46 protein-coding genes and 1 pseudogene (1 of these 47 cut by a window edge) are annotated in these 57,671 nt (G+C 62.0%); 38 read left to right on the top strand and 9 right to left on the bottom strand.

All coding sequences use genetic code 11. The features are described from left to right. Positions 1 to 709 precede the first annotated feature (709 nt). From ACUN0G_RS02230 to ACUN0G_RS02175, 12 genes and pseudogenes are all read left to right on the top strand, one after another. Positions 710 to 1,216 (top strand): annotated as a pseudogene (locus tag ACUN0G_RS02230) (methyl-accepting chemotaxis protein); the annotation flags it as partial. 239 nt (positions 1,217 to 1,455) lie between these two features. Beyond that, positions 1,456 to 1,911 (top strand): type II 3-dehydroquinate dehydratase, encoded by a 456-nt coding sequence (gene aroQ / locus ACUN0G_RS02225; RefSeq protein WP_017478426.1) that lies wholly within the window; start codon positions 1,456 to 1,458, stop codon positions 1,909 to 1,911. Between the two features lie 25 nt (positions 1,912 to 1,936). Beyond that, positions 1,937 to 2,398 (top strand): acetyl-CoA carboxylase biotin carboxyl carrier protein, encoded by a 462-nt coding sequence (gene accB / locus ACUN0G_RS02220; protein WP_003217309.1) that lies wholly within the window; start codon positions 1,937 to 1,939, stop codon positions 2,396 to 2,398. Positions 2,399 to 2,415: 17 nt separating this feature from the next. Further along, on the top strand, positions 2,416 to 3,777 hold the full coding sequence (gene accC / locus ACUN0G_RS02215) for an acetyl-CoA carboxylase biotin carboxylase subunit (protein ID WP_010174033.1): 1,362 nt from the start codon (positions 2,416 to 2,418) through the stop codon (positions 3,775 to 3,777). Between the two features lie 223 nt (positions 3,778 to 4,000). Further along, on the top strand, positions 4,001 to 4,879 hold the full coding sequence (prmA, locus tag ACUN0G_RS02210) for a 50S ribosomal protein L11 methyltransferase (protein WP_445572597.1): 879 nt from the start codon (positions 4,001 to 4,003) through the stop codon (positions 4,877 to 4,879). A gap of 30 nt (positions 4,880 to 4,909) precedes the next feature. Beyond that, entirely contained in the window at positions 4,910 to 6,172 is a 1,263-nt protein-coding gene (locus ACUN0G_RS02205) for a DUF3426 domain-containing protein (protein ID WP_445572596.1), read from the top strand. 185 nt (positions 6,173 to 6,357) lie between these two features. Further along, positions 6,358 to 7,371, top strand: a complete 1,014-nt coding sequence (gene dusB / locus ACUN0G_RS02200; protein WP_445572595.1) for a tRNA dihydrouridine synthase DusB — start codon at positions 6,358 to 6,360, stop codon at positions 7,369 to 7,371. Further along, entirely contained in the window at positions 7,368 to 7,688 is a 321-nt protein-coding gene (fis, locus tag ACUN0G_RS02195) for a DNA-binding transcriptional regulator Fis (protein WP_003186237.1), read from the top strand. Before dusB ends, fis begins: the two co-directional genes overlap by 4 nt. A gap of 81 nt (positions 7,689 to 7,769) precedes the next feature. Beyond that, complete coding sequence (gene purH, locus ACUN0G_RS02190) at positions 7,770 to 9,377, top strand: bifunctional phosphoribosylaminoimidazolecarboxamide formyltransferase/IMP cyclohydrolase (protein ID WP_445572594.1); 1,608 nt, start codon at positions 7,770 to 7,772, stop codon at positions 9,375 to 9,377. A gap of 145 nt (positions 9,378 to 9,522) precedes the next feature. Beyond that, complete coding sequence (gene purD / locus ACUN0G_RS02185; protein WP_421525838.1) at positions 9,523 to 10,815, top strand: phosphoribosylamine--glycine ligase; 1,293 nt, start codon at positions 9,523 to 9,525, stop codon at positions 10,813 to 10,815. Between the two features lie 102 nt (positions 10,816 to 10,917). Continuing rightward, positions 10,918 to 13,695, top strand: a complete 2,778-nt coding sequence (locus tag ACUN0G_RS02180; protein ID WP_258343500.1) for a hybrid sensor histidine kinase/response regulator — start codon at positions 10,918 to 10,920, stop codon at positions 13,693 to 13,695. A 184-nt stretch (positions 13,696 to 13,879) separates the two neighbouring features. Beyond that, positions 13,880 to 14,476, top strand: a complete 597-nt coding sequence (locus ACUN0G_RS02175) for a MarC family protein (protein WP_003217330.1) — start codon at positions 13,880 to 13,882, stop codon at positions 14,474 to 14,476. 1 nt (position 14,477) lies between these two features. Here ACUN0G_RS02175 and ACUN0G_RS02170 read toward each other — a convergent pair whose 3' ends face one another. The 5 genes from ACUN0G_RS02170 to cobG form a co-directional block, all read right to left on the bottom strand. Then, positions 14,478 to 15,269 carry a hypothetical protein gene (locus tag ACUN0G_RS02170; protein ID WP_445572593.1) on the bottom strand — a complete coding sequence of 264 codons (792 nt, stop codon included), beginning with the start codon at positions 15,267 to 15,269 and terminating at the stop codon, positions 14,478 to 14,480. A 301-nt stretch (positions 15,270 to 15,570) separates the two neighbouring features. Further along, positions 15,571 to 17,211 carry a precorrin-3B C(17)-methyltransferase gene (cobJ, locus tag ACUN0G_RS02165; RefSeq protein WP_445572592.1) on the bottom strand — a complete coding sequence of 547 codons (1,641 nt, stop codon included), beginning with the start codon at positions 17,209 to 17,211 and terminating at the stop codon, positions 15,571 to 15,573. Then, a complete protein-coding gene (locus ACUN0G_RS02160) occupies positions 17,211 to 17,942 on the bottom strand; it encodes a precorrin-2 C(20)-methyltransferase (protein WP_063033329.1) in 732 nt (243 codons plus the stop codon). The genes cobJ and ACUN0G_RS02160 overlap by 1 nt, the downstream gene beginning before the upstream one ends. Then, the gene (locus ACUN0G_RS02155) at positions 17,942 to 18,568 is read right to left on the bottom strand and encodes a precorrin-8X methylmutase (protein WP_445572591.1); all 627 of its coding nucleotides are present in this window, start codon (positions 18,566 to 18,568) and stop codon (positions 17,942 to 17,944) included. The genes ACUN0G_RS02160 and ACUN0G_RS02155 overlap by 1 nt, the downstream gene beginning before the upstream one ends. After that, positions 18,561 to 19,847, bottom strand: a complete 1,287-nt coding sequence (cobG, locus tag ACUN0G_RS02150) for a precorrin-3B synthase (protein ID WP_445575509.1) — start codon at positions 19,845 to 19,847, stop codon at positions 18,561 to 18,563. The genes ACUN0G_RS02155 and cobG overlap by 8 nt, the downstream gene beginning before the upstream one ends. Positions 19,848 to 19,957: 110 nt before the next feature. Here cobG and cbiE point away from each other — a divergent pair, with 110 nt between their 5' ends. From cbiE to ACUN0G_RS02130, 4 genes are all read left to right on the top strand, one after another. Then, a complete protein-coding gene (gene cbiE, locus ACUN0G_RS02145; RefSeq protein WP_445572590.1) occupies positions 19,958 to 21,163 on the top strand; it encodes a precorrin-6y C5,15-methyltransferase (decarboxylating) subunit CbiE in 1,206 nt (401 codons plus the stop codon). Continuing rightward, positions 21,160 to 21,885 carry a cobalt-precorrin-6A reductase gene (locus tag ACUN0G_RS02140; protein WP_445572589.1) on the top strand — a complete coding sequence of 242 codons (726 nt, stop codon included), beginning with the start codon at positions 21,160 to 21,162 and terminating at the stop codon, positions 21,883 to 21,885. The genes cbiE and ACUN0G_RS02140 overlap by 4 nt, the downstream gene beginning before the upstream one ends. A gap of 125 nt (positions 21,886 to 22,010) precedes the next feature. Beyond that, complete coding sequence (locus tag ACUN0G_RS02135; RefSeq protein ID WP_076017990.1) at positions 22,011 to 22,289, top strand: hypothetical protein; 279 nt, start codon at positions 22,011 to 22,013, stop codon at positions 22,287 to 22,289. Beyond that, positions 22,286 to 22,774, top strand: a complete 489-nt coding sequence (locus ACUN0G_RS02130; RefSeq protein WP_003217347.1) for a PIN domain-containing protein — start codon at positions 22,286 to 22,288, stop codon at positions 22,772 to 22,774. Before ACUN0G_RS02135 ends, ACUN0G_RS02130 begins: the two co-directional genes overlap by 4 nt. Before the next feature lie 58 nt (positions 22,775 to 22,832). Here ACUN0G_RS02130 and ACUN0G_RS02125 read toward each other — a convergent pair whose 3' ends face one another. Further along, positions 22,833 to 23,072, bottom strand: coding sequence for a DUF6124 family protein (locus tag ACUN0G_RS02125; protein WP_445572588.1), 240 nt, complete (start codon positions 23,070 to 23,072; stop codon positions 22,833 to 22,835). Between the two features lie 640 nt (positions 23,073 to 23,712). Between ACUN0G_RS02125 and ACUN0G_RS02120 the strand changes: the two genes are divergently transcribed. From ACUN0G_RS02120 to ACUN0G_RS02070, 11 genes are all read left to right on the top strand, one after another. Further along, positions 23,713 to 24,027, top strand: a complete 315-nt coding sequence (locus ACUN0G_RS02120) for a type II toxin-antitoxin system RelE/ParE family toxin (RefSeq protein ID WP_445572587.1) — start codon at positions 23,713 to 23,715, stop codon at positions 24,025 to 24,027. Next, positions 24,020 to 24,307, top strand: a complete 288-nt coding sequence (locus tag ACUN0G_RS02115; protein WP_008439033.1) for an addiction module antidote protein — start codon at positions 24,020 to 24,022, stop codon at positions 24,305 to 24,307. Before ACUN0G_RS02120 ends, ACUN0G_RS02115 begins: the two co-directional genes overlap by 8 nt. Positions 24,308 to 24,404: 97 nt before the next feature. Beyond that, complete coding sequence (locus tag ACUN0G_RS02110) at positions 24,405 to 24,800, top strand: DUF2946 domain-containing protein (protein ID WP_076017992.1); 396 nt, start codon at positions 24,405 to 24,407, stop codon at positions 24,798 to 24,800. A 46-nt stretch (positions 24,801 to 24,846) separates the two neighbouring features. Next, on the top strand, positions 24,847 to 25,329 hold the full coding sequence (locus ACUN0G_RS02105) for a copper chaperone PCu(A)C (protein ID WP_258343490.1): 483 nt from the start codon (positions 24,847 to 24,849) through the stop codon (positions 25,327 to 25,329). Positions 25,330 to 25,393: 64 nt separating this feature from the next. Then, positions 25,394 to 25,765: a DUF2946 domain-containing protein gene (locus tag ACUN0G_RS02100; protein WP_445575508.1), complete on the top strand. Its 372-nt coding sequence runs from the start codon at positions 25,394 to 25,396 to the stop codon at positions 25,763 to 25,765. Positions 25,766 to 25,858: 93 nt separating this feature from the next. Beyond that, entirely contained in the window at positions 25,859 to 27,931 is a 2,073-nt protein-coding gene (locus ACUN0G_RS02095) for a TonB-dependent copper receptor (protein ID WP_445572586.1), read from the top strand. A 158-nt stretch (positions 27,932 to 28,089) separates the two neighbouring features. Beyond that, positions 28,090 to 29,472 (top strand): PepSY-associated TM helix domain-containing protein, encoded by a 1,383-nt coding sequence (locus ACUN0G_RS02090; RefSeq protein ID WP_445572585.1) that lies wholly within the window; start codon positions 28,090 to 28,092, stop codon positions 29,470 to 29,472. 152 nt (positions 29,473 to 29,624) lie between these two features. After that, on the top strand, positions 29,625 to 31,730 hold the full coding sequence (locus ACUN0G_RS02085) for a TonB-dependent receptor (RefSeq protein WP_445572584.1): 2,106 nt from the start codon (positions 29,625 to 29,627) through the stop codon (positions 31,728 to 31,730). A gap of 139 nt (positions 31,731 to 31,869) precedes the next feature. After that, the gene (locus ACUN0G_RS02080; protein ID WP_445572583.1) at positions 31,870 to 32,658 is read left to right on the top strand and encodes an ABC transporter ATP-binding protein; all 789 of its coding nucleotides are present in this window, start codon (positions 31,870 to 31,872) and stop codon (positions 32,656 to 32,658) included. Then, the gene (locus ACUN0G_RS02075; RefSeq protein WP_445572582.1) at positions 32,655 to 33,602 is read left to right on the top strand and encodes an ABC transporter substrate-binding protein; all 948 of its coding nucleotides are present in this window, start codon (positions 32,655 to 32,657) and stop codon (positions 33,600 to 33,602) included. The genes ACUN0G_RS02080 and ACUN0G_RS02075 overlap by 4 nt, the downstream gene beginning before the upstream one ends. Beyond that, positions 33,599 to 34,609: a FecCD family ABC transporter permease gene (locus ACUN0G_RS02070; protein WP_003217368.1), complete on the top strand. Its 1,011-nt coding sequence runs from the start codon at positions 33,599 to 33,601 to the stop codon at positions 34,607 to 34,609. Before ACUN0G_RS02075 ends, ACUN0G_RS02070 begins: the two co-directional genes overlap by 4 nt. On the opposite strand, the gene ACUN0G_RS02065 is transcribed toward ACUN0G_RS02070, so the two are convergent. Beyond that, positions 34,606 to 40,527: a hypothetical protein gene (locus ACUN0G_RS02065; protein ID WP_445572581.1), complete on the bottom strand. Its 5,922-nt coding sequence runs from the start codon at positions 40,525 to 40,527 to the stop codon at positions 34,606 to 34,608. The two genes, ACUN0G_RS02070 and ACUN0G_RS02065, sit on opposite strands and share 4 nt — an antisense overlap. Before the next feature lie 297 nt (positions 40,528 to 40,824). Between ACUN0G_RS02065 and urtA the strand changes: the two genes are divergently transcribed. From urtA to ureC, 11 genes are all read left to right on the top strand, one after another. Next, positions 40,825 to 42,090 (top strand): urea ABC transporter substrate-binding protein, encoded by a 1,266-nt coding sequence (urtA, locus tag ACUN0G_RS02060; protein ID WP_003217372.1) that lies wholly within the window; start codon positions 40,825 to 40,827, stop codon positions 42,088 to 42,090. Between the two features lie 132 nt (positions 42,091 to 42,222). Further along, entirely contained in the window at positions 42,223 to 43,725 is a 1,503-nt protein-coding gene (gene urtB, locus ACUN0G_RS02055) for an urea ABC transporter permease subunit UrtB (protein WP_258343472.1), read from the top strand. Continuing rightward, on the top strand, positions 43,725 to 44,804 hold the full coding sequence (gene urtC / locus ACUN0G_RS02050; protein ID WP_445572580.1) for an urea ABC transporter permease subunit UrtC: 1,080 nt from the start codon (positions 43,725 to 43,727) through the stop codon (positions 44,802 to 44,804). The genes urtB and urtC overlap by 1 nt, the downstream gene beginning before the upstream one ends. Continuing rightward, positions 44,801 to 45,661 (top strand): urea ABC transporter ATP-binding protein UrtD, encoded by an 861-nt coding sequence (gene urtD / locus ACUN0G_RS02045; RefSeq protein WP_008439058.1) that lies wholly within the window; start codon positions 44,801 to 44,803, stop codon positions 45,659 to 45,661. Before urtC ends, urtD begins: the two co-directional genes overlap by 4 nt. A gap of 128 nt (positions 45,662 to 45,789) precedes the next feature. After that, positions 45,790 to 46,488: an urea ABC transporter ATP-binding subunit UrtE gene (gene urtE / locus ACUN0G_RS02040; RefSeq protein WP_017478391.1), complete on the top strand. Its 699-nt coding sequence runs from the start codon at positions 45,790 to 45,792 to the stop codon at positions 46,486 to 46,488. 30 nt (positions 46,489 to 46,518) lie between these two features. After that, positions 46,519 to 47,358 carry an urease accessory protein UreD gene (locus ACUN0G_RS02035; protein WP_445572579.1) on the top strand — a complete coding sequence of 280 codons (840 nt, stop codon included), beginning with the start codon at positions 46,519 to 46,521 and terminating at the stop codon, positions 47,356 to 47,358. A 177-nt stretch (positions 47,359 to 47,535) separates the two neighbouring features. Next, on the top strand, positions 47,536 to 47,838 hold the full coding sequence (gene ureA, locus ACUN0G_RS02030; protein WP_003217383.1) for an urease subunit gamma: 303 nt from the start codon (positions 47,536 to 47,538) through the stop codon (positions 47,836 to 47,838). A gap of 9 nt (positions 47,839 to 47,847) precedes the next feature. Beyond that, positions 47,848 to 48,369: a GNAT family N-acetyltransferase gene (locus tag ACUN0G_RS02025; protein ID WP_421525604.1), complete on the top strand. Its 522-nt coding sequence runs from the start codon at positions 47,848 to 47,850 to the stop codon at positions 48,367 to 48,369. A 5-nt stretch (positions 48,370 to 48,374) separates the two neighbouring features. Continuing rightward, positions 48,375 to 48,905, top strand: a complete 531-nt coding sequence (locus ACUN0G_RS02020; RefSeq protein WP_063033356.1) for a GNAT family N-acetyltransferase — start codon at positions 48,375 to 48,377, stop codon at positions 48,903 to 48,905. After that, positions 48,902 to 49,210, top strand: coding sequence for an urease subunit beta (locus ACUN0G_RS02015; RefSeq protein ID WP_003217389.1), 309 nt, complete (start codon positions 48,902 to 48,904; stop codon positions 49,208 to 49,210). Before ACUN0G_RS02020 ends, ACUN0G_RS02015 begins: the two co-directional genes overlap by 4 nt. Before the next feature lie 128 nt (positions 49,211 to 49,338). Beyond that, positions 49,339 to 51,039, top strand: coding sequence for an urease subunit alpha (ureC, locus tag ACUN0G_RS02010; protein WP_258343462.1), 1,701 nt, complete (start codon positions 49,339 to 49,341; stop codon positions 51,037 to 51,039). Here the strand turns inward: ureC and ACUN0G_RS02005 are convergent. Then, positions 51,036 to 56,984, bottom strand: a complete 5,949-nt coding sequence (locus tag ACUN0G_RS02005) for a dermonecrotic toxin domain-containing protein (protein ID WP_445572578.1) — start codon at positions 56,982 to 56,984, stop codon at positions 51,036 to 51,038. The two genes, ureC and ACUN0G_RS02005, sit on opposite strands and share 4 nt — an antisense overlap. A gap of 132 nt (positions 56,985 to 57,116) precedes the next feature. After that, a protein-coding gene (locus ACUN0G_RS02000) for a dermonecrotic toxin domain-containing protein (protein ID WP_445572577.1) crosses the window boundary here: on the bottom strand, positions 57,117 to 57,671 show its 3' end. Its footprint extends 4,605 nt past the window's final position; only the last 555 of its 5,160 coding nucleotides appear in the window; its start codon lies beyond the right edge, outside the window — the gene reads right to left on this strand; the stop codon is at positions 57,117 to 57,119.

Raw genomic sequence — 57,671 nt, 5'->3', positions numbered from 1 at the left:
CTACCCCGCCGAGCTGAAACGCACCCGTGAGCAAATCCAGCAACGCACCGAACTGGCCAGCAGCACCCACCTGAAAATCAACGCCGTGCAGCACGCCATCGCCAGCCTGGAGCCGGTAGTGCGGGCCCAGCATGCGCAGATCCAGGGCGAAGTGCGGTTGATTCAAGGCGTCATGATCGGCCTGATTTTGCTGATCGCGCTGTTGATCGATACCTTGCAGCGACGCCTGGCGCGAGTGCTGACCAACCTGGCACCGGCCTTGTCCACCTGGGCCGAAGGCGACTTCAGCCAGCCCATTGCCTTGGGCAAGACCAACCGCGAACTGCACGATATCGAAGAGTCCCTGAATCGCCTGCGTGCCTATCTGGTGGACTTGGTGGGCACCATCCGCGGCAACGCCGAGCAAGTGGCCGGCAGCAGCAGCGCCCTGGCGGAATTAAGCAGCGGCATGCACGACGGTGCCGAGCGCCAGGCCGGTGACACTGCGCAAATTCGCGATTCCCTGGGCGAACTGGAAGCCACGATCCAGCAGGTTGCCGGCGACGCCAGCCAGGCCGCCGAAGCCAGCCGCAGTGCAGGCCAAGCCGTGGAACAGGGTCAACGGGTGATCGGCCTGAGCTTGACCGGGTTACACGCCTTGGTCGGTGAAGTGCAGATAAATGCGCAGATGATCGAGAAACTCGCCGAAGAGTCCGCAACCATCGGCGGCGTACTCACGGTGATTCGCTCAATTGCCGAACAGACCAACCTGCTGGCGCTGAACGCCGCCATCGAAGCCGCCCGGGCCGGTGAGGCCGGGCGCGGGTTCGCCGTGGTAGCCGATGAAGTGCGCTCCCTGGCCCAACGCACCGCCGGCGCCACCGCCGAAATCCAGCACCTGATCGCCGGCCTGCAAACCGCCGCCCGGCAATCGGTGGAAGGCATGCGCGCCCAGGTCGAGCACGCCGAAGCCACCGCCGAGCAAGCCCAGGCGGCCGACGGAGCGCTGGATGAAATCGTCGGGGCGATTCAGACCATTTCCGACACTGCGGTGCGAATTGCCGATGTCACCGCCCAGCAAAGTGGCGCTGTGAGCGAAATCCGCGATAACAGTGAGCGGATTCACCAGCTGGGTGAGGACAACTTGCTGCGAATTGGCCAGGGACGCCGCCAGGGAGAGCACTTGCTGGTACTTGGCGGGCAACTCAATACCGCCGTGCAGGCATTCCGCGTCTGACCAAATGTGGGAGCTGGCTTGCCTGCGATGGCGGTGAATCAGTCAAAAAACCTGCCACTGACACACCGCCATCGCAGGCAAGCCCGCTCCCACACTGACCGGATTCAGCCTTGCGGTCACATATTTTGCGCAATCCTCGCTAATCGTGCTGCCTACTGCATAGAACTGGACAGTCACAAAGGCTTTGCGGCATAGTCGCCGGGTTCTACCGTGCCCACATCAATAACAAGGAACAGCCGATGGCGACCTTACTGGTTCTTCACGGACCCAACCTGAACCTGCTCGGCACCCGCGAACCGGGCGTCTACGGGTCAGTGACCCTCGAACAGATCAACCTCGATCTGGAACGACGGGCACGTGATGCCGGCCACCATCTGCTCTACCTGCAAAGCAATGCCGAGTACGAACTGATTGATCGTATCCATGCCGCGCGCAGCGAAGGCGTGGACTTTATCCTGATCAATCCCGCCGCTTTTACGCACACAAGCGTTGCATTACGTGACGCGCTGCTGGCGGTGAGCATCCCATTCATCGAAGTGCATTTATCGAACGTGCACAAACGCGAACCTTTCCGCCATCACTCTTACTTCTCCGACGTTGCGGTAGGAGTGATCTGCGGCCTTGGCGCCAGCGGTTACCGACTGGCCCTGGAGGCCGCCCTGGAACAGCTTGAAGACACGGCCAAGCGCCCCTGACCGACCCTTTGGGAGTTGATGATTCATGGATATCCGTAAAGTTAAGAAACTGATCGAACTGCTGGAAGAATCCGGTATCGACGAGCTGGAGATCAAGGAAGGCGAGGAATCCGTACGGATCAGCCGTCACAGCAAGACCCCGGCCCAACAGTTCTATGCACCGCAGATGCAAGCGCCGGCTCCGGCCGCTGCGCCAGTGGCTGCTGCTCCGGTTGCGGCTGCTGCCGAAGCTCCGGCTGCTCCAAAACTGAACGGTTTCGTGGTCAAGTCGCCAATGGTCGGTACGTTCTACCGCACCCCGGCACCGACCTCGCCAGCCTTCGTTGAAGTCGGCGCAACCGTGAAAGTGGGCGACACCATCTGCATCGTTGAAGCGATGAAGATGATGAACCACATCACGGCTGAAAAAGCCGGCGTCATCGAATCCATCCTGGTAGAAAACGGTCAGCCGGTTGAGTACGACCAGCCGCTGTTCACCATCGTTTGAACCGCGGAGCGCCTTCGATGTTGAAACCTGCGAAGAAACTGCAAAAAGTCCTGATCGCCAACCGCGGCGAGATCGCGCTGCGTATCCTGCGCGCCTGTAAGGAAGAGGGCATCAAGACCGTCGCTGTTTACTCGACGGCCGATACCGAACTGATGCACGTGAAACTGGCGGACGAAAGCATCTGCATCGGCCCGCCACTGGCCACGAACTCGTACCTGAAAGTCTCGAACATCATCGCCGCCGCTGAAGTGACCGGCGCCGATGGTATTCACCCGGGCTACGGCTTCCTCGCGGAAAACGCCGATTTCGCCGAACAGGTTGAGAAATCCGGCTTCGCCTTCATCGGCCCGAAAGCCGAAACCATTCGCCTGATGGGCGACAAGGTATCGGCCAAGGACGCCATGATCGCAGCCGGCGTGCCAACCGTTCCTGGTTCCGACGGCCCGCTGCCTGAAGACGAGGCAACCGCCCTGCGCATTGGTCGCGAAGTCGGTTACCCAGTGATCATCAAGGCCGCCGGCGGCGGCGGTGGTCGCGGCATGCGCGTGGTACACAAGGAAGAAGACCTGATCGAAGCCGCCAAGCAGACTCGCTCCGAAGCGGGCGCCTGGTTCGGCAACCCGATGGTCTACCTGGAAAAGTACCTGACCAACCCACGTCACGTGGAAGTGCAGGTACTGTCCGACGGCCAGGGCCACGCCATCCACTTGGGCGACCGCGATTGCTCGCTGCAACGTCGTCACCAGAAGGTACTGGAAGAAGCGCCGGCACCGGGCCTGGATGAAACTGCTCGCCAGGAAGTACTGGCTCGCTGCGTCAAGGCGTGCATCGACATCAACTACCGTGGCGCGGGGACTTTCGAGTTCCTGTACGAGAACGGCCGTTTCTACTTCATCGAGATGAACACTCGTGTGCAGGTAGAGCATCCGGTTTCGGAAATGGTCACCGGTATCGACATCGTCAAGGAGATGCTGAGCATCGCCGCTGGCAACAAGCTGTCGTTTACCCAGGATGATGTGAAGATCCACGGCCACTCCCTGGAGTGCCGGATCAACGCCGAAGACCCGAAAACCTTTATCCCAAGCCCTGGCCTGGTCAAGCATTTCCACGCGCCCGGCGGCAACGGCGTCCGTGTGGATTCGCACCTGTACAGCGGCTACAAGGTTCCGTCCAACTACGACTCGCTGATCGGCAAGCTGATCACCTGGGGCGCCACCCGCGACGAGGCCATGGCCCGTATGCGTAATGCCCTGGACGAAATCGTGGTAGACGGCATCAAGACCAACATCCCGTTGCATCGGGATCTGGTTCGCGATGAAGGCTTCTGCGAAGGTGGTGTGAACATTCACTACCTGGAACACAAGCTGGCTAATCAGTAAGCGAAGTGATCCACCCAACAAAGCCGCCTTCGGGCGGCTTTGTTGTTTGTGCCCACCCGACTTTCCTGGATGGATACATTCCCCTTGTGGGAGCGGGCTTGCTCCCACATTTTTGTTCTGTGTACACCAGCAGTACAGTCGTCTTCTGCTGTTCGCTCGCGTAAACTTGCGCGTCTTTCGCAGCCCTACCCCGCTGCACACTCATTTTTCAAAGGTGCCCGCCATGCCTTGGCTGCAAGTCCGTCTCGCCATCAGCCCAGAACAAGCCGAAACCTACGAAGACGCGTTCCTCGAAGTGGGCGCCGTGTCGGTGACCTTCATGGACGCCGAAGACCAGCCGATCTTCGAGCCCGAGCTCAATACCACCCCGCTGTGGTCCCACACCCATCTGCTGGCCCTGTTCGAAGACGGCACCGATGCCGCCAGCGTACTGGCCCATATGGAACTGCTCACCGGCGGCCCACTGCCGGAACACCACAGCGAAATCATCGAAGACCAGGATTGGGAACGCAGCTGGATGGACAACTTCCAGCCGATGCGTTTTGGCCAGCGCCTGTGGATCGTGCCGAGCTGGCACGCCGCCCCCGAGCCTGATGCCGTCAACCTGCTGCTGGACCCGGGCCTGGCGTTTGGCACCGGCACCCACCCCACCACCGCCCTGTGCCTGGAATGGCTCGACGGCCAGGACCTGAAAGACTGCAACGTGCTGGACTTCGGCTGCGGTTCGGGGATCCTGGCCATCGCCGCCCTGCTGCTTGGCGCCAAGGAAGCCGTCGGTACCGATATCGACGTGCAAGCCCTGGAAGCCTCCCGCGATAACGCCGGGCGCAATAACATTGCCGAAGAGAAATTCCCGCTGTACCTGCCGGAGCAATTGCCCCAGGTGCAAGCCGACGTACTGGTGGCCAACATCCTCGCCGGGCCGCTGGTCGCACTGGCGCCGCAGCTGTCGAGCCTGGTCAAGCCGGGCGGCCGCCTGGCGCTGTCGGGCATCCTCGCCGAACAAGGCGAAGACGTTGCCGCTGCCTACGCCCATGATTTCGAGCTGGATCCGATCGCCAACCGCGATGGCTGGGTACGCATCAGTGGTCGTCGGCGCTAGAATGAGCGCCTGCATGAATCGGATGGCCGCATGACCGACAGTTTCGTCACCCAGTGCCCACATTGCCAAGCACGCTTTCGCGTCAACCACGCTCAATTGAGCGTGGCCCGTGGCGTGGTGCGCTGTGGCTCATGCCTGCAAGTGTTCAATGCCGCTCGCCAACTGCTGGAGCAGCGTGCCAGTGCGCCCGCGCCCCAGGCACCAACAGCGGTAGAGCCACCGCCAGCAGCAGAACCGCCACCCGAAGCACCGCGGGCCATCAGCCAGAAGCAATGGAACGCCGAAGAGCTTGACCTGGATAACCTGGACCTCGACGAAGAACTGGCCAAGCTGGAACGTCGCGAGATTCAGCACACCCAGCCCATAGGAGCCGATCGTCGCCAACCCGGCGCCGACCGTCGGCAAAAGGAAGACGCCCTCAGCGCCAGCCGCGACACGGCCAAGGCCGAGGAAGAGCAATGGGCCGCCAGCCTGTTCAGCGACCCTCGGGATGAACGGGCGCAAGCCCCGCAACCGGCCGACGAAGAGCCGCAACCGGCCAAGGCAAGCCTCGCCAAACCCAAGCGCACCGAACCTTCGATGTCGTTTGAAGCGGTCGAGCCCGACGAAGAACCAGCGCTGCACGTCGACACCACCGATGCCGAACTCGACCCACCGGTAACCGCCGTAGCAGACGAGCCAGAAGCCGAACAAGCGGAACGCCCGCAGCCCAAACGCAAGCGCCCTCGCCCCGAGGCCGGCGTCCACGACGACCTGCTTTCGGACCTGGAAGACGACCCGCTGCACCTGTATTCCCAGAAGCGCGCTTCCGGCTGGGGTCGCCGCCTGTTCTGGGGCTTGCTGGTGCTGCTGGCCGCCGCCGGCCTGGCGGGACAATACGTCGCCTACCAATTCGACGACCTGGCACGCCAGGACGCCTACCGCCCGTGGTTCCAGGAGCTGTGCCCGAAACTGGGCTGCACCGTGCCATCACGGGTCGATATCGCCCACATCAAGAGCAGCAACCTGGTAGTGCGCAGCCACCCGGAGTTCGCCGGCGCCCTGGTGGTGGACGCGATCATCTATAACCGCGCGACTTTCTCCCAACCGTTCCCATTGTTGGAGCTACGCTTTGCCGACATGAACGGGAATATGATCGCCAGTCGTCGCTTCAAACCCGCCGAATACCTCAGCGGCGAGTTGGCCGGCGTGACCGAGATGCCCTCCCAGACGCCGATCCACATTGCCCTGGACATCCTCGACCCGGGCAACAAAGCGGTGAATTACAGCCTGAGCTTCCACTCTCCCGAGTGATCCGGCCCAAGGGGTAAGGTTTGACGGCGGATTCTTGACTGCTCCGCCCTTGACCAAACCAGCGGCGATAAGAAAATAACTGTTCAGATTTTATCCAATTCAGCCTTTATCCAGTCATCGAGAGCGGGTATCATGCCAACCCTTTTTCGAACTCTAATGATCCGGCCCCACAACAGGGAAGTCCTATGTCGGCGGTACGCATCGGCCCATACACATTGAACAACGGCTTGATCCTCGCCCCGATGGCGGGCGTCACCGACCAGCCCTTTCGTCAGCTTTGCAAGCGGTTGGGCGCAGGGCTTGTAGTCTCGGAAATGGTCACCAGCGACATGAGTTTGTGGAACACCCGCAAATCGCGGATGCGCATGATCCACGAAGGTGATCCCGAGCCCCGCTCGGTACAGATCGCCGGCGGTGATGCGCAAATGCTGGCGGATGCGGCCCGGGCCAACGTGGAGTTGGGGGCGCAGATTATTGATATCAACATGGGTTGCCCGGCCAAGAAGGTCTGCAACAAGGCCGCCGGTTCTGCCCTGTTGAAGGATGAGCAGTTGGTGAGCGAGATCCTGCATGCCGTTGTCGCTGCAGTGGATGTGCCGGTCACCCTGAAGATCCGTACCGGCTGGGACCGGGACAACAAGAATGGCCTGACGGTGGCGAAGATCGCCGAGCAGGCGGGCATTACAGCGCTGGCGGTGCATGGCCGCACCCGCGCCGATCTTTACACCGGTGAAGCCGAGTACGACACCATTGCCGCGATCAAGCAGGCGGTGTCGATTCCCGTCTTTGCCAACGGCGACATCGATTCAGCCGAGAAAGCCCGGCGTGTGCTGCACGCGACCGGCGCCGATGGCCTGTTGATTGGCCGGGCTGCCCAGGGGCGGCCGTGGATTTTTCGTGAGATCGAGAATTTTCTGCGTACCGGTGAAACCTTGCCGGCACCGGAGCTGATCGAGGTGGAACGTATTCTGCTAGAGCATCTGGCCGCCCTGCACGCCTTCTATGGAGACGTGATGGGCGTACGCATTGCTCGCAAGCATGTGGGCTGGTATCTCGCAACCTTGCCGGGCGCCAAGGAGTTTCGCGCCCACTTCAATCGTTTGGATGATACGGAAGCACAGTGCGCCAACGTTCGTGAGTTCTTCACCGAGCGTTACAAGAGCCTGGTGACAGGGGACGGAGAAGGGGTGGCCGCATGACGATGATGACCGAGACTTTAGTGAGTGGAACAACACCCGTGAGCGACAACGTCAATTTGAAACAGCACCTCAACACGCCGAGCGAAGAAGGCCAGACCCTTCGCGGGAGTGTCGAGAAGGCGCTGCACAATTATTTCGCCCACCTTGAGGGCGCTGCCGTCACGGACGTGTACAACCTGGTGCTCTCCGAAGTCGAAGCGCCGTTGCTCGAAAGCGTAATGAACTACGTCAAGGGCAACCAGACCAAGGCCAGTGAGCTGCTCGGTCTGAACCGTGGCACGCTGCGCAAGAAACTCAAGCAGTACGATTTGCTGTAAGCATTCAATCAAACCAGAAAGGCGCCCGCGTAAAAACGGACGCCTTTTTTGCTGACTCCTTTGCTTTTGATGGAAATTGAAATGACCGACCAGACTACCCGCCTGCCGATCCGCCGTGCCTTGATCAGTGTCTCCGACAAGACCGGGATCCTCGAATTTGCCCGGGAGCTGGAAGCTCTGGGCGTGGAGATTCTCTCCACCGGCGGGACCTTCAAACTGCTGCAGGACAACGGCGTGGCCGCAGTGGAAGTGGCGGACTACACCGGTTTCGCAGAAATGATGGACGGTCGGGTCAAGACCCTGCACCCGAAAATCCACGGCGGGATCCTCGGTCGTCGCGGTATCGACGACGCCATCATGAGCGAGCACGGCATCAAGCCGATCGACCTGGTGGCCGTTAACCTGTACCCGTTCGAAGCCACCATCAACAAGCCAGGCTGCGACCTGCCGACCGCCATCGAGAACATCGATATCGGCGGCCCAACCATGGTTCGCTCGGCAGCCAAAAACCATAAAGACGTGGCCATCGTGGTGAACGCCAGCGACTACGCCAGCGTACTGGAAAGCCTGAAAGCCGGCGGCCTGACCTACGCCCAGCGCTTCGACCTGATGCTCAAGGCCTTCGAACACACCGCCGCCTACGACGGCATGATCGCCAACTACATGGGCACCGTGAACCAGGCGGCCGAAACCCTGAGCACTGAAGGTCGCAGCCAGTTCCCGCGCACCTTCAACAGCCAGTTCATCAAGGCCCAGGAAATGCGCTACGGCGAGAACCCGCACCAGAGCGCGGCGTTCTACGTTGAGGCCAAGCCTGCTGAAGTCGGCATCGCCACCGCGACCCAACTGCAAGGCAAAGAGCTGTCCTACAACAACGTGGCCGACACCGACGCCGCGCTGGAATGTGTGAAGAGCTTCGTCAAGCCAGCCTGTGTGATCGTCAAGCACGCCAACCCGTGCGGCGTGGCCGTGAGCCCGGACGCTGAAGGCGGTATCCGCCAGGCCTACGAACTGGCCTACGCCACCGACACCGAGTCGGCCTTCGGCGGCATCATCGCCTTCAACCGTGAACTGGACGCCGAGACCGCCAAGGCGATCGTTGAGCGTCAGTTCGTTGAAGTGATCATTGCCCCATCCGTGAGTATCGAGGCCCGCGCCATCGTTGCTGCCAAGGCCAATGTGCGCCTGCTGGCCTGCGGCGAGTGGTCGGCCGAGCGTGCCGCTGCCTGGGACTACAAGCGCGTCAATGGCGGCTTGCTGGTACAGAGCCGCGACATCGGCATGATCGGCAGCACCGATTTGAAAGTGGTGACCAAGCGCGCCCCGACCGAACAGGAAATCAACGACCTGATCTTCGCCTGGAAAGTCGCCAAGTACGTTAAATCCAACGCCATCGTGTACGCCAAGAATCGCCAGACCATCGGTGTTGGCGCCGGCCAGATGAGCCGCGTGAACTCGGCACGTATCGCTGCAATCAAGGCTGAGCATGCCGGCTTGCAGGTACAGGGTTCGGTGATGGCGTCCGACGCATTCTTCCCGTTCCGCGACGGCCTCGACAATGCGGCCAAGGCCGGCGTGACAGCGGTGATTCAGCCAGGCGGCTCGATGCGTGACGCAGAAGTGATTGCAGCGGCAGATGAAGCCGGCATCGCCATGGTGTTTACCGGCATGCGCCACTTCCGTCACTAACCGATGATTGCTCGTTCCCACGCTCTGCGTGGGAATGCAGCCCGGGACGCTCCGCGTCCCAAAGCGTGGCGCGGAGCGTCACAAGAGGCATTCCCACGCAGAGCGTGGGAACGATCAGAATTCAGCGTCATCCGAGGTTTTTGAAATGAATGTTTTGATCATTGGCAGCGGTGGCCGTGAACACGCCCTGGCCTGGAAAGTTGCCCAGGACCCCCGCGTCCAGAAGGTTTTCGTCGCGCCTGGCAATGCCGGTACCGCCATTGAAGCCAAGTGCGAAAACGTCGCCATCGACGTGTTGGCCCTTGAGCAGCTGGCGGACTTTGCCGAGAAAAACGTTTCCCTGACCATCGTCGGTCCGGAAGTGCCCTTGGTAGCCGGTGTTGTGGACCTGTTCCGCAGCCGTGGCCTGGACTGCTTCGGCCCAACCGCCGGCGCTGCCCAGCTGGAAGGTTCGAAAGCCTTCACCAAGGATTTCCTGGCGCGCCACAAGATCCCGACCGCCGACTACCAGAACTTCACCGAGATCGAGCCGGCCCTGGCTTACCTGCGCGAGGTCGGTGCACCGATCGTGATCAAGGCCGACGGCCTGGCCGCCGGTAAAGGCGTGATCGTCGCGATGACCCTGGCCGAAGCCGAAGACGCCGTACGCGACATGCTCGCCGGCAATGCTTTCGGTGAAGCCGGTTCCCGCGTGGTGATCGAAGAGTTCCTCGACGGCGAAGAAGCCAGCTTCATCGTGATGGTCGACGGCAAGAACGTACTGCCGATGGCCACCAGCCAGGACCACAAACGTGTGGGCGACGGCGACAGCGGCCCGAACACCGGCGGCATGGGCGCTTACTCCCCTGCTCCGGTAGTGACTGCCGAAGTGCACAAGCGCGTGATGGACCTGGTGATCTGGCCAACCGTGCGCGGCATGGCCGATGAAGGCAACGTGTACACCGGTTTCCTATACGCCGGCTTGATGATCGACAAGGCCGGCAACCCGAAAGTCATCGAGTTCAACTGCCGCTTCGGCGATCCGGAAACCCAACCGGTGATGCTGCGCCTGCAATCGAGCCTGGTACTGCTGGTGGAAGCGGCGCTGGCCCAGGCCCTCGACAAGGTCGAAGCCCAGTGGGACCCGCGCCCAAGCGTTGGCATCGTGCTGGCCGCTGGCGGCTACCCGGCCGACTACGCCAAGGGCGATGTGATTGAAGGTCTGGAGGCGGCTGCTACGCTGGAAGGCAAGGTGTTCCACGCGGGCACCGCGCTCAAGGATGGCCAGGTTGTCACCGCCGGTGGCCGCGTATTGTGCGCAACCGCCATGGGTAGCAGCGTAGATGCCGCCCAGCAACAGGCTTACAAGCTGGCGGCGAAGATCGACTGGAAAGGCTGCTTCTACCGCACCGACATTGGCTACCGCGCCATTGCCCGTGAGCGTGGCGAAAGTCAGTAAACAGCTATCCGTTCGGTTAGGCAGGGGCCCTTGGCCCTTGCCCTACGCTTGTGGCCCCGCGCATAGTTATACCCATGCATCAACCTACGAAGGGATTTCGCCGTGCGCTGGCTCAGGATCGCCATAGGTTTCACTGTCAGTCTGCTGACCTTGCTCTGCTTGCTTCCGGCCCAGGCTGCGGCACAAGGCAGTGGCTGGGCGGTATTGCTTGATGAACAGGCCGATCTGCAACTGAGCGACATCCGCTCGCCCCGCTACATCAATCAATTCAGCCCCATCGAACTGGACCGGATTACCGCCGCGCAACCGGACGGTGCGTTGTGGGTACGTTTCAGGCTGCAACCCGGCAAACACGAGCAAGTGCTGCGGGTATTCGCCCCGGACCTGTCACACCTGAACCTGTATGTACTAGACGGCGACACCCTGGTGGAGCAGCAAGCCACCGGCACCCGCCAGCCCCAGGCCGAGCGCCCGCTGCCCAGCAGCGACTTCATGCTGCCGATGCCCCAAAGCCAGAAGCCGCTGGACGTGTACCTGCGCATGGTCTCGGAACACGAGCTGCGCCCGTACATCACCCTGGAACCCGCCGTACTCGCCGCGGCCAACCAGAACCAGACGCTGATCTACGGGTTGCTGTTCGGTTGCCTGGTGATGCTGATCCTGCACAACCTGACCCGCTACGCCTACCATCGCTCCCGCAGCAGCCTGTGGCTCGCCGCCTGTGAAGTGTTGTTGCTGCTCAGCCTGGCGCTGCTGCTCAACCTGGTCGGGCCGTGGCTGCCGAACTGGCACGCGGTACAAACCCCCGGTGCGTACCTCGCACTGCTGCTGACCGCGCCGTGCGGGCTGATGTTTGCCTACCGCTTCTTTGCGCCTCTGGGCCCGCATCCGCTGAACAAGCTGCTGATGGCCGACATCCTGTTGATCGTCCTCAGCGGGCTGTTGCTGCTGTTCGTCAATACGCTGCCGCTGAACATCATCACCTACGCCCTGGTGGCGCTGGCCGGCCTGAGCATGCTGTTCGTCTCGGCTTATCACTGGCAAAAAGGTTATCGCCCGGCGCGCCTGTTCATGGTGGCGATGGTGATTTTCAACATCGGCACGCTGATTATCCTGCCGGCCTTGCTGGGGCTGACACTGGTGGCGCCCCAAGGCTTAATCGTCACCCTGCTCGGTTTTATCTGCCTCAGCGGCCTGTTGATGAGCCTGGCCTTGGGCGAACGCCAGCGCGCCATCACCGAAGACAACTTCAGCCTCAGCCGCGACCTGGCGGCGAGCAATGCCGAGATCGCCGCCAAGGCCGAGTTCCTGGCGAAGATCAGCCACGAAATCCGTACCCCCATGAACGGCGTGCTGGGCATGACCGAACTGCTGTTGGGCACGCCGCTGTCGGTCAAGCAGCGGGACTACGTGCAAACCATCCACAGTGCCGGCAACGAATTGCTCACGTTGATCAACGAGATTCTCGACATCTCCAAGCTGGAGTCCGGGCAGATCGAACTGGACGACGTGCAGTTCGACCTCAACGCGTTGATCGAAGACTGCCTGAGTATTTTCCGCGCCAAGGCCGAGCAGCAAAACGTCGAGCTGATCAGCTTTATCCAGCCCCAGGTGCCACGGGTGATCAGCGGCGACCCGACGCGCCTGCGCCAGGCGCTGTTGAGCCTGCTGGAAAACGCCCTGCAAAAAACCGATGAAGGCGAAGTGCTGATCGTCGTGGCCCTGGATGAGCGCAGCAGCAAACCGCGTTTGCGCATTGCGGTGCAAGACAGTGGCCTGCCGATGGAGCCCGCCGAGCGCGACGCCCTGCTGCACAGCGAGTTGCACAGCAAGAACTTCCTGTCTGCCACGCGTTTGAGCGGCCATCTGGGCCTGGTCATCGCCCGCCAGTTGATCCTGTTGATGAACGGCGAGTTCGGCATCAAGAGTGGTAGCCAACAGGGCAGCACCCTGTGGCTGACCCTGCCGCTGGACCCGGAACGCCTCGAACATCCCACCTCCGACCTCGACGGCCCGCTCAAAGGCGCGCGCGTACTGGTGGTGGACGACAACGACACCTGCCGCAAAGTGCTGGTGCAGCAATGCACGGCCTGGGGCCTGAACGTGAGTGCCGTGCCTTCGGGCAAGGAAGCCCTGGCGCTGCTGCGCACCAAGGCGCACCTGCGAGACTATTTCGACGTAGTCCTGCTGGACCAGAACATGCCCGGCATGACCGGCATGCAACTGGCGGCGAAGATCAAGGAAGACCCGAGCCTGAACCACGACATCCTGCTGATCATGCTCACCGGCATCAGCAATGCACCGAGCAAGATCATCGCGCGCAACTGCGGGATCAAACGCATCCTCGCCAAACCGGTGGCCGGCTACACCCTCAAGACCACCCTTGCCGACGAGTTGACCCAACGCAGCAAAGGCACCGTGCAACCGCGCCAGCCGGCGATCAGCGCGCCAGCGCCGGTGACGGTGCCGAGTGATTTCCGGATCCTGGTGGCTGAAGACAACAGCATCTCCACCAAGGTGATTCGCGGCATGCTCGGCAAGCTCAACCTGCAGCCGGACACCGCGAGCAATGGCGAAGAAGCCCTGCAAGCGATGAAAACCCAGCGGTACGACCTGGTGTTGATGGACTGTGAAATGCCGATCCTCGACGGCTTCTCCGCCACCCAGCAACTGCGGGCGTGGGAAGTCAGCAACCAGCGCATTCGTACGCCGATCGTGGCGCTGACGGCGCATATTCTTTCGGAACACAAAGAGCGTGCGCGCCAGGCCGGGATGGACGGGCACATGGCCAAGCCGGTGGAGTTGTCGCAATTGCGCGAGCTGGTGGAGTATTGGGTAGCACAGCGGGCACAACGCCCCGAGCACGCCCCCACTTCCTGACACGCCCAACCTGTAGGAGCGAGCTTGCTCGCGAAGAACCTGAGAGCGCCGTGTTAAACCAGAAAGCCTGCGTTATCGTTAACGACCTTCGCGAGCAAGCTCGCTCCTACAGGGGATCAGTGCAGCCCGTTCGTCACAGGCCTGATAAACTCCCGCTCGCCCTCCTTCGCTGCGAGCTCCCACCATGCTCCACGTGCTATTCAGCGTTTACCTGAAGATGCTGGTGCTCTACAGCCCCTTCTTCGTGCTTTCCTGCTTTATCAGCCTGACTCGCGGTTACTCCAGCAAGGAGCGGCGGCGCCTGGCCTGGAAAGTGGCCCTCGCCACCCTGGTATCGAGCGTGTTGCTCTACCTGTTCGGCCGGGTGATTTTCAGTGTGTTCGGCATCACCGTCGACGCCTTCCGCATCGGCGCCGGCAGTGTGCTGTTTATCTCCGCGCTGGGCATGGCCCAAGGCAAGTCGGCGGTGCAGACCGACAACGTGCAGCAGGACGTGACCATCGTCCCGCTGACCATCCCCCTGACCGTCGGCCCCGGCACCATCGGTGCGCTGCTGGTGATGGGCGTCAGCCAGCCGCACTGGGACGACAAGATCACCGCGATCCTCAGCATTGCCCTGGCCAGCCTTACGGTGGGCGTGGTGCTGTACCTGTCCAACCGTATCGAACGCATCCTCGGCGACCAGGGCTTGCAGATTGTCAGCCGCTTGATGGGGTTGTTTGTGTGCGCCCTGGCCGCACAAATCATCTTCACCGGTGTACGCGGTTACCTGGTGCCGTAGGTCAAATCCTGTATTGGGCGATAGCCTGGCGGACCTTGTCGCCTGCGCTGTCGCGCAGCAGTTGAATCGTGGCTTCGTTGACCACCGAGCTGTTCAGCACCAGGCAGGTACGGCCACTGAAGGCTTCAACGGACGCACTGTCCCACTCCAGAAACGGCATGCCCCACTGCTTGCTGACGCCGTGGGAACTGTAAGTCACCAGCACCATCGAGACTTCCCCGGCCGTTTCCGAGCACGACGCCAAGCCGAAATCACCGCCCTCATGGGTCGTGGTATTTCGTTTGAATAATTCAAAGGAAGCCGGGAGTTGCTTCAAGGCTTCGATAGCCTCCCCCACCCGCTTGGGCAGTGCACTGATCAATGGCCCCGACAGGAACGTCGAGGCTACCGTGGCCGCCACCAGGTTCAGCGCCGCCAACTGCACCGACAACCCCTTGCGAGTGGTGTAGACCCGCTCGAAACTGCTCCTGACCGGTATCCACCCAAGGCTGCTCATCACGTTGATGAATTCGTTGTACCAGGCCTCCGTGCCCCGGGCGATCCGCAACACATCGCTGACGTAGCTGCTCGCCAGCAAATAGCTTTTGCGGGTGTACTCCTTGTTGAGGCTCGTCATGCCCTCCACGAACGACATGACGCTGTTGTTCACCACCGCTGCGTTCATCTCCTCATCCCCCTCGGGCTGCTCCGCCGGGCTCAAACCCGACGGCTGGCTGGACGCGCCCGGAAGCCGGTAAGCGGCAATCAGCTTCCTCCTTTTTGCGCTGTTGATCCGTCTGTTGTTTCGCTCCATATCCATTTCTCCATAACCCCCAACATGGGGCTTAACGCCAACACTAGTCGAGTTGCCGGGGATTTTGAGCTGCTGGAAATTGACGACAGAACGCGCGGTGACACGCAGGAAAAATCACTGCAGGCGCCGCAGGTGAGTAAACGTTAGGGATGAATCGGTGATGCGCAAAGGCGTCGTACTTTTCTTCAATCAGTAGAGAAAGGTATGACTCGACCCGACGCAAAAAGCACTCGGCAAGCAGACCTTTCTTCCATCACCTGATGACTTTTTCAAGGCAGCCCCATTGCGGGGCCACCCTTTTTCAGGAGGCCGGCTTCTCGCCATACCAACGTGGCGTGTACACCCACTCGCCACCACCGGCTCGGGGAAATACGCAGGTGGTGGACGAACCGATCAGCACCATGGTGCGCATGTCCACCTGGTCTGGCGTCAGCTGCCCCAGCGTTGTGACACGCAAGGTCTGACCCGGGCGACCGATATCACGGCCCAACACCACCGGCGTTTCGGCCGTGCGATGCTGCGCGACGATCTCCAGGGCGCGCCCCAACTGCCAGGGCCGTGCACGGGAAATCGGGTTGTAGAACGCCAGCGCCAGGTCGGCCTGGGAAGCCAGGTCCAGACGCTTCTCGATGATCGACCAGGGCTTGAGGTTGTCCGACAGCGACATCACGCAGAAGTCATGCCCCAGCGGTGCACCCGCCTGTGCCGCCGTGGCGAGGGATGCCGACACACCCGGCAGGATTTCCAGGTCGACCTGATGCCAGGCCGGGTCGCCGGATTCGTGGAGGGCCTCAATCACTGCAGCCGCCATGGCGAATACGCCTGGGTCACCCGAGGACACCACCACCACCGAACGCCCCTGCGCCGCCAGCTCAAAGGCGTGACGGGCGCGCTGCATTTCTTCGCGGTTGTCGGTGCAGTGCTGGATTTGATCCGGGCGGAACGGCCCGGCCATGCGTACGTAGGTTTCGTAACCCAGCACATCGGTGCAGCGGGCCAGTTCAGCCTTTACCGCCGGCACCATCAGTTCGGCAGCGCCGGGGCCCAAACCGATGACCGCCAGGCGACCACGGGGGCGACCGACCAGGGACAGGTCCAGCGGTGCATCGGCCACCGTGATGGCGATGTCCGTTTGGGTCGGCAGGCCGGCGAAGCGCAACGGCACGCCCAACTCGATTGAAGCTTCATGCAACGACGAATCAGCCATCTCGGTTTCAGCCGCCAGCAAACACGCCAGGGACTGCACGGCGAGCCCTGCCTCCTGCAACGCCGCACGAATGCGCGCGGCCAATTGCGGCGCAGGCCGACAGGTGACCAACACGTTTTTTGGATAAATCAGCAACTCATTAGCTGCAGGCGTGCGCTCGGCACTGCCGACGTGAATCGCCAGATGGGCCTGCTGATCCTGCGGTAAGTTGGCCTGATCCAGCCACGGCGCCGCGCCTTCAATGCGCACCGATTCACCCGCCAGCAAATCGGAAACAAAGCGCTTGCCCAGCTCCAGATCGCCGAGCTGATAACCGCTGGGCGGGTTGAGCAGGCAGGTGCCGAAACGCAGTTCGCCACTGGTGGTGATTGCGGCAGCAACCCCCAAGGCAGCGGCGATTTCCCGCGCCAGTATGTTCACACCACCCAGGCCACCGAGCAGCGGCACCACGGCGCTGCCGTCTTCGGCAACCGCCAGCACGGCCGGCTCGACGCCCTTCTCCAGCAGCAGCGGCGCCAGGGTGCGGATCACAATGCCGGCGGCGCACAACGCGATGATCGGCGTGCCCTGTTGATACAACTGGCGCACGGTGGCGCCAAATTCGTTATAGGCCTGATCTGCGCCCTCGACCCGTCCGGTCAGGCCGTGGATCAGCGCATCGGGATACACCTGCTGGATAGCCCGGGCAGTGGCGAGGCTGCCCTGCCCCAGAATGACAATCGCGGGAGCCGTCATCAGCCTTGCCACCTTTCACCGGGAACGATGATCAGCGAGAAATACGGCGAGGACGTTGGATCAACCTGGTCCAGGGCGACGATTTTCTGATTGGCCATGGTCGCGCGCTCGACGTACAACGCCCGGCTCGCCAGCCCCAACTCTTCCAATACCTGACGCACCTTGGTGAAGTTGCGGCCCAGCTTCATGATCACCGCCGCATCGGCATCCGCCAGGCGACGCTTGAGTTCGTCATGGGGCAATACGCCAGAGAGCACCGACAGGCTCTGGTTGCGATACACCAACGGCGCGCCCAGCACGGACGCGCCGCCGAGCATCGAGCACACACCCGGGATCACCTGAGCGTCGTAGCGCTCGGCCAGGCGGTCGTGCAAATACATGTAGGAGCCATAGAAGAACGGATCGCCTTCGCAGATCACTGCTACATCGCGCCCGGCATCCAGGTGTGCGGCCACGTCGACACTGGCGGTGTCGTAGAAATCGCTGATCACTTGTTCGTAGGACAGCGGCGCCGGCAACACTTCAGTGGTCACCGGGTACACCAGCGGCATCAGGGTTTGCTGGGGCACCAAATGGTCTTCGATGATGCCGAAGGCGTTGCCCTTCTTGCCCTTGGCCACGAAGTACGCCACTACCGGCGATTCGCGCAGCAGGCGCAGGGCTTTCAGGGTGATCAGTTCCGGGTCACCGGGGCCTACGCCCAGGCCAATCAAACGTCCGCGTGCCGGCATTATTCGACCTCCGTGGCCAAGGCGTTGACTGCGGCGGCGGCCATCGCACTGCCGCCCAGGCGGCCCTGCATGATCACGAACGGTACGCCGCGGCTGTCTGCCGCCAGCATCGCCTTGGATTCGGCGGCGCCGACAAAGCCCACAGGGAAACCGAGAATCAGCGCGGGTTTAGGCGCGCCGGCGTCGAGCATTTCCAGCAGGTAGAACAAGGCAGTCGGCGCATTGCCGATCACTACCACACTGCCTTCCAGGTGCGGGCGCCACAGCTCCAGGGCGGCGGCGGAACGGGTGTTGCCCAGCTCGCGGGCCAACGCCGGCACGCTGTCATCGCGCAGGGTGCAGATCACCTGGTTATTGGCCGGCAAGCGGGTGCGGGTCACACCTTCGGAAACCATCCGCGCATCACACAGGATCGGCGCGCCAGCCGCCAACGCTTCGCGCCCGGCCTTGCCGGCACCGTCGGAAAATTGCAGGCCGTCGATGGCGTCGACCATGCCGCAGGCATGAATCACCCGCACGGCGAGTTTTTCCAGGTCGGCAGGAATGCGATCCAGCTTGGCTTCTGCGCGAATGATCGCGAAGGAGTTGCGATAGATCTCCTGACCGTCGCGGATGTAATCAATCATCGGTGTTGCTCCGTGGGTGGGCGCGCAACAAGGCGCCCGCCGCTTCAATAGAAAGAGTGCGCGCGTGCAGGCGGCCGAAACCGGGCTGGCCTGCGTCGCGAAAATAGAGGTCGTAGTGGCCGGGGCTTACCGCCAGCAGGGTGACCGGCGCGGTGTGTGCGGCGGCGCAGGAACGCGGGCAGCCGGACAGGTGCACGCTGTGGCCGGGCGCGAGCGTTGCCAATTGCAGGGCGTCGGTCTTGGTGTCGGCAAGGCCTTTGGCGCAGCCGCTGGAGCCGGTGCAGGCGATCAGGCGCGCCAGGGGTTGGTCCACCGAGCACAAAAAGCCAAGCCGTTCGAGGCGCTCAATGACCGCCGCCGCGTCACGGATATTGGGCAGCAGCAGGCCCTGCCATGGCGTGACACGCAGGGTGGCGTCGCCATGGTCAACGGCCAGTTGCGCGGCGCCCCTGAGCATCGCCGAGTCCAGACGGCCCAAGGGTGCGACGGCGGCCACATAGACCTGGTTTTTTTGGCGCTGTGGATAACTTCCCAGGTGCAGCGGCGCGGGGTTGGAATGGCGTGAAAAGCCGTCAACCGACTGCAAGGGCAGGTTTAGCCGCCCAAGAAAGTTATCCACAGCCGTTTCAGCCAGCAGGTGGCGCATGCGGGTTTGATCGGGTCGGGCCAGTTCAAGGAACAGCTCCAGAACCGCCACCACCAGTGCATGCCCTTGCGCCAAAGGCACGGCGGCCAATGGCGCGTCCTGTGCCGGGCATCCTGCGAGGCCGAACGCCAACAGCGTCTCGCCGTTGGCGTCGAATGCCGACAGCCACAGGTCGTGATGATGCTCGAGCATCGCCAGGGCTTCACCGCCGTCCAGTTGCACGGCGAACTTGGCTGACAGCTCATGGAAACGCGGGTGGGTTTCCAGGGTGGCGAGGATTTCGTCAGCCAGCGGCCGTGTGTCGAACAGCATCTCGCGGTCGATGCCCGCGCTGGGGCTGAGCATCAGGTTGCGCACATCGTCACCGGCGGCGCTCCTGGGGCCCAGGTCAGCCGCCAGCAAGGCAGCGATCAATCCATCCTGTTCGGCACCTATCCCGCGAATTTGCAGGTTGGCGCGGTTGGTTGCCTCGATCACTCCGCCGGCATGGGCCTGGGCCGCATCAGCCACGGCAAATGCCTGCTCGGCGCGGATCGAACCACCGGCCAGCTTGATCCGGCAAATCCCGCCGTCCAACGCCTGGACAATACGCAGCAACCCCGGACAGGCCGAGGGGCGCAAGGTATTGGACAGTGGTGTTGGTTTCACAGGGCTACCGGTTCACGGGTAAAGGCGCGGTATTATGCCTGCTTTGTCCGGCGGCATGAAAAGCCTGCCCGTCGGATGTCGTTCAAGGAATTCATATGTCGCCCTGGCTGACAGTAGTAGGCATCGGTGAAGACGGCTTCAAGGGCCTGGGCAGAAATGCCCGGCACGCCTTGTTGCGCGCCTCGCGCATTGTTGGCGGCCAACGCCAGCTGGACTTGTTGCCGGTGTGTATCCGTGGCGAACGCCAGCTGTGGCCCAGCCCGTTTTCCCTGGAACCGGTGCTGGCCAGGCGTGGTGAAGCGGTGTGCGTGCTGGCCAGCGGCGACCCGATGTTCTATGGCGTAGGCGCGAGCCTGGCGCGACAGGTGCCCGCCAATGAGCTGCTGATCCTGCCGGCGCCCTCTTCCGTGTCATTGGCGGCGGCACGTTTGGGCTGGCCATTGCAGGACGTGGTGACGCTGTCGGTGGTTGCCCGACCGTTGGCAGCGCTGAATGCGCACCTGGCCAGCGGCGTGCGTTTGCTGGTGTTGAGCAATGATGGCCAGAGCCCGGCGGCGATGGCTGAACAGTTGGCTGAGCGTGGGTTTGGCGCAAGTCGCCTGAGCGTATTTGAACACCTCGGCGGACCGGATGAGCGGCGCATCGACGGCATCGCCCGGGATTGGCCAGGTGAACCGATTGCGGCCTTGAACCTGGTGGCCATCGACTGCGTGGCCGACGCCAACACCGCGCGTCTATCTCGCCTGGCGGGGCTGCCGGACTCGGCCTTCAAGCACGACGGCCAACTGACCAAGCGCGACGTGCGCGCCATGACCCTCGCCCGCCTCGCGCCGATGCCCGGTGAGCTGCTGTGGGACGTGGGCGCGGGCAGTGGCTCCATCGGGATCGAATGGATGCGCGCCCACCTCAGTTGCCGAGCGCTGGCGATCGAAGCCGACGAAGGTCGGCAACTGTTGATCGAACACAACCGTGACGCACTCGGCGTCCCAGGCCTGCAGTTGATTCGCGGCACCGCGCCCCACGCACTCGCTGGCCTGGAAGCGCCCGACGCCATCTTCATCGGCGGTGGCGTCACCCGCGACGGCGTGCTCGACACCTGCTGGCAACACCTGCGCCCCGGCGGCCGGCTGGTGGCCAACGCCGTGACCCTGCAAAGCGAAATGACCCTGATGGCCTGGCGCGAACAACACGGCGGCGAGCTGACCCGCATTCATGTGGCCCAGGCCCAACCGCTGGGGGACTTTGACACCTGGCGCCAGGCGCTGCCGATCACCCTGCTGGAAGTGATCAAGCCGCTATGAAACGCATTCTGCTGCTGGGCGGCGTGACGGAAGCCCTGGCCATTGCCCGCACGCTGGGCCCCGAGCATATCTACAGCCTGGCGGGTGTTGGCCGCGTTCCCACCGACCTTACGTGCCAGGTGCGCGTCGGTGGCTATGGCGGCGCGGAAGGTTTGGCGCAGTTCATTCGCGATGAAGGCATCGAACTGGTGCTGGACTCGACCCATCCGTATGCCGCACAGATCAGCGCCAACGCCGCCCGTGCCGCGTGTGTGTGTGGCATTCCCTGCTGGGCCCTGCGCCGCCCGGCGTGGCAGCCACAGCCCGGTGATGACTGGCGCGAAGTCAGTGACTGGGCGGAGTTGATTGAAGCCCTGAAACCCTTCAAGCGACCACTGTTCACGCTGGGCCGTGAACCGTTGCAACACCTCGACGAAATCCCCGCCGAGCAGTTCTGGACGCTGCGCGCACTGGATGTGTACCCCGGCAATGAACGCTGCGAAGTGATCGGCGCCCGTGGGCCGTTTTTGATCGAGGATGAGCGGGCATTGTTTGAGCGACGGCAGATTGATGTGCTGATCAGCAAGAACAGCGGCAGCACGGCTACCGAGCCGAAGCTGGAAGTGGCACGGGAGCGGGGGGTGCCGGTGTTGGTGTTGAGGCGGCCGGTGTTGGTGGCGGTGGATCAGGAGCTTTTGTCGCCCGCAGAAACAATCGAGTTATTGGCAGATTTCATTCGATAGATCAGGATCATCGCCCACCTCTATCAACTCTATTTGTGACTAAAGGGACGGCGATGAATCCACAACATGAAGTGCTACACTCCAGAAACAGTTCAAGCCAGACTCAATTCTATTCAGGAGCTGACATGATAGACGTCAAAGAAGCCGTGCAAGTTGCCAAGGCAGCAGCCAATGACTTTCTCGGCCAGGAAACAGTGCTTCAGGACTTGATGCTTGAGGAAGTCGAGTTAAACCCAGGCGACAAAACGTGGGCAATAACACTTGGCTTCAATGTTCCAGCCCCTGATAAATATGAACGATTAGGCGCATCTTTAGCGGGACAAATGTACGCAAGAAAATATAAAACATTCTTCATTGACTCGGAGACTGGCGAGTTCCGCTCCATGAAGATCCGCGAAGTATGATCGAAACATATATCCGGCAATATCGAAGAAAAGGAATCATAGTCGACACTAACCTGCTGCTCTTGGCACTGATCGGAGGCACACCCAGTATTGCAGGCTTCAAAAGAACAAGCGGGTACACCGCCAAAGATTACAAACTTCTGCTTAACGTGATTGATCAATTCGAAAAGCTTATTTCAACTCCTCATATACTTGCGGAAGTCAGCAACCTTACAAACGGGCTTTATGGGAGCAAGCTACACGACTTCTACGCAACATTAAAAAAATCATTATCGACAGTCATTGAGATTCACTGCCCTGCTCTTGATATAAGTTGCGATTATGAGCTGTCGCCCTACGGACTTACCGACGTCGGTATTATCTGTGCAGCCAAAGATAATTATCTGGTTTTGACAGATGACCTAAGAGTCGCTGGATTTGCTCATCAGCACAGCGTAGATGTGGTGAACTTCAATCACATACGGGAAGCAAGCTGGGACGTTTAAAGGCGTCTCACGGGATCATTCCCACACATCAGCGCAGGAACGATCGATCATCGAAGTGTTAAATGCGTTTTCCGCTACCTTCGTGCACCCGATCAGCCAGTAACTCCGCCAGCTCGATCAACTGAGCGACGCCCAACAACTCCTCTCGCTTCGATCCTTCCAGGCTAAACGCCAAGTCGCAACTCAGCGCGTTGGCCGAAGCGAGTGTTTCAATGAGGTTGACCAACAGGTCTTCGGTGCTGATTCCGTCGGCTACGGTGAACAGCCGAAAGGGGGGGTTAGGGGTAGGTTTAATCATTGTGAAGCTCCTAAGGGACGTGGAGCGGCCACTGATCGCCGCGACGCGATGGAGGGTGGCAGCTGTGCGCAGGTTCGCGGACCGGTCCCTAGGCAACCCGGCATACCCGAAGGTATCCCGCGCACAGCCACCATAGCGCCGCACAGTAGACGATAAAAAAGCGTCAACTTAAAGCAGACGATGGCGCTTAGCGCCTATAGGATCCGGGCCGCGACGCCCGACCACTGAGTTTGCAGTGGTGTTCGGAGACTAGAGATTGAGTTTCCTAGAGACAACCGCCAATCACTGTCGGAAATTTCTGTGTAGGGCCTCCACATTCGAATCGAACACAATCCAAACTGTGGGAGCTGGCTTGCCTGCGATAGCATCACCTCGTTCCAGCAGGAAGACCGAGTCGCCTGTATCGCAAGGTGCAATGACCTCGTAGGAAAGCGCCTCAATCATCGACATCCTTTTGACAACCTCGCTTTAAAAACTGATTCGCCTTACACCCCCCTCCGAACCAGCCGGCTGGTTCAGCCAAAAGCCCTCGCCCTAAGCTCCCCTCCCGCAGTTTTGCACCAGAGTCTGCGATGGGGATGCACTGCTTTTGCGGAGCATCGTGACTTGTCATTCTGTATCCCAAGGAATACGATCCAAGATGATTCGCTTCAAGAAATCCAGGCATTTCCTGGAGTGGCTTGATTCGTTAAACAATAAACCGGCCCGTGCACGCGTACTGGCAAGGTTGAATAACGCACAATCAGGCAACTTCGGAGACTGTGAGACAGTAGGAAATGGCGTTTCGGAAATGCGCATCCACTACGGCCCTGGATACCGGGTTTATTTCACTCGTAGAGAGGAGGTAGTTTACCTGTTGTTGATAGGCGGCGATAAATCAACGCAGAAACGCGATATCCAGCGCGCTAAGCAAATTGCAGCAGACTTTGAAAAAAAAGGAGTAAGCCATGACTGAATTTACAGACTTCGACATAGCGGAACACCTCAAGACTCCTGAAGATATGGCCGAGTATCTTGAAGCGTGCTTCGAGGAGGATGCCGGTGACGGACTGCTTATTCGTTCAGCCCTCAACAACATCGCCCGCGCCCAAGGCATGACTCAAGTAGCCCGCGACGCAGGCCTCGGACGCGAAAGTTTATATAAAGCCCTCTCCAGCACTGGCAATCCCGAGTTCGCGACTATCATGAAGGTCATGAAAGCGCTCGGCCTGAAGCTGCACGCCACAGCTGGTTGATAGCACTGCGACACCAAACCACACCGCCCCTTTTTACTTATCCTCCCCGATCAGGCTAAATACCCACCTGATCGTTTAACCCTACGGATTGTCCGCCATGGCCCGTCAACGCTTTGCAATTGCCTGGATCGCCTGCCTTGCAGTGCTGTTCAACGCCTTTGCCATGCCGCTGGCGAGCGCGATGCAGCAGGCGGATGACCCGGTCAAGCAATTGCTGTGGGGCAGTTTCTGTTCCTCCAACGGCACGAAACTGACGGCCATTGCCCTGGGCAAGCTGGAGATACCGGCGCCGCAGCAGGACGATCACTCCACCATGCAGCATTGCTGGTGCTGTTCGGGCTCGGCGCCATTAGTGGCGTTGCCGGGGCACTCACCAACACTGTATTTCGCAAGATTCGACGCGGTGCAAGACCTGCCGCCGCCTTCGCTGCAATCCCCCACCCCGCGCCAGCAATGGCCGAGCCTCAACCCCCGCGCCTCTCCAACGGTCTGATTTCTTCGCAAGTGAACTGCGTTTAGAACCGTTCTGGAGAACTGCCATGCTCAAATCTTCCCTGCTTCTGGCTGCGTTGTTGCTGCCGGTGTGTGCTGCCGCCAATGCCGAAGACTTCAAGGTCGGCGAACTGGAGGTCAGCGAACCCTGGTCACAGGAACTGCCGCCCAACGCGCCGACCGTCGCCGCGTATTTCGTGATTCATAACCAGGGCGAACATGCGGATCGCCTGCTCAGCGTCGACACGCCCGTGGCCGCCAAGGCCGAGTTGCATGAGCATGTGATGCAAGGCGACCTGATGAAGATGCAGCAGGTGACCAGCGTCACGGTACCGGCCAAAGGCAATCTGACATTCGCCCCCATGGCCTACCACGTGATGCTGCTGGACCTGAAGGACCGCAGCGTTTTGCGCGATGGCCAGCATTTCCCGCTGACCCTGAATTTCGAGAAAGCCGGGCCTGTAAAAGTGGAAGTGTCGGTGCAGAAGCAACCGCCCATGGCCGGTCACGAGCACATGCACGCCCAGTAGATAAACCTTGATGGGCGCCCCACGCGCCAGGTTGTCCCCGCACCGCCGTAAGCCTGTAGGCCTTATGCGCGGCAGCTGGATCAGCCTGTTCGCCATGCTGATGATCTTTATCGGTCCGCTGATTTCCCAAGCGATGCCGATGGATCATCACGCCGGCATGTCCATGGAAATGCCCATGGACGGCCCGAGTTGCCATGGCGACGCAAAGCCCCCAGCCGAACACAACAAGGCCCCCGACGAACACCACGTGCTCTGGGAAAAGTGCGGCTATTGCAGCCTGCTTTTCAGTTGCCCGGCGCTGCCCGGCAGCGTGTCGTTTGTCACCCTCGGCAGCCCGCCACCCGCCAATGCGCTCACCCCCGCCCCACTCCTTGGCCATGCCCGGCAAACCGTCTTCCCCGGCGCCCGTAGCCGCGCCCCGCCCGTCATCGCGTAAGCACTTCACACCGTTACTTCACCCCGGCCGACTTTAGACAGACAGCCGCAGGCTGCTGGCCGTGTTGTTTACGAATGATTGATGGAATTTTTCATGTCCAGGTTTTCTGCTGACACCCGTTTGGGACGTACTCCTGTGTTCGCCGTTCTGTGTGGCGCGCTGCTGGTTCCACAGGCCCACGCCGACGAACATGTCGACCACAATGAACTGAGCCCGACGGTGATCACGGCGATTGCCCCCAGCTCACCGCTGACCGTCGTCACCAACCCGAAAGACCCGCGCCAACCGGTGCCCGCCAGCGATGGCGGCGACTACCTCAAGACCATCCCCGGCTTCGCTCTGGTGCGCAACGGCGGCACCAACGGCGACCCGGTGCTGCGGGGCATGTTCGGTTCGCGCCTGAACATCCTCACCAACGGCAGCATGATGCTCGGCGCCTGCCCCGGTCGCATGGACGCGCCCACCTCCTACATCTCGCCGGAAACCTACGACAAGCTGACGGTGATCAAGGGCCCGCAAACCGTGCTCTGGGGCCCGGGCGCCTCGGCGGGCACGATCCTGTTCGAACGCGAGCCCGAGCAGTTCGGCGAGCTGGGCACGCGGGTCAACGCCAGCATCCTGGCGGGCTCCAACGGGCGCTTCGACAAAGTCGTCGACGCAGCAGCCGGCGGGCCGCTGGGTTATGTGCGGGTGATCGGCAACCAGGCCCACGCCGATGACTACAAGGACGGCAACAACGACACCGTCGCCTCGCGCTACGACAAGTGGAACGGCGACGTGGCCGTGGGCTGGACCCCGGACGCGGACACCCTGCTGGAACTCACCGCTGGCCGTGGCGACGGCGAAGCCCGTTACGCCGGACGTGGAATGGACGGCTCGCAGTTTTTGCGCGAGAGCCTCGGGTTGCGATTCGAGAAGTCGAATATCGGCGAAGTGCTGGATAAGGTCGAAGCGCAGGTCTACTACAACTACGCCGATCATGTGATGGACAACTACACCCTGCGCGTCCCGTCGGGCACCGGGATGATGGCCGGCCCCATGGCGTCCAACGTCGACCGCCGCACCCTCGGCGCACGCATCAAGGCCACCTGGCGTTGGGCCGATGTGCAGTTGATCAGCGGCCTTGATGCGCAAACCAACGAGCACCGCCAACGCAGCGCCATGGGCGTCGACACCTACAAAGACCTGCCCCGCACCAAGGACGCCAACTTCCACAACTACGGGGTATTTGGCGAACTGACCTGGTACGCCGCCGACCGCGACCGCCTGATCACTGGCGCCCGTGTCGACCGCGCCTCTGCCAAGGATTTCCGGCAAACCATTAGCTCCGGGATGATGAGCAGGCCCAACCCCACCGCCGGCAACACCCGCGCCGATACCCTGCCGTCGGGCTTCGTGCGCTACGAGCACGACCTGGCCGACAGCCCGACCACCCTGTACGCAGGCCTCGGCCACTCCGAACGTTTCCCGGATTACTGGGAGCTGTTTTCACCCAACACCGGGGCGGTCGGTTCAGTGAATGCCTTCGATGGCGTGAAGCCCGAGAAAACCACCCAGCTGGATTTCGGCCTGCAATACAAATCCGCAGACCTGGACGCCTGGGCGTCGGGCTACGTCGGCCAGGTGCGCGACTTCATCCTGTTCGACTACCGGCCGGGCATGATGGGCACCACTTCCCAGGCGCGCAATGTCGACGCACGAATCATGGGCGGTGAATTGGGCGCGGCATACAAGCTGACCGACAACTGGAAAGCCGATGCCACCTTCGCCTACGCCTGGGGCAAGAACAGCAGCGACGGCAAACCGCTGCCGCAAATCCCGCCGCTGGATGCGCGCTTCGGGCTGACCTACAGCCAGGACGACTGGAGTGCCGGTGCTTTGTGGCGGGTGGTCGCGGCGCAAAACCGCATCGACCAGAACAAGGGCAACGTGGTCGGCAAGGACTTCGACAAGAGCTCGGGGTTTGGCGTGTTCTCCCTGAACGCGGCGTATCGCATCAACAAAAACTTCAAGGTCAGCACGGGCGTCGACAACCTGTTCGGCAAGGCTTACGCCGAGCACCTCAACTTGGCCGGCAACGCCGGGTTCGGCTACCCGGCCAATGACCCGCAAGCCATCAAGGAACCGGGGCGCACGCTCTGGACCAAGGTGGACATGAGTTTCTAATGCCCTCTGTAGGAGCGAGCTTGCTCGCGAAAATCGCCAACGATAACGCGGCGCTTATGAATGCCCGCGGCGTCCTCAGGCTCTTCGCGAGCACGCTCGCTCCTACGGGATTGCGTTCATCAACGAAAAAACAAGATGCCTTTGCGGAGCAGCCCCTGATGAGTACACCCAAGATTTCCTTCTACAACCTGGCCTGGCGTTGGCATTTCTACGCCGGGCTGTTTGTCGCGCCGTTCATGGTGCTGCTGGCCGTGACCGGCATCATCTACCTGTTCAAACCCCAGCTCGACCCCTTGATGTACGGCAACCTGCTGACGGTGCAAAGCGCCGAACACGCACTGAGTGCCGATGAACAACTGCAACGCGCCCAGGCCGCCTATCCCCAAGGCAAAATCAGCAAATACCTGCCACCTGCCGACGCCACCAGCAGCGCGCAATTCGTGATGCGCAACGACGGGCACGAAGTGACGGTATTCGTCGACCCGTATCGCGGCACCGTGCTCGGCGAACAGGACGCCAAGTACAACCTGCAAGCCATCGCCCGTGCGCTGCATGGTGAGTTGATGATCGGCACCGTCGGCGATCGCCTGGTGGAACTGGCCGCTGGCTGGGGTGTGATGCTGGTGATCTCGGGCCTGTACTTGTGGTGGCCGCGAAACAAGTCAGCAGCGGGCATTTTGTGGCCACGGCTGGGCAGTCGTGGCCGGCTGTTCTGGCGGGACTTACATGCGGTCGCCGGCTTCTGGGGCGCGGCGTTCCTGCTGGTGATGCTGCTCAGCGGCATGACCTGGACCGGCTTCTGGGGCAAGCAATACGCCGAGCTGTGGAATAAATTCCCGGCGGCGATGTGGAACAACGTGCCCCAGTCCGACCAGCAGGCCCGCAGCCTCAACACGGCGAGCCAACAGACCGTGCCGTGGGCCATGGAAAACACCCCGATGCCGATGTCCGGCGAGCATGCCGAGCACATGAGGCATGCCGGCATGAGCCAGGGCCCGGCAGCCCCGAGTATCCGCCTGCAGCAGGTGGTCGACCTCGCCAACTCACGCAAGGTCGAGCCCGGCTACAGCATCACCTTCCCCACCACTGCCGAAGGCGTGTTCACCATCGCGGTGTTCGCCAACGACCCGCGTAACGATGCGACCCTGCATGTGGACCAATACTCCGGCAAGGTCCTGGCCGATGTGCGCTGGGAGCACTACAACAGCGTGGCGCGGGTTACCGAATCCGGCGTGATGCTGCACGAGGGCAAGATGTTTGGCGTGGTCAATCAGATTATCGTGCTGCTGATTTGCCTGATGATCCTGCTCAGTGCCGTCAGCGGCCTGGTGATCTGGTGGAAGCGTCGGCCACAGGGTGGGCTGGGGGTTCCACCGCTGCGCCATGACCTGCCGAAATGGAAAACCGCGATGGCGATCATGCTTGGGCTGGCGATTGTCTTTCCGCTGGTGGGCGCCTCATTGATCGTGGTCTGGGCGTTGGATCGCCTGGTGCTTTCACGTCTGTTTGGCCAACGTGAATCTGCTTCAGGTTCAGCGTGAAACAGACGAGATGCCCTGCCTAGAGGCGTTATGTAGTCTTACGCGGGCTTTCGCCCACGTCGCACAAAGTGTTATGTTGTAACACTTAATGCGTTCCCCCACTCGCCGCGCCCTGCGGCGAGTACCGCCTCGAAGAAGCGATTTATCGTCCGATGAACAAGTACCTTGCGTCCGGCCTGTGCCTGCTCGCCCTGCAAAACACTGCCCAGGCCCTGACGCTTCCCGCCAGTGCCGTCTCCGCCCCCGCTGTCGACGACGAGCGCGTCGACCTGCAAACCCCGACCACGGCAGGTTCGCGCTTGAACCTCACAGCCTTGCAAACCCCTGGCAGCGTTGAAAGCCAGACCGGCAAGCAGATTCGCGCCCGGGGCGATGCCACGGTGCAGGACGCCATTTCCCGGGCCACCGGCATCAGCCGCACCGGCACGCCGGGCGACGGCGGCACCTCGTTGTCGGCACGCGGTTTCACTGGCCAGAGTTCGGTGCTGCAACTGTACGACGGCGCCCGCATGTTCGATGGCGCGGGCACCTCCACCTTCCCGGTGGACACCTGGTCCGTGGAGCGGGTGGACGTACTGCGCGGCCCGGCCTCGGTGATGTACGGCCAGGGCGCCACCGGCGCGGTGATCAACACCCTCCCGAAGAAACCCTTCGAAGGCGAGATCGAAAACCATATCCGCCTGGGCTACGGCTCCTATGACCGCCAGCAGCAAGCTCTCGACAGCGGCGGCTCGCTGACCGACACCCTGAGCTATCGCCTGAACATCAACCGCCTGCGCAGCAACGGCTTCATCGACCGTGGCGACTTCGGCAGCGACTTCGTCAGCGGCGCCCTGCGCTGGCAGCCGGCGGACAACCTGAGCTTCACCCTGGCCTCCGACTACGGCGACCAGACCCCGCAAAACGACTACGGCACACCGCTGATCAACGGCCAGTTGCACAAGGGCCTGCGGGACAAGAACTACAACGTCAGCAACGATATCCAGCACTACAACGACCAGTGGACACGCCTGACCAGCGAGTGGCAGATCAACGACAACGTTACCGCCACCAACGAACTGTCCTACCTGAAAAACCAGCGCCGCTGGCAGAACGCCGAGAGCTACAACTACGTCGACGGCGGGCTGGTGCGCCAGAGCTACCTGGGCATCAAGCACAACCAGGAACAGGTCGGCGACCGCCAGGCCTTTACCTTCAAACACACCCTGTTCGGCCTCGACAGCCAGACGGTGGCGGGGGTGGAGTACAACCGCATTCGCTTTCGCCTGGCCAGCAACTCGCCGTTCGATGACCTGACGAACGCCGGCCAACCGGTGGACATCCACCACCCGGTACCGCAACCGTTTGAAAGCGCCAGCCCCTTCGTCCCGCAGTCCGTCAGCACCACCAAACAGCTGGCTGCGTTCGCCGAAAACCGCCTGCAACTGACTGATCAACTGTCACTGATCACCGGCGCGCGCCGCGACTACGTGCACATCGACAGTGACTCCCTGGTGGATGGCAGCGACGCCAACAAGACCTTTACCGGCAACAACTGGAAAGCCGGCCTGGTCTACGCGATCACCCCGGACACCTCGGTATACGGCCAGTACGCCACCAGCACCGACGGCGTCGGCAGCCTGATTACCCTGAGCCCGAGCCAGCAGCAGTTCGGCCTGTCCACCGCCAGGCAAACCGAGATCGGCCTCAAGCAGGCGTTCTGGGACTCGCGGGGTGAATGGACGCTGGCGGCCTACCACATCGTCAAAAAGAAGCTGTTGGTGAGCATCCCAGGCACCACCCTCAAGGAACAAGTCGGCCAGCAATCCTCCAACGGCCTGGAGGCCAGCCTCGACCTGCAACTGCCGAACGCCTGGCAGTTGCAAGCCAACGCAGCCATCGTACGTGCGCAGTACGACGACTTCTCTGAAGTGGTCAACGGCCAGGCCGTGTCCCGCAACGGCAACCGCCCCACCGACGTACCGCGCCGCACCGCCAACCTGTGGCTGAGCAAGGCCATCACTGACGACGTTCGCGCCGGTGCCGGCGTGCGTTATGTAGACTCGCGTTTCGCCAACGCCGCCAACACCAGCGAAGTGCCGAGCTACACCGTGGTCGACGCCAGCGTGTCGTGGAAAGCCATGCGTAACACGACATTGGGCCTGCAATTGAATAACCTGTTTGACCGCACCTACGCCGTCAGCCAATACAATGACGGCCAGCAATGGATCCTGGGCGAGCCGCGCTCGTTCTTCGTGACGGCGGACTACACCTTCTAACTGAACGCAACACTGTCCAAATGTGGGAGCGGGCTTGCTCGCGAATGCGGTGTGTCAGGCACTGTATCTGTTACTGATCCACCGCTTTCGCGAGCAAGCCCGCTCCCACATTTGTCCTGTGCTGGACCTGAGAGTAAAGATGACCTCACTCAACCTCACCGACCTCGCCTGGGCCCCTCCCGGCCACGAGCACTGCCATCACCAGTTCCAACTGCGTGATGCCAGCCTGCGGGTGGGTGCCGGTGAGTTTGTCGGGCTGATCGGCCCCAACGGCAGCGGCAAGACCAGCCTGCTGCGCTGCGCCTACCGGTTCAGCAAACCGGCTGCGGGTGAGGTGCTGCTGGAACACCAGAACGTCTGGAAGCAATCCTCGAAATGGTGCGCACAACGTATCGCCGTGGTGCTCCAGGAGTTTCCCGATGCGTTCGGCCTGCGGGTGGATGAAGTGGTCGCCATGGGCCGCACACCTCACAAGGGCCTGTTCGACAGCGACACCCTTGAAGACCGCAACCTGATCCGCCAGGCCCTCGAATCCGTCGGCCTGCTGGGCTTTGAAGACCACGCCTTCGCCACCCTCTCGGGGGGTGAAAAGCAGCGGGTGATCCTGGCCCGCGCCCTGGCCCAGCAACCGCAACTGCTGATCCTCGACGAACCGACCAACCACCTCGACCCGCGCTACCAGCTGCAATTGCTGCAACGGGTCAAGCGCCTGAACATCGGCACCCTGGCCAGCATTCACGACCTGAACCTGGCCGCCGCGTTCTGCGATCGGCTGTACGTGATCAACCACGGGCGCATCGTCGCCAGCGGCACACCTCACGAGGTGCTGACCGTCGAATTACTGCGCGAAGTGTTCGGCGTTGAAGCATTGATCGACACTCACCCCTTGTCCGGCTACCCCCGAATTACCTGGATAACCCAACCATGATCCTGCGCTCCCTGCTGTCTCTCGCGTTGCTGCTCGGCACTGCTCAAGCGTTCGCCGAAGCGACCCATTACCCGCTGAAAATCAAGAGCTGCAACCGCGAAGTGACCTTCGCCGAGGCGCCAAAACACGCGGTCAGCCACGACATCAACATGACCCAGATGATGCTCGCCCTGGGCCTCAAGTCGCACATGGCCGGCTACAGCGGCGTGACCGGCTGGAAGTCCGTGACGCCGGAAATGGCGCAGATCCTCGACGGCCTGCCGGAACTGGCGAGCAAATACCCGTCGGTGGAAACCCTGCTCAATGCCAACGTCGACTTCTTCTTCGCCGGCTGGGACTACGGCATGCGCGTCGGTGGCGACCTCACCCCGCAAACCCTGCAACCGTTGGGCATCAACGTGTATGAGCTGACCGAGTCCTGCGCCTTCGTGATGAAGCGCCCGGCGGCCACCCTGGAAGACACCTATAACGACCTGCGCAACCTGGGCAAAATTTTCGATGTGCAGGACCGCGCGAATGCCTTGATCGCACAGATGCAGGCACAGGTGGCCGAAGTGCAGAAAAACCTGCCGGCCGACAAGCCCCGCGTGTTCCTTTACGACAGCGGCGAAGACCGCGCCATGACTTCCGGCCGCCTGGGCATGCCCCAAGCGCTGATCGATGCCGCCGGCGGGCGCAACATTCTGGATGACGTGGACGCCAGCTGGACCCGGGTCAACTGGGAAACCGTAGTGGAACGTAACCCGCAGGTCATCGTGATCGTCGACTACAGCGAAATCACCGCCGAGCAAAAAGAGCAGTTCCTGCTGAACAACCCGGCGCTGCAATCGGTGGACGCGATCAAGAACCAGCGTTTTATCGTCATCCCCTACGTGCAAGCCACGCCGGGCATCGACAACGTGCTGGCGGTTGAAACCCTGGCCAAGGGGTTTCACGGCGAATGATCACCCGTCGCTATGCCCTGCTGCTGAGCGCCCTTGGCGCGTTGTTGCTGATCTCGTGCGTGGTCTCGCTGGGGTTCGGCTCGGCGCGGGTACCGGTGGACGTGGTGTGGCGGATCCTGCTGCATAAAGCCTTCGGCGTTGGCGAGGTGGACTGGAGCGCGGGGCAGGAACATATCGTGTGGCTGATCCGCGTGCCGCGCATGTTGCTCGGTGCGCTGGTGGGCGCCGGGCTGGCGTTGATCGGTGCGGTGTTGCAGGCGGTGACACGCAACCCGCTGGCGGATCCGCACTTGCTGGGCGTGACCTCCGGCGCCACCCTCGGCGCGGTGATCGTAGTGCTGCATGTGGGTGAAGTGATCGGCTTGCTGACCCTGCCCATCGCGGCGTTCATCGGCGCGTTGCTGAGCATGATCGTGGTATTGGCGGTGGCCAGTCGCAACGGTCGGCTGGAGAGTGACCGCCTGCTGTTGTGCGGTGTGGCAGTGTCGTTCGTGATGATGGCGGTGGCGAATTTGCTGCTGTTCATGGGCGACCACCGCGCGGCCTCGGCGGTAATGTTCTGGATGCTCGGCGGCCTCGGGTTGGCGCGCTGGGAACTGCTGGCAATTCCCTTCGCCACCGTGTTGCTGGGGCTGGTGTTGCTGCTGGGGATGGCTCGCCCGTTGAATGCGCTGATGGCCGGCGAACAGACTGCCGTAACCCTGGGCCTGAACGCGCGCAATGTGCGGCTCAAAGTGTTTTTGATCGCCTCGCTGATGACCGGCGTGCTGGTGTCCATCAGCGGCTCCATCGGCTTTGTCGGGCTGATGGTGCCGCACATTGCCCGGCGTCTTGTGGGTGCCGAACACCGGCGTTTGCTGCCGGTGTGCGTGCTGTTGGGCAGTGTGTTCCTGGTGTGGGTCGATGTGGCGGCCCGCACAATGATCGCCCCGGAAGACTTGCCCATTGGCGTGGCCACGGCGGCCATTGGCGGGCTGTTTTTTATCGGGCTGATGCGGCGGCGTTAAACACCCTGGTCGGCCTGCTTGAAAGCATGCAACAAGCGTCGCGCCACCTGGCTGCGGGGTTGCCAGAAGCGGTCGGTTTCCAGGATGGTCAGCTTGCCCGAGGTCGCCAACCGGCGGATCACCTCGCTGGGCTTGACCTTCACCACACCCGTGTCTTCATCGATCCAGTCATCCCGCAGCAACTGACTTTCGTCCACGTGATAGCTGGGTTCATAGACAATCAACGCGCCGTGCACCGGAGTGAAGTAGTAACGCGCCCCCGCGATCTTGTCCTGGCGCAGCATCTCGATGAACCCGCGAATTTCCTTCTGGGCAATGAAGTTGTGGGCCAGGCCTTCTTCGTAGCGATCCGCCAGATGCTGGCGCTCGGTGTCGAGTTTGAACAACTGCTGGACGCCCATCACCTTGTAGCCCGCCGGGTAGCGGGTCGATGTGCTGGGGTAGCCGAGGTTCATGATGCCTTCGAACAATGCCTTGTAGGCCGGTGTATCCGGCCGCAGCCCCACGGCCACCGACGGCCCCGGGTCTGCCACCGGTTGCACGGCAATGAAGGTGTCGCTGTCGCCATTGCCCAGCAGCGCTCCCAGCCGCGCCTGGTGCGCCAGCGGCACAACCTGTTGCCACACCAGGCGCGCCGCATCGTCCGGGTGGGCGCACAACGGGCCCAGGGCCAGGCGGGTATCGCGCACTGCCAGTGTCGTGGCCAGGCGCTTTATCCGGGGCAACAAGGCGTCCCAGAACGGGCTGCTGTCGAGTACCCGCAGCTCACCGGACTCCACCAGTTTCAGCACATGACTGTCGATGCTGCCACGACTGTTGAGGTGTTTCAGATACGCCGCCTGCCGGCGGCTGGAATCCCAGTCCGGGTCGATCCTCACCGCCTGGTACCGAAACAGCGAGCCATCGGGGCACGACACATACAACGCCAGGAAACGCTCGCTCTGTGCCACCCGCAAAAAGCTCAGCGCCGCCAGCACCACGGCCGGAGCCATCAGTTGCGCGTAGCCTTCGGCCTGGGGCAACTCAGGCGCAGCGCGCTGCGGGAGCCTCAGATACAGGCCTTGCAGGCTGTACCCGATTGGCAACTGGCCGCGCAGGAACGCCCGGTCGAGGGCAAAGCCCAGGTCATCCCCCTTGACCGGCGCACAGGCGACAAAATGCCCATTGTCGGAGGACTTGAGAATCACGCCAAAGCTCAAATCGGCGCGCCCCTGGGCGTATTGATGACCATGGCGTGCCGCGTCGTCAGCATGCTTGAACACCGGGCCCAACTGCCGATCCGCCACCGCATGGACCGCCGCCTGCGGCGCAACGTAGGCCAGGCCGGGCATCCAGCCCGGAAGCACACGCTGGACAGTGCCCCACAACGGGCCGCCCTCCAGTACCTGCAAAGTCCCCACCCGCGCCAGCTGATTCACCAGCTCGGAGGGGGTCTTGCGGCCGCTGCGCATCTGCTGCTCGACGGCATTGCTGTAAGGGTCGTGCAGCGCCAGGCTGTTGGGGGCCAGGGAGGTTTCCAGGTGGCTGAGCAACTGCGTCGCTTCGTTACGCTGGGCCGAATCCAGCAAGCTGCGCTCGGCGTCCTGGGTACTGAAACCGATGAGTGAGCCGTCGGGCGTCAGCAGGTATTCGTGGGTCCACAGATGGCCCGACTTCAGGGCGGTCTCCAGGACTTTGGTCGAGAACAGGTTTTGATACACCGCGTTTTCTTCGGAAGGTAACCAGAACCCCAGCACCCGGGCGGGACGTGACCGGTAGCGCGCAACCATTTTCCAGCCGGGGGCCAGCAGCGCCTGGCTGACGTCCAGGCCCGGCAGGATGACGTTCGGGTCGAAGTCTTCACTCAACACCGGCACCGCCAGGGTCGCGACAAACTTGCCGTTGCGCTGCAACACCAGCCCGCCTTGCAGCGTGTCGCGCTGTGTGCCCAACTGTTGGTTGGCGTAACGCACCGCATCGGCCTGGTTACTGAACAGCGGGCTCAATGGGCGACGCATAAAGTTGGCGAAGGCAGTCCATGGGGCCTGGCTGACATCCAGCTTACCCGCCAACGCCCAGCATTCGCTCTGCACCAAAACGCTCAACCAGCTCAACTTCGCCACTTCGTTGACAAACCCGACTGCCGAGAGCTGCCCGCTGGCCATCAAGGTCTGCACGTCTTCAAAGACCCCCGACGGCTGACGCACCGGGTTGAACAGCGTCGATGCCACCGGCGTTTGTACCAGCAGCAACGCCTGGTCCAGTGTCGAGATAAACACCGGCAAGCCCGTCAGTGCGCCTGTCTCCCGTTGGCGCTTGGCCTCGACGGTGGCACTGGCCAGATCCGCCGCCGAAATAAAATGCTGTGCCAGCCAGTGTTCGGCGGTGGTCAGCCCCTGTGGCATCCAGTTGCGCCGGTAAACCAAGGCATGCAGTTGATAACCCGTCGGGTAAATGAATTCGCCGTCGTCATCCACGGCAAACACGGCGCTCAAGGCGAACAGCCCGGCCTTATCCCAGGCGGGTACAAGCTCGGAGCAGATAAAAGCGTCCTGATCGCGATGCTTGAGCATGAAACCGAAACCGGTTTGCGTCGGTGCTTCATGGTCCAGGCGCGTGTGCAGTGCCCGAGCCGCGTCGGCGGCACTGGCGCAGACCGGGCCATAGGCAACCTGCTCCGGGCGTTCGCGCCGGGGTATCGGCAGGCGCGGCCGCCAGTGTTCGGCGATCAGCCCCGGCGCGCCCCACAACGGGTTGGCCAGCACCACCCGCACACTGCCGGCCGCCGCCACCTGGCTGATCCACTCCCGCGCCGTCAGTGTGCCGCTGGCCAGGTTAAGGGCCGTTGGGCTGCGTTGGGGCAAGGGGTCGAGCGCCTTGAACAGGCTCGCCTGGGCGGGAGAGTCGACCAAGTCATACGCCAGCAAACAATCTTCGGCGCCCGACAGGTAGGCCACGGACACCTGCTGGCGATTGCGGATCAGCGTGTGCACGTCCAGGGCGCTGAACATCTGCGCCTCCAGACAGGCATCGTCCCGCGACCAGCCCGGGCGCTGCAGGCGCTCGGGTTCCAGCAACGAAACCCCTCGGCTGGAACCATACACGGCCTTCAGCACGTGACGGGGCGGGAGCAGTGAACGGCCCTTGACGTCCTGGGGGTAGACAACGCCCAGGGCAAAGCGCCCGGCGTCACTGGCCGGCAATGGCTCGGTGGCCACATAAAGGCCGTCCGGACGCTGCAGGATATAGCCGCAGTATTCGCCCTCACGCCAGCTACCGATTTGTCCGTGGGCGTAGCGTGCCGCGTCTTCTACCTGGAGAAACCCGCGGCTCAGTTGCGGGCGGGGTGCCAGGGCGTAAGGTCGCCAGGTGTCGGCGACCAGCCCCGCCACATCCCACAACGTGCCCGGTTGCAACACCGACAGCGCCCCGGCGGCGGCGACCTTTTGGATCATCTCGTGGGGCGTCACGGTGGCGGCCCGCAGTTCATCCCCCAGCCCGTTGTCCGTTACCCGGCCATCGGGCAGCACCTGGTAGAGCTGGCTTTCCTCGGCCGAGCCGGAAGCGTCATAGGCCAGCTGAGCGCCGTCCGCCGTGCTGAGGTAGAAGGCCAGATTGCTCTCGGGGTGGATGCGCAGCGCGGCAATCCCCTGGGCAAAATCCGTGGTGTCGATAAACGCCTCGTACAGCCAGGGTTCGGCGGCGATGCCGATGGCGTCGGGTTCGCTGCGGCAGTACCAGCCACGCAGGGCGAAGCGTGGCGGCAGGCCGGCATTGCCAAAAACATTCGCCAACACGAAAAGGGCTTCGCCGGCGGGTATCGGTGGGCAAGGCTCGCTGACCACATACTGCTCTGCACTCGAGTGTTTGAGGATACAGCCGACTCGCCGGCCACCCTCCGCTGCCTGCATACGGTCATGGGCATAACGGGCGGCGGTTGCCAGGTCAGTGAAAACCCAGCTCAGGGGCGTATCAATGGGGGCTGCGGCGGCGAAAGGGGTTTCGGGTTCCCAGGTGGCCGGGACTCGGCCCTGGACGTTGAACCAGGTCTCATCCGCCAGCAGCACCGTCAACTCACCGAGTTTTACCAGCTCTTTAATCAGCCCTTCACGAGTGCCGTCAAAACCTTGTACGCGGGCCACACCTTGGCCATCGCGCTCAACTCGCGCCAGGTACTCGCCGAATTCACGCTCGGCCCGAGAGCCGCTGACGGCGTATTTGATTAACGTACCGTTCGTTCCGCTGGTGTAAAGCACCTTGATCTGATCGGAAAAAACCAGCGTCATGTTGATCGCTTGAGTCGACGGTGTACTGATCAGGAACGCCAGCTGTCGCGAGGTTTTTTGAGGATAGTTGGCACGCACCTCGGCCAGGTCGTAGACAGGTCGATTGAACTCGCCAACCATTTGGTGCCCTTCAAGCTCGACCCGTGTCAGAGCGTTGTCGGTGGGCAACGCCCCGCCCCACAACGACAGCCACCTGTCAGGGTCTGACAGCCTGGAGGCCACAAACAGCCCATCGCTGCGTTTGAAGATGTAAGCCTGGAGAAATGAGCCGTGGGGTGAACCCACCTTGTAATGCAGGTAGCGTGCGACATCATCGGCAGTGACGAAGGCAGGGCTCAGCGACGCATGGACTTTCGCGAAGGCCCGCCATTGCGGTCCTACCACCCCGGCCTTGTCCCATATCCGTCCGGCCTCAACCACCGTCAGCGTGCCCACGGCGGCCACTTGCCGGACAAACTCGGAAGGGCTCAAGGTAGCGTCCTTCAGGCGCCTGTCGAGATCCGCACCGCGATTGGCGAACAGCTGGGACTGCGCCTGCGAGCCTGTGCAGTGGTACATCAGCAGCGCGCCGTCGTTGGCGCGCAAGTAAAAGTGCAAGCCCAGGTCGTCTGTCCCCGCCATCATCGCCACGGCAGCCAACGCAGAAGCCGGGAAGAAATTTTCTATCAGCCACGACTCCTTCGCCACGGTGGGTTTCGCCTGCGGCGATAGGGAGCAGTAAATACCTAAGGTCAAAAAGTCACTGTCCGCTTTGTGCACTTTTGGCAGTGACAACTTGCCACTGGTCAGCGCAAACGCCGCCTTGAGTTCATCCGACGGAAATTCGGCCACGTACTGGTTCGACGCGCTTTTGTACAGGTAGCCAAAGTGACTCTCCTGCCGTGCGAAACCCAGCGGCGGCAAGACCGCTCGCACCGCGTCTTGCCAACGTCGGCTGACTGGGCTGGCGAGGGGCGCCAGTGCCTCCTGCCCGATTTGCGACAGGGTTTGATTGAGGGTCCAGGGCGGCAGCAATTGGCCTGGCTTTCCACCGAGCTCGGCGTTGGCAACGATGATGCGCAGGTAACCGGCCCTGGCCGTCTCATTGATAAAGGCGATGTAGTCGTCGAAATCGGCCGCAGGCTTGGCCGCCATCAACTTGTTCAAGAAGCTGGCCTCAGTCGCAGAGCCGCTGCTTTCATACTGGATGAGCGAACCATAGAACCCGGACAAGTAGTAACGGGTGCACAGCATGCGCACCTGGATGATGATGCGCAGGATATTGATGGGGAAAAAGCTGCGATCCAGGCGGCGCTGCGCGTCTGTCCAGTGCTGTATCTGCGCGGAGCGACGGGTGCCATCCTCGCCGCGCGAACTGTACAGGGCGTGAACGCTGTGACCCTCGTACGCCAGGAAATTCCTGTTGGCATCGACCTTGAGCAGGTCGCTCTGGAAATCGAATGCAGCGGCCGTGCCGGCCACCGGCACGCTTGGCAGGTACATCCCGTCATCACGCTTGAAAACCAGCCCGCCAAATACCGTCTCGCGCCGGTTGCCGATCTGTTGATGCGCCCAATGGGCGGCATCGTGGTCGGTGACGAATGCCGGCCCCAGATGGGGAACCGGCCTGCGCGTGCTCGCCGCTTGATCGTCTTGAATGTGAGTACTGTCCATGTTCATCGTCACTTGAGTGAAGTTAAGAAAACTGGCGCTGCCCCTGGGTTGCCGGGGGCACCAGGCAGGCTTCACTTTCAAGGGTTTGGCTGGACGCAGGCATTAGATAGTTAAGGCTCGGGGCGCCAGGCACCATCAGGGTGCACCCTCGCGCACACGCCACCGCGATTGGCGCCGCATTGGTGCATCGCCCACCCCCACAGCCCGGTCACGGCTCGCGCGCACCACGATTGCGCGCCCCGGCACAGCCTTTGCAATCACTCCCTCATCACATCATTGAGTCATGGAGATTGCACAATGAAGCGTCGCAGCTTGATCAAGGCTTTCACACTGTCGGCATCCATCGCCGCGATGGGCATGACCTGGACGGTACAGGCCGCCGAGACCATCAAGGTCGGCATCCTGCACTCGCTGTCCGGGACCATGGCGATCTCCGAGACCTCGCTCAAAGACATGGCGCTGATGACCATCGACGAGATCAACGCCAAGGGCGGCGTGAACGGCAAGATGCTCGAACCGGTAGTGGTGGACCCGGCTTCCAACTGGCCGCTGTTCGCTGAAAAAGGCCGCCAGTTGCTGACCCAGGACAAGGTCGCCGTGGTGTTCGGTTGCTGGACCTCGGTGTCGCGCAAATCGGTATTGCCGGTGTTCGAAGAACTCAACGGCCTGCTGTTCTACCCGGTGCAATACGAAGGCGAAGAGATGTCGCCGAACGTGTTCTATACCGGTGCGGCGCCGAACCAGCAGGCGATCCCGGCGGTGGAATACCTGATGAGCGAAGAAGGCGGCGGCGCCAAGCGTTTCTTCCTGCTGGGCACCGACTACGTGTACCCGCGCACCACCAACAAGATCCTGCGTTCGTTCCTGCACTCCAAAGGCGTAGCGGATAAAGACATCGAAGAGGTCTACACCCCATTCGGCCACAGCGATTACCAGACCATCGTGGCCAACATCAAAAAGTTCTCGGCGGGCGGCAAGACTGCGGTGATCTCCACCGTGAACGGCGACTCCAACGTGCCGTTCTACAAAGAGTTGGCGAACCAGGGCCTGAAGGCCACCGACGTGCCGGTCGTCGCCTTCTCCGTGGGTGAAGAAGAACTGCGCGGCATCGACACCAAGCCGCTGGTGGGCAACCTCGCCGCCTGGAACTACTTCCAGTCGGTGGAGAACCCGGTGAACAAGAAATTCGTCGCCGACTGGAAAGCCTACGCCAAGGCCCACAACCTGCCGGGAGCGGACAAAGCCGTGACCAACGACCCGATGGAAGCCACTTACGTGGGCATCCATATGTGGGCGCAGGCGGTGGAGAAAGCCAAGTCCACCGACGTCGACAAAGTGCGTGAAGCCATGGCCGGGCAGACCTTTGCCGCGCCGTCCGGTTTCACCCTGACCATGGACAAGACCAACCACCACCTGCACAAGCCGGTGATGATCGGTGAGATCCAGTCTGACGGGCAGTTCTCGGTGGTGTGGCAGACCCAGGAGCCGATTCGGGCGCAGCCATGGAGCCCGTACATTCCGGGGAATGACAAGAAGCCGGATTACGCCGTCAAGAGCAACTAAGACCGCCGCACTGATCGTTCCCACGCTCCGCGTGGGAATGCATCCCGTGACGCTCTGCGTCACACAGCGGACGCAGAGCGTCCAAGGCGGCATTCCCACGCAGAGCGTGGGAACGATCTATAGGAAACTGCCATGCCCACTGCCCTATACCGCTTCATCCTCGCCGCCCTGCTGTTGCTGCCCCTCGCCGCACACGCCAGCGACGCCGAAGACTTCATCAACGCCAACCCGATGCAACAAGCCAAGCTGCTCCAGGACTGGGCCGCCCAGCCCGACCCGGCGCGCATTGAGCTGGTGAATGCCCTGCAACAAGGCCAGGTCAGCGTCAACGGTGAAACCAAAACCGTACGCCTGAACAACCGCCTGCGCGGCCTGATCGACAACGTGCAAGCCAGCCAGGAATTGCTCGCTGCCGACCCCAAGGTGCGCCTTGCCGCCGCGCAAACCCTGCAAAAAAGCGCACAACCTGCACAGCTGAAATTCCTCGACCAGCAGCTCGCCGGCGAAACCAATGATGACGTACACGTCGCCCTCAGCCTCGCCCTGGCCAACCTGCAACTGGTAGACCCCGACCCGGCCGTGCGCCTGGCGGCCGTGCGTTTGCTCGGCGGCACCGGCGACCCGCTGGCCCGCACTCGCCTGGAAGCCTTGCTCGCTCCCGGCGTCGAAGCCGACGCCACGGTGCACACCGCCGCCGAAACCAGCCTGGCCCAGGTCAAACGCAAACTGATGGTGGGCGAGATTCTCGGCCAGGCCTTCAGCGGCATGTCCCTGGGTTCGATCCTGCTGCTGGCAGCGCTCGGCCTGGCGATCACCTTCGGCTTGCTCGGGGTGATCAATATGGCTCACGGCGAGATGCTGATGCTCGGCGCCTACTCCACCTATGTGGTGCAGTTGCTGATGCAGCGCTACGTGCCCCAGGCCATCGAGTTCTACCCGCTGATCGCGCTGCCGGTGGCGTTTTTTGTCACCGCCGCCATCGGCATGGCCCTGGAACGCACGGTGATTCGTCACCTCTACGGCCGCCCGCTGGAAACCCTGCTCGCCACCTGGGGCATCAGCCTGATGCTGATCCAACTGGTGCGCCTTGTGTTTGGTGCGCAGAACGTTGAAGTGGCCAACCCCGAGTGGCTGTCCGGCGGGATCCAGGTGCTGCCCAACCTGGTGCTGCCGTACAACCGCATCGTGATCATCGCCTTCGCGCTGTTCGTGGTGGTGCTGACCTGGCTGCTGCTGAACAAGACGCGCCTGGGCCTCAACGTGCGGGCCGTGACCCAGAACCGCAACATGGCCGCCTGCTGCGGCGTGCCCACCGGGCGCGTGGACATGCTCGCCTTCGGCCTCGGCTCCGGCATTGCAGGTCTCGGTGGCGTGGCCCTGAGCCAGATCGGCAACGTCGGCCCGGACCTCGGCCAGAGCTACATCATCGACTCGTTCCTGGTGGTGGTGCTCGGCGGCGTCGGCCAGTTGGCCGGCAGCGTCATGGCCGCCTTCGGCCTGGGGATAGCCAACAAGATTCTCGAACCCCAGATCGGTGCCGTACTCGGCAAGATCCTGATCCTCGCGCTGATCATTCTGTTCATCCAGAAACGCCCGCAAGGACTCTTCGCACTGAAAGGACGGGTGATCGACTGATGAACCAGCCATTGATGCTCACGGCCGCGCAAAAGGCCGGCCCCAAGGTGACCGTCGCGGTCGGTGCAGTGGTACTGATCCTGCTGCTGGCGCTGCCGTTGTTCTCGCTGTTGTCACCGGAAAACCCGCTGCACGTTTCCGCCTATACGTTGACGTTGGTGGGCAAGATTCTGTGCTACGCCATTGTCGCCCTGGCCCTGGATTTGGTGTGGGGTTATGCCGGGATGTTGTCCCTCGGCCACGGCCTGTTTTTTGCGCTGGGCGGTTATGCCATGGGCATGTACCTGATGCGCCAGGCGTCCGGCGATGAGCTGCCGGCGTTCATGACCTTCTTATCGTGGACCGAATTGCCGTGGTACTGGACCGGCACCAACCACTTCCTCTGGGCCATGTGCCTGGTGGTGTTGGCGCCGGGTTTGCTGGCACTGGTGTTCGGGTTCTTCGCCTTCCGCTCGCGGATCAAGGGCGTGTATTTCTCGATCATGACCCAGGCCCTGACCTTCGCCGGGATGCTGCTGTTCTTCCGCAACGAGACCGGGTTTGGCGGCAATAACGGCTTTACCAATTTCCGCAGCATCCTCGGGTTTGGCATCACCGAACCGGGCACGCGGGCGGTGCTGTTTGTGGCCACCGTGGCGTTGCTGGTGGCGAGCCTGTACATCGGCTGGCGCCTGGCCCAGAGCAAGTTCGGTCGGGTGCTGACGGCACTGCGGGATGCGGAAAATCGCCTGATGTTCTGCGGCTACGACCCACGTGGCTTCAAGCTGTTCGTGTGGGTGTTGAGCGCGGTGCTGTGTGGTTTGGCCGGTGCGTTGTATGTGCCGCAAGTGGGCATCATCAACCCCAGCGAAATGTCGCCGACCAACTCCATCGAGGCCGCTGTGTGGGTGGCCCTCGGCGGGCGTGGAACCTTGATCGGCCCGTTGCTGGGCGCCGGTGTGGTCAACGGCATGAAGAGCTGGTTCACCGTGGCGTTTCCTGAGTATTGGCTGTTCTTCCTCGGTGCGCTGTTCATTATCGTCACCCTGTATTTGCCCAAGGGTGTGATTGGCCTGCTGAAGAAAAGGGGCGACCAATGAGAATTACAGCGACGGCGGAATTCATGCTCGAGCCCATTCTAGAACCGAACAAAGACCAGGGCAGCGCCCGCGATGCCATCGGCCTCGGCCAGGCTGCGGGTAAAGGGCTGAACACCCGCCACGGCACAATCCTGACCCTGGAAGACATCAGCGTCAGCTTCGACGGCTTCAAGGCGTTGAACGACTTGAACCTGTACATCGGCGTCGGCGAATTGCGCTGCATCATCGGCCCGAACGGCGCGGGCAAGACCACGCTGATGGACGTGATCACCGGCAAGACCCGGCCCAGTCACGGCAAGGCCTGGTTCGGCGAAACCCTCGACCTGACCAGCATGAGCGAAGTGCAGATCGCCCAGGCCGGCATCGGTCGCAAGTTCCAGAAGCCCACGGTATTCGAAGCCCTGAGTGTGTTCGAAAACCTCGAGCTGGCGCAGAAGACCGACAAGTCGGTGTGGGCCAGTTTGAGGGCGCGCTTGAGTGGCGAGCAGAAAGACCGCATCAGCGAAGTCCTCGACACCATCCGCCTGACCACCTCGGTCAACCGCCCCGCCGGCTTGCTGTCCCACGGCCAGAAGCAGTTCCTGGAAATCGGCATGCTGCTGATGCAGGACCCGCAACTGTTGCTGCTGGACGAACCGGTGGCGGGCATGACCGACGCCGAAACCGAGTTCACCGCCGAACTGTTCAAGCGCCTGGCGGGCAAGCATTCGCTGATGGTGGTGGAACACGACATGGGCTTTGTCGGCTCGATTGCCGACCACGTGACGGTGTTGCACCAGGGCAGCGTGCTGGCCGAAGGGTCCCTGGAACAGGTGCAGGAAAATGAGCGGGTGATCGAGGTTTACCTCGGTCGCTGAACCTGATCGTTCCCACGCTCCGCGTGGGAATGCATCCGCTGACGCTCTGCGTCACACGGCGGACGCGGAGCGTCCATTGCGGCATTCCCACGCAGAGCGTGGGAACGATCATTGAGGAGAATTTGAACATGCTGCAAGTCGACAAGCTGCACCAGTACTACGGCGGTAGTCACATCCTGCGCGGGCTTTCCTTTGAGGTAAAAGTCGGCGAAGTCACCTGCCTGCTGGGCCGCAATGGCGTGGGCAAGACCACCTTGCTCAAGTGCCTGATGGGTTTGCTGCCGGCCAAGGAAGGTGCGGTGAACTGGGAAGGCAAGGCCATTACCGGCTTCAAGCCGCACCAGCGGGTACACGCAGGTATCGCTTACGTGCCCCAGGGCCGGGAGATTTTTGGCCGCCTGACAGTGGAAGAAAACCTGCTGATGGGCCTGTCACGCTTCCCAGGCTCCGAAGCCAAGGAAGTGCCCGCCTTCATCTACGAGCTGTTCCCAGTGCTGCTGCAAATGAAGCAACGCCGGGGCGGTGACCTGTCCGGTGGCCAGCAACAGCAGCTGGCTATCGGCCGGGCCCTGGCCAGCCGCCCACGCCTGTTGATCCTCGACGAACCCACCGAAGGCATCCAGCCGTCGGTGATCAAGGAGATCGGCGCGGTGATCAAGAAACTCGCGGCACGCGGCGACATGGCGATTCTGCTGGTGGAACAGTTCTATGATTTTGCCGCTGAACTGGCCGACCAGTACCTGGTGATGTCCCGGGGCGAAATCGTCCAGCAGGGGCGTGGAGAAAATATGGAAAGCGAGGGTGTGCGCGGACTCGTTACGATCTAATCTGTAGCGTCCTAACGATAAGCACTGACCATGACCCTACCTGCCCCCACCGCGCTGTTCACCCCCAGCTGGCACGCCGAGCTGGAACTCGGCTACGCGCGTTTCGGCGACACCACGCGCCCGGTGATGCGCCGCCACCTCGGCCCGCTGCGGGTGCAAAAGCACCTGTACGCCGAAGGCCCCGAGGTGTGCCAGCACATCATCGTGCACCCGCCGGGCGGGATTGCCGGCGGTGATCGCCTCGACATCACGGCCCATGTCGCCGAAGGCGCCTGGGCGCAATTGACCAGCCCCGGCGCGGCCAAGTGGTACCGCGCCGGCGGGCCGGCCTATCAGAAACTGGAGCTGACGGTTGAGGCGGGCGCGACGCTGGAATGGCTGCCCCAGGAGACCATCGTGTTCAGCGCCGCCCAGGCCGAACTCACCACCCGCATCGACCTGCAAGGCGATGCCCGGCTGTTTTACTGGGACGTGGTCGCCCTCGGGCGCCCCGCCAGTGGCGAGCGTTTCGACCTCGGGCACTTCCAGTCGCACCTGGATATCCGCCGTGACGGCCAGTTGATTTGGCATGAGCGCCAGCGCATTGTGGGCGACGACGGTTTGCTCGACTCACCCATCGGGCTGGACGGGCAACCGGTGTTCGCTACCTTGCTGGTGACCGGCGAAATCGACCCTGAACTGCTCGAACAATGCCGCTCCCTGCCCCACCCGGTACGCGGCGATCTGACCCAATTGCCCGGCCTGCTGGTGGCCCGCTGCCTGGCCAGTGAAGCGCTGCTGGCGCGAGCCTGGCTGATCGCACTGTGGCGCCTGCTGCGCCCGACCGTGCTGGGTCGCGAGGCTGTATCACCGAGAATCTGGAGCACATGAAGATCAAAAGTTGACCCTGTTCCCTGTGGGAGCCGGGCTTGCCCGCGATGGCATCACCTCGGTACATCAGACATACCGAGTCGCCCGCATCGCAGGCAAGCCAGCTCCCACATAAAGCAGCTTTCACATTGGATCTCCGGTGTTTTTACGAATGTATTTCATAGTGGACCTTGAACGATGGACCTGACCCCACGGGAAAAAGACAAACTGCTGATCTTCACCGCCGGCCTGGTGGCCGAGCGGCGGTTGGCGCGCGGTGTGAAGCTCAACTACCCGGAGACCATCGCCTACATTTCCGCCGCGCTGATGGAAGGCGCCCGGGATGGCCGCACCGTCGCCGAGCTGATGCACTTCGGCACCACCCTGCTCACCCGCGAACAGGTGATGGAAGGCATCCCGGAAATGATCCCGGACATCCAGGTGGAAGCCACCTTCCCCGACGGCACCAAGCTGGTCACCGTCCACCAACCCATCGCCTGAGGTCCGGCCATGTCCTTTTTGATTCGTGATGCGGTGCACGCCGATTTGCCAGGGATTCGCGATATCTACAACGACGCGGTGCTCAACACCACGGCGATCTGGAACGAACAACCGGTAGACCTGGGCAACCGCCAGGCCTGGTTCAGTGCCCGTCAGTCGCAGTTTTACCCGATCCTGGTGGCCGTCGAAGACGAGCAGGTCATCGGCTATGCCTCGTTCGGCGACTGGCGGCCCTTTGAGGGCTTTCGCCACACCGTCGAACACTCGGTGTACGTGCGCAACGACCAGCGCGGCAAAGGCCTCGGCCCACAGCTGATGCAGGTGCTGATCGAGCGGGCGAAAACCTGCGACAAACACGTGATGGTCGCCGCCATCGAAAGCGGCAACCAGGCCTCGATCCGCCTGCATGAGCGCCTGGGTTTCATCACCACCGGGCAGATGCCCCAGGTCGGCACCAAGTTCGGCCGCTGGCTGGACCTGACCTTCATGCAACTGACGCTCAACCCAGGCGCTATGCCGCCCAAGGAGTGACACCGATGAACGCGCAACTGCGTCGAGTCAATGCCGAAAGTTTTGCCCATTACCGCCCGGGTTTGATTGAGCTGTTGCTGGACGCCGTGAAGCACGGCGCCTCGGTGGGCTTCATGGCCGACTTCGATGAAGCCCAGGCCGGCACATATCTCAACGGCGTGCAGGCCAGTCTTAACGATGGCAGCCTGCTGCTGTGGGTGGTGGTGCGTGATGAGCACGTCATCGCCAGCGTGCAATTGGCGCTGTGCATGAAAGCCAATGGCCTGAACCGCGCCGAAGTGCAGAAGCTGCTGGTGCACAGCGAGGCCCGGCGCCGCGGCCTCGGCCAGCAACTGATGAGTGCCCTGGAGCTGAGTGCCCGCCAGTACAAACGCGGGTTGCTGTACCTGGACACCGAAGCCGGCTCCGGTGCCGAAGCGTTCTACCAGTCGCTGCGCTACACCAAGATCGGTGAATTGCCCGACTACTGCCAAAGCCCGGACGGGCGCTACACCCCGACCGCCATCTACTTCAAGACCCTGGGACAACCGGCATGATTCCTGGCGAATTTCAGATCCAGCCTGGCGACATCGAACTCAATGTGGGCCGACGCACCGCCACCTTGAGCGTGGCCAACAGCGGCGACCGGCCGATCCAGGTCGGCTCCCACTATCACTTTTTCGAGACCAACGACGCACTGACGTTCGACCGTGCCGCCAGCCGTGGCATGCGCCTGAACATTCCGGCCGGCACCGCCGTGCGCTTTGAGCCGGGGCAAAGTCGTGAAGTGGAACTGGTTGAGCTGAGTGGCAAGCGCCGGGTGTTTGGCTTTGCCGGACGCATCATGGGCGACCTGGATTAACGATCGTTCCCACGCTCTGCGTGGGCATGCATCCTGTGACGCTCCGCGTCACGACCTTCAAGAGCGGACGCAGAGCGTCCAGGGCGACATTCCCACGCAGAGCGTGGGAACGATCAGGAACTAAACACATGAAGATTTCCAGACAAGCCTACGCCGACATGTACGGCCCCACCGTCGGTGACAAGGTCCGCCTGGCCGACACCGAGCTGTTCGTCGAAGTCGAACAGGATTTCACCGTCTACGGCGAAGAAGTGAAATTCGGCGGCGGCAAGGTGATCCGCGACGGCCAGGGCCAGAGCCAACTGCTCGCCCATGAGGTGGTCGACACCCTGATCACCAACGCGCTGATCATCGACCACTGGGGCATCGTCAAGGCTGACGTCGGCCTGAAAAACGGCCGCATCGCCGCCATCGGCAAGGCCGGCAACCCGGACATCCAGCCCGGCGTGACCATCAGCGTCGGCGCCAGCACCGAAGTGATTGCCGGTGAAGGCATGATCCTCACCGCCGGCGGCATCGACACCCACATCCACTTCATCTGCCCACAGCAAATCGAAGAGGCGCTGACCAGCGGCGTCACCACCATGATCGGCGGCGGTACGGGCCCGGCTACCGGCACCAACGCCACCACCTGCACCTCCGGCCCATGGCACCTGGCGCGCATGCTCCAGGCCTCCGACTCGTTCCCGATGAACATCGGTTTCACCGGCAAGGGCAACGCCAGTCTGCCGGAGCCGTTGATCGAACAAGTGAAAGCCGGTGCTATTGGCTTGAAGCTGCACGAGGACTGGGGCACCACGCCGGCGAGCATCGACAACTGCCTGAGCGTCGCCGACGAGTACGACGTACAGGTGGCGATCCACAGCGACACCCTCAACGAATCCGGCTTTGTCGAAACCACCCTCGCCGCCTTCAAGGGCCGCACCATCCACACCTATCACACCGAAGGTGCCGGTGGCGGCCACGCACCCGACATCATCAAGGCCTGCGGTTTCCCCAACGTGCTGCCCAGCTCCACCAACCCGACCCGGCCGTTCACCCGCAACACCATCGACGAACACCTGGACATGTTGATGGTGTGCCATCACCTGGACCCGAGCATTGCCGAAGACGTGGCCTTTGCCGAAAGCCGCATTCGCCGCGAGACGATTGCCGCCGAAGACATCCTCCACGACCTCGGCGCGTTCTCGATGATCAGCTCCGACAGCCAGGCCATGGGCCGGGTCGGCGAGGTGATCACGCGTACCTGGCAGACCGCCGACAAGATGAAAAAACAGCGCGGGCCATTGCCCGGTGATGGCGAAGGCAACGACAACTTCCGCGCCAAACGCTACATCGCCAAGTACACCATCAACCCGGCGATCACCCATGGCATCAGCCACGAAGTGGGCTCGATTGAAGTGGGCAAGTGGGCCGACCTGGTGCTGTGGCGCCCGGCGTTTTTCGGGATCAAGCCGACTCTGATTCTCAAGGGCGGCGCGATTGCCTCAAGCCTGATGGGCGACGCCAATGCCTCGATCCCGACACCGCAACCGGTGCACTACCGCCCGATGTTCGCCAGCTTCGGCAGCTCGCTGCACGCCACCAGCCTGACCTTTATCAGCCAGGCGGCGTTGGCGGCAGGCTTGCCCGAGCAATTGGGCCTGAAGAAGCAGATCGCCGTGGTCAAGGGTTGCCGCGCGGTGCAGAAAACCGACTTGATCCACAACGATTACCTGCCGGATATCGAGGTCGACCCGCAGACCTATCAGGTCAAGGCCGACGGTGTGTTGCTGTGGTGTGAGCCGGCGGATGTACTGCCGATGGCGCAGCGTTATTTTCTGTTTTAGCGCCGGGTCTGCTCCTCGGGCGTATCCAATGGGTGCGCCTCCAGCTCCTGGCGAGTCAGTGTCTCGATCAACCGGGCCTCCTTGATTGCAAGCTGTGCCTCAACGTCGCCCGCGCGTTTTTTGTACACACCCTCGGTCAATTCCTGGGCGCTGAAGCATTCATGCAATTGCGTGAGCTGCTCATGAAACGGCGCACGCTGGGTTTCGAATTGCGGCCGGTACTTGGTGGTGATGTAGTCCTGCCAGAAATCCCTGGCCAATAACGCCTGCAGCTCCTCGGGTGTGTTGTTCAGCGCAATCACCTGGTCGTAGGCCTCATCGAGCATGGCCTGGGACACCTTGGCCATGCTGATGAACTTGACCTGTTGCGGTTGCCCCGGCAACTGGAGGCGATCCTTGAGGCCGTAGCGGTAGGCCAGCCTTATCTCGACCTCTTCCTTGAGGCGCTCGGTGTGCGGCCTTTTCTCTACCAGCGGCACATTCGGGTCCTTGACGATGGCTTCACTGCGAGCAATATCCGCCGCGGCGATCCGGTCGACTTCATGCAAGCGCAACAGCCCCCGGGAAAACCGCGCCAGGTGAGAACCTTGTGCCAGGTCGCCGGCCACCTTGCGTGCCTGATACATCATCGTGCGGGTTTCCAGGTTGCTGAAGGAAAACGCGGCCCGGTCACAACACCCCGGCTCTCCGGCGAGGTCGAAGAGCTCCTCGCGATGGTTTTCCGATTGCGCGGTGCGTTCGCTGATATTGTCGACCATCTCCCACACCCGCCGTTGCAGGTCGGCATGCCCGGTGCCGGCGTTTTCCAGGCGCTGGAGAATGTCGAAAAACGGCGTACTGCGTGGTTGCTGGTGCAGGGCGGCCCATTGGCTTTCTCTGGCCGCGACCTGATCGGCAGACAAGCCTTGGGTCCAGCGCCTGAAGGGGTCCTGCACATAAGTAACAGGCGCAACATTGTCGCGAACCATTGGAGCCGAGGAGACCAGCCGATTGGGGGTTTCGGTCGACATCAGCCCTGCCCGCTCAAGCGCTTCACCGTACACCCTCACCCGTTGCAGCGTTTGCACAGACAATGGGTTGTGATGCACAGACGTCACGCGGCTAACCCGCAATGACTGCGCCCGCTCTTCATCCGTCAGGGCGAACACTGCGTCAGGGATCGTGGTAAGACGGTTATTGGAGAGTATGACCGCCTCCAGCGCCGGTTGCTGCCCCAGCCCGGTTGGCCAAGTCTCTATGCCAGCCCCGTCCAACCCGAGGTAGCGCAAGTCCCTGATCTGGCTGAAGTCAGGGACCACACCCAATGGGTTTGCGTCCAACTTCAACGCCCTGAGCGTGACGCGTCCGGCCAGGATATCGGCAGTGTGCGAAGTCAACCGCAATTGGCTGTCGCGTAAATCCAACCGGGTCAAACCGTTCATTTCACTCAAGGCGGGTGGAAGCACCCGAAGCGAGTTGCCTGACATATCCAACCAACGAACATGCCGAAAACGCGCGAGAAAGCCTTCAGGCGATGCACTCAAATTCATCCGGCTCAACTTGAGTGAACCCACATGACTGAAGTCCACATCCAGGTCCGGAAGGCTCGGCAGATTCAGCCCGCTCAAGTCCAGTTCCAAGCCGATAGGGGTCCTGTCGTAAGCCAGCATTTGTGGAGTCTCCCGACGCCAGCAACTCCAGATACGGCTGGAGGCGATAAATCGGTCGTCACCCCTGATGTGATGGTCTGGCTGCGCATTGACCCGCACGTATCGCTGGCTCTCGCCGCCTCCCGACACCGCCCACGACCGCAGTTGTTTTTGCAGAGACTCGAACTCCTGCTCAAGCCGGCTCAGTTGCGCTTGCGCGCCCTCACCCAGCGCCCAGAGAAACGTCCTGGCTTCATGCACGCGCTTGGCGGGGAACAGTCGCTGATACCTTTCGACGTTGGGATTACCACTGTCGAAAGCATCATCCCGCGCACCTTCGAGCAAATCGGGACGTTCCTGGCTGACCCGCTGCCAGTAGCGGTCAAACAATTGCCAGGCGTCTTGTGCAAACGCATTGCCCTTGAGCAGCGTCACGCGATTGATCCGGGTCACCGCTTCCAGTTGGTCGGACGACGGGGCGAGGAAGTCCGCAGGCACCGCGCGTAACCGATTAAGCCTCAAGTCGATAAATTGCAGGTCCGCATGGTCACGCAGTCCTGTCGGCCATTGCTCCAGTTGAGTGTTGTTCAGATCCAGCCTTTTCAAGCGTGGCATGCCGCTGAAGTCGGGGGTCATTCCCAGTGGATTGTTGGCCAGGTTGAGTTGCTCCAGATTGCCGAGGGAGCCAAGTTTCGCGGCGCTTTGCAGGTTCAGCCGGATGTTGCTACCGCTCAGGGTCAACACCTTCAAATGTTTGAGCCCGGCGATCACCTCGGGAAATTCGCTTATCGCGCCGGGGCCGATCAATAAGGTCTTGAGGTTCGGGAAGCCACTTAGAAATTTCGGGGCAGTGTCTGACCATTTGAAGTTGAAGATTTCAAGCGTTTCCACATGACCCACCGCCGCTTCCAGTGGCGGCAGCTCCAGATGACCGAGCTGGTGCAGGCTCAGCTTGTTACCCGTCTCCCTGCGCCAGCACGCCCGGATCTCATTGGCGGCACGCGCAGCTACACCGCCTATGCGGTCAAGTGCCGTACCACCAGAGTCAGGCGTATTGGCATGTACCCATACCTTCAAAACCTGATCTATTTGCCTGTATCGCTGCTCCAGGCGCGTCAGTTGCGCACCGGGGTCTTCGTGGTACACCTCGAAAAACCGGTCGATTTCCGCCTCCGTCAGTGCAGGGTAGAGGCTGCGTACTCGCGCGCGGGGGTCTGTGAACAAGCCGGCGACTCGCTCGCGAAACCCCTTCATGCCGCCGAGCAAACGCAAGGTCGGGTCATACGCGGGCTTGTGCACCGGATGTTCCAGCAACACGGCGCGCAGCGCTTCACGGGGCAGCGGCGCCTGTTGCAGCGCGCGTTTGAGCGCCAAGGCATCCGGCAAGCCCAGCGCTTCACGCTCGGCGGGCGACAACGCATCCCAGGTCGCCCCGTAGAAGTCCCTCGGTATGGGCGCGTCAAACAAGCCGTTGTCCATCAGCACCAGGGTCTTTTTCACCGTCGCCTGGGCCGAGCCGATGGCATCCAGCAGCGTGCCCTGCGCCGAATACTGGCGCAGCTCCAGGCGTGAGTCGGCGGGCCATCCCGGTAATGTTGCGAGGCTGTGCAGGGCCAGGCGCTGGCTGTCGAGCTCGGCCAGGCTGTCCAGATGCAGTCCTTCATAAGCACGCGATACACGGGTTTCCTGTTCACACCACTTAGCGAGTCCGGCGCTGTTTTCAGGCAGCCGCCCAGTGTCGCGAAAAACTTGCAACGCGGCTGTATCGAGGTCTTTGAGCAACCGCCCGGCTACCGCCACCGGCAACCTCGGGTAACTATCGAGGACCAGTTGCACATCGGCATCACGGCTGACGGTCGAGCGGTTGTAGCGCTCCTCTACCAACCCGGCCTTGAAGATATCCACGGCCTGGCCGAGGTCCTGGCGCAACTTGCCGGCGCGCACCTCCAGCGAGTCCTCGGGGTTGCCGGGGATGTCACTGAGTGCGGGGTCAATGCCTTGCAAGGTGTACAGCACCTCCTTGAGTAATTCGCCGCGCGCCAGGTTTCGCGCACTGAGTACCACTACCCGGCGCGGCAACGCAGGCGCCGCGGGGTCGTCCCAGAGCACATTGGCCTGGTGGTCGAGCACCCGCAATGGGGGTGTTTCAGGCAGCAGGCCACGGCGCTGCATGATGTGCAGTTGCAACGCCGGATCAGCCTTGGCGTAGACGGCGGGCTCGCTGCTGTGCATCTGCTCGACAAAGGTGCTGAGCTGCTGGTGAATCTTGAAACGTTCAAGGGTGTCGCCAAACAACAACGGTAACGACTCGTGCTCGCTGTAGGTCTGGCGCAAGGTATCCAGGCTCACACCACTGGCCTCGCGAGCCTGCTCCAGGCGCTCGGCACTCAGCTCGCCGGTCAGACCCAGGCGGCGCATAAGCGTCGGGCGGTCCCAGGTCAACGGCTCTTCAACTTCATGGCTCCACAGGCCGGCATGGTCAGTTTCCAACTCCGGTGCATACGCTTCGGGGCGCGTCGGATGCTGGATGCGATAGTGGCCGGTCTGCGCGTCCTGGCTGACCCGGTAGTAGTCGCCCTCATGGGGCAGGATCGTCTGGCCATTGTGGGTGTACAGGCCGATTTCATTTGGCCTGGCATCGGCGGGCAGTTCGACGGGTATTTTGTAGGGCGCAAGGTCCGGATTCCATAGCGCCGGTTTGCCGCTGGCCAGGGTGACAGGCTTGAGCCGATCCACCTGGCTCGACAGCTGGACCTGAGGCAGCACCTTGGCCCCGGTGGCGATAAAAGCTGCGTTCAGCGCCACGCTGGAAAAGTGCGCCCACATGGTTTTGATATCGCCCTGCTCGTAGGCTTCAATGCCCTCATAAGCTTCACTGCACATCTGTGCGGCGCCCACCGCCAGCATGATCGGGCCGAGGCCCGGCACGACGAACGCCGCCAGGTTGAACACACCGGTCACCGCGTCCACGTAGCTGTTCAGCCGGTCTACTCGCGCCTTGAGATCCTCATCGCCGGTGGGTACCGCGACAGCCCGCGCATCGGCAAAAATCTTGCGCACCTGCTCCTGGCGCAGGTGTACCCAAAGGTCTGTGGTAATGGGTGCTTCGTCCAGTTCCAGCCTTGCCGGCTTTGGCGGGAGCGGAAAATCCTCACCACCATGGGTGCCTTTGCCTGGCTTATACAAAGCATTGAACCGAGCAAAGAAACCCCCTTGCTGGCGCAGCGGTATGAACCGGCTGAAAAAGCGTCGGTAGGACCCACTGTGCAGGCGCGTGCGCAGGTCATCCATGAATTCGCCACTCGAGGCATATTCCTTGAGCGGCTGTTGTGGATCATTCGGGATAAACACCAGGACGCGCTCGACGCGGTCGCTGCCCTGACGGTTCGGGCCAATCAACAGCGGCCCCACGAGCGTACAACCGAAAATTTTCAGCGCGGCGAACGTCAGCGGCTGGCCATCCAGTGTCACGTCCGAGCGATTGGCAAGTACCTGCTGGAGCACTTGATACGCCGTGGCGCTGATGCCCCACTTGCCAGCCTGGTTATGCCCGACTTCAACACTCAGGGCCAACTGTTGGCGGTGATGCTCCTCCAGCTGACGCTCCAGCACCAGGCGCTCGACGCCATCCTCCGGCCAGACAATGGCACTGAGGTGTTGCTGATACAGCCTGCCCAAGTCCAGGGTGCGACACAGCTTGGCGAACGCATGCGGGGCGATGGGCAAAGCCTGGGCGCTGACCGCCGCAAACGTCGGGAGAACCTCACCGTCGTAGCTGCTCCAGGTGGTGATGAGCTGGCAATCACTGCACGGGCTCGATTGCTCTTCGTCAGGTTCAAAATTGGCCAGGGCCGCCTCAAGCAGTGAAACGCCACGGTATTCGTAGCGCTGCGCCGCCTCGCCTGGCTGGTCGAACACAAAAAAGCCAAACAGGTCGTCGCGGCTTTTAAAACCGTATTTACGCGCGAAATACACCTGCGTTACGTCCAGCTCCTGCTGGAACGTGGCCTTGATTGCGGCCTTGAGCAATGGCTCGGCGAATGCCGAAATTTCCTTGATCGTGCCCAGCGAATGCTCAATGCGGTTCAAGGCCTCGCGGTACTGAACGTTTCGGTTGCACAGAACCGCCCTGGCCTGCGGTGCCGCCGCGAGGTACCAGCTGGGCAACTGCATTTCGTGGCTGGCGAGTTCTTCCTGGCGTTGTGTTGTCGCCTGGTTGAACCAGTCGGGCACGCGGTCTTTGAGGAAGTGGTAGTGCACACCCCGCAGGTCAGCCTGGAAGGCACCTGCGGCGGCGGGGGTAAGTGAAGCGGGCATATCGGGTCCTCCATGACGGACTGTGAAGCCCGCAGTTTAGGGAGTGACCCGAGGTGAAAAGCCTACATAGTTGCTTCAGGGATGGGGCGAGCCGGCAGATGTGTTGCCGATGGCTCGGGGCTGTTTTGTGTTCTAGGCCCCGAGGATGGTACTGATCGCCTGGTCGGTGAGTGTTTCGCTCAGCGCCTTCAACTCACTGTCGATGCTGGCAAACGAGGCATCGTATTCAGCCCGAGTCATGACGGTTCCCGGCAGGCTGTTACTGGGTGATCGACCGAGGATGGCGACGGTCCTGTCGATGGTGTCACGTAGCGCCTCTTTGGTTGCATCGGATAAGCCGCCATCCCCGGCCCATTGCGCTTGTGCGTCCTCGTAGTCGAGCAATGCTTCGGATTTCCTGGCAATGCTCGAGTATTCCTCCTTGTGGGCCCGCTCCAGAAATTCCTTCCACATCGGCTGCTCGATCAGGTGGGTGCGTAGTTGCTCACCCTGGTCCAGCGCTGTCACGCGCTCGTACGCCGCCTCCACCATGGCCGGCGTCACATACTCTTCGCGGTACAGCATGGTTCTGGCCTGCCACGGCAAGTCCAGGCGGGCGGAGAGCGAGGCGGTGTAGGCCAGGTAGATCTCGACCTCATCAATAGGCGGGATCTCATTACCTGCGTTGTCGTAATGAGTGACCAACCT

The sequence above is a fragment of the Pseudomonas sp. 32A genome, assembly GCF_052682255.1.
Note: the sequence above shows the minus strand (reverse complement) of the source record. Positions and strands in the feature narration are given on the sequence as shown.

Bases quoted from the DNA above. Each gene is read 5' to 3' on its own strand.
- ACUN0G_RS02090 (WP_445572585.1), top strand. From the start codon at position 28,090: ATGAGTACACCCAAGATTTCCTTCTACAACCTGGCCTGGCGTTGGCAT.
- accC (WP_010174033.1), top strand. From the start codon at position 2,416: ATGTTGAAACCTGCGAAGAAACTGCAAAAAGTCCTGATCGCCAACCGC.
- ACUN0G_RS02130 (WP_003217347.1), top strand. From the start codon at position 22,286: ATGATCGAAACATATATCCGGCAATATCGAAGAAAAGGAATCATAGTC.
- ACUN0G_RS02155 (WP_445572591.1), bottom strand. From the start codon at position 18,568: ATGATTGATTACATCCGCGACGGTCAGGAGATCTATCGCAACTCCTTC.
- ACUN0G_RS02080 (WP_445572583.1), top strand. From the start codon at position 31,870: ATGACCTCACTCAACCTCACCGACCTCGCCTGGGCCCCTCCCGGCCAC.
- ACUN0G_RS02085 (WP_445572584.1), top strand. From the start codon at position 29,625: ATGAACAAGTACCTTGCGTCCGGCCTGTGCCTGCTCGCCCTGCAAAAC.
- ACUN0G_RS02075 (WP_445572582.1), top strand. From the start codon at position 32,655: ATGATCCTGCGCTCCCTGCTGTCTCTCGCGTTGCTGCTCGGCACTGCT.
- cbiE (WP_445572590.1), top strand. From the start codon at position 19,958: ATGTCGCCCTGGCTGACAGTAGTAGGCATCGGTGAAGACGGCTTCAAG.
- ACUN0G_RS02120 (WP_445572587.1), top strand. From the start codon at position 23,713: ATGATTCGCTTCAAGAAATCCAGGCATTTCCTGGAGTGGCTTGATTCG.
- ACUN0G_RS02205 (WP_445572596.1), top strand. From the start codon at position 4,910: ATGACCGACAGTTTCGTCACCCAGTGCCCACATTGCCAAGCACGCTTT.
- cobJ (WP_445572592.1), bottom strand. From the start codon at position 17,211: ATGACGGCTCCCGCGATTGTCATTCTGGGGCAGGGCAGCCTCGCCACT.
- urtB (WP_258343472.1), top strand. From the start codon at position 42,223: ATGCCCACTGCCCTATACCGCTTCATCCTCGCCGCCCTGCTGTTGCTG.
- ACUN0G_RS02135 (WP_076017990.1), top strand. From the start codon at position 22,011: ATGATAGACGTCAAAGAAGCCGTGCAAGTTGCCAAGGCAGCAGCCAAT.
- ACUN0G_RS02020 (WP_063033356.1), top strand. From the start codon at position 48,375: ATGAACGCGCAACTGCGTCGAGTCAATGCCGAAAGTTTTGCCCATTAC.
- ACUN0G_RS02160 (WP_063033329.1), bottom strand. From the start codon at position 17,942: ATGCCGGCACGCGGACGTTTGATTGGCCTGGGCGTAGGCCCCGGTGAC.
- ACUN0G_RS02105 (WP_258343490.1), top strand. From the start codon at position 24,847: ATGCTCAAATCTTCCCTGCTTCTGGCTGCGTTGTTGCTGCCGGTGTGT.
- aroQ (WP_017478426.1), top strand. From the start codon at position 1,456: ATGGCGACCTTACTGGTTCTTCACGGACCCAACCTGAACCTGCTCGGC.
- ureC (WP_258343462.1), top strand. From the start codon at position 49,339: ATGAAGATTTCCAGACAAGCCTACGCCGACATGTACGGCCCCACCGTC.
- accB (WP_003217309.1), top strand. From the start codon at position 1,937: ATGGATATCCGTAAAGTTAAGAAACTGATCGAACTGCTGGAAGAATCC.
- ACUN0G_RS02065 (WP_445572581.1), bottom strand. From the start codon at position 40,527: ATGGACAGTACTCACATTCAAGACGATCAAGCGGCGAGCACGCGCAGG.
- purH (WP_445572594.1), top strand. From the start codon at position 7,770: ATGACCGACCAGACTACCCGCCTGCCGATCCGCCGTGCCTTGATCAGT.
- ureA (WP_003217383.1), top strand. From the start codon at position 47,536: ATGGACCTGACCCCACGGGAAAAAGACAAACTGCTGATCTTCACCGCC.
- dusB (WP_445572595.1), top strand. From the start codon at position 6,358: ATGTCGGCGGTACGCATCGGCCCATACACATTGAACAACGGCTTGATC.
- ACUN0G_RS02095 (WP_445572586.1), top strand. From the start codon at position 25,859: ATGTCCAGGTTTTCTGCTGACACCCGTTTGGGACGTACTCCTGTGTTC.
- ACUN0G_RS02070 (WP_003217368.1), top strand. From the start codon at position 33,599: ATGATCACCCGTCGCTATGCCCTGCTGCTGAGCGCCCTTGGCGCGTTG.
- purD (WP_421525838.1), top strand. From the start codon at position 9,523: ATGAATGTTTTGATCATTGGCAGCGGTGGCCGTGAACACGCCCTGGCC.
- ACUN0G_RS02170 (WP_445572593.1), bottom strand. From the start codon at position 15,269: ATGGAGCGAAACAACAGACGGATCAACAGCGCAAAAAGGAGGAAGCTG.
- ACUN0G_RS02015 (WP_003217389.1), top strand. From the start codon at position 48,902: ATGATTCCTGGCGAATTTCAGATCCAGCCTGGCGACATCGAACTCAAT.
- ACUN0G_RS02035 (WP_445572579.1), top strand. From the start codon at position 46,519: ATGACCCTACCTGCCCCCACCGCGCTGTTCACCCCCAGCTGGCACGCC.
- urtE (WP_017478391.1), top strand. From the start codon at position 45,790: ATGCTGCAAGTCGACAAGCTGCACCAGTACTACGGCGGTAGTCACATC.
- ACUN0G_RS02115 (WP_008439033.1), top strand. From the start codon at position 24,020: ATGACTGAATTTACAGACTTCGACATAGCGGAACACCTCAAGACTCCT.
- ACUN0G_RS02005 (WP_445572578.1), bottom strand. From the start codon at position 56,984: ATGCCCGCTTCACTTACCCCCGCCGCCGCAGGTGCCTTCCAGGCTGAC.
- urtA (WP_003217372.1), top strand. From the start codon at position 40,825: ATGAAGCGTCGCAGCTTGATCAAGGCTTTCACACTGTCGGCATCCATC.
- ACUN0G_RS02025 (WP_421525604.1), top strand. From the start codon at position 47,848: ATGTCCTTTTTGATTCGTGATGCGGTGCACGCCGATTTGCCAGGGATT.
- urtC (WP_445572580.1), top strand. From the start codon at position 43,725: ATGAACCAGCCATTGATGCTCACGGCCGCGCAAAAGGCCGGCCCCAAG.
- ACUN0G_RS02100 (WP_445575508.1), top strand. From the start codon at position 25,394: ATGCGCGGCAGCTGGATCAGCCTGTTCGCCATGCTGATGATCTTTATC.
- ACUN0G_RS02175 (WP_003217330.1), top strand. From the start codon at position 13,880: ATGCTCCACGTGCTATTCAGCGTTTACCTGAAGATGCTGGTGCTCTAC.
- urtD (WP_008439058.1), top strand. From the start codon at position 44,801: ATGAGAATTACAGCGACGGCGGAATTCATGCTCGAGCCCATTCTAGAA.
- prmA (WP_445572597.1), top strand. From the start codon at position 4,001: ATGCCTTGGCTGCAAGTCCGTCTCGCCATCAGCCCAGAACAAGCCGAA.
- fis (WP_003186237.1), top strand. From the start codon at position 7,368: ATGACGATGATGACCGAGACTTTAGTGAGTGGAACAACACCCGTGAGC.
- ACUN0G_RS02125 (WP_445572588.1), bottom strand. From the start codon at position 23,072: ATGATTAAACCTACCCCTAACCCCCCCTTTCGGCTGTTCACCGTAGCC.
- ACUN0G_RS02110 (WP_076017992.1), top strand. From the start codon at position 24,405: ATGGCCCGTCAACGCTTTGCAATTGCCTGGATCGCCTGCCTTGCAGTG.
- ACUN0G_RS02140 (WP_445572589.1), top strand. From the start codon at position 21,160: ATGAAACGCATTCTGCTGCTGGGCGGCGTGACGGAAGCCCTGGCCATT.